The sequence below is a fragment of the Paenibacillus elgii NBRC 100335 genome (assembly GCF_004000865.1).
GTDB classification, from domain to species: Bacteria; Bacillota; Bacilli; order Paenibacillales; family NBRC-103111; genus Paenibacillus_G; species Paenibacillus_G elgii.
Map to the genome: position 1 here is coordinate 1 of NZ_BIMB01000051.1, position 51,724 is coordinate 51,724.

Annotated in this window: 44 protein-coding genes; 18 read left to right on the plus strand and 26 right to left on the minus strand. The window is 56.2% G+C overall.

Annotation, left to right across the window (positions count from 1 at the left end):
* On the plus strand, positions 1–207 hold a 207-nt coding region (locus PEL01S_RS34970), incomplete at its 5' end, for a hypothetical protein (protein WP_218032559.1).
* Positions 204–1,481, plus strand: a complete 1,278-nt coding sequence (locus tag PEL01S_RS27305) for a BaiN/RdsA family NAD(P)/FAD-dependent oxidoreductase (RefSeq protein ID WP_127462501.1) — start codon at positions 204–206, stop codon at positions 1,479–1,481. The genes PEL01S_RS34970 and PEL01S_RS27305, both read left to right, overlap by 4 nt.
* A 340-nt stretch (positions 1,482–1,821) precedes the next feature.
* Here PEL01S_RS27305 and PEL01S_RS27310 read toward each other — a convergent pair whose 3' ends face one another.
* Entirely contained in the window at positions 1,822–2,694 is an 873-nt protein-coding gene (locus PEL01S_RS27310) for a cation diffusion facilitator family transporter (RefSeq protein ID WP_063182466.1), read from the minus strand.
* 253 nt (positions 2,695–2,947) lie between these two features.
* The gene (locus PEL01S_RS27315; RefSeq protein WP_010500561.1) at positions 2,948–3,373 is read right to left on the minus strand and encodes a hypothetical protein; all 426 of its coding nucleotides are present in this window, start codon (positions 3,371–3,373) and stop codon (positions 2,948–2,950) included.
* Between the two features lie 169 nt (positions 3,374–3,542).
* Between PEL01S_RS27315 and PEL01S_RS27320 the strand changes: the two genes are divergently transcribed.
* Complete coding sequence (locus PEL01S_RS27320; RefSeq protein ID WP_063182468.1) at positions 3,543–3,878, plus strand: hypothetical protein; 336 nt, start codon at positions 3,543–3,545, stop codon at positions 3,876–3,878.
* Between the two features lie 108 nt (positions 3,879–3,986).
* Here PEL01S_RS27320 and PEL01S_RS27325 read toward each other — a convergent pair whose 3' ends face one another.
* On the minus strand, positions 3,987–4,478 hold the full coding sequence (locus PEL01S_RS27325; RefSeq protein ID WP_063182470.1) for an NUDIX hydrolase: 492 nt from the start codon (positions 4,476–4,478) through the stop codon (positions 3,987–3,989).
* 249 nt (positions 4,479–4,727) lie between these two features.
* On the opposite strand from PEL01S_RS27325, the gene PEL01S_RS27330 reads away from it, so the two are divergent.
* The 3 genes from PEL01S_RS27330 (at position 4,728) to PEL01S_RS27340 (ending at position 7,231) form a co-directional block, all read left to right on the plus strand.
* The gene (locus PEL01S_RS27330) at positions 4,728–5,684 is read left to right on the plus strand and encodes an aldolase catalytic domain-containing protein (protein ID WP_010500558.1); all 957 of its coding nucleotides are present in this window, start codon (positions 4,728–4,730) and stop codon (positions 5,682–5,684) included.
* Between the two features lie 125 nt (positions 5,685–5,809).
* Positions 5,810–6,352 carry an MOSC domain-containing protein gene (locus PEL01S_RS27335; RefSeq protein ID WP_063182472.1) on the plus strand — a complete coding sequence of 181 codons (543 nt, stop codon included), beginning with the start codon at positions 5,810–5,812 and terminating at the stop codon, positions 6,350–6,352.
* Positions 6,353–6,406: 54 nt separating this feature from the next.
* Complete coding sequence (locus PEL01S_RS27340; protein WP_127462502.1) at positions 6,407–7,231, plus strand: SPL family radical SAM protein; 825 nt, start codon at positions 6,407–6,409, stop codon at positions 7,229–7,231.
* 70 nt (positions 7,232–7,301) lie between these two features.
* On the opposite strand, the gene PEL01S_RS27345 is transcribed toward PEL01S_RS27340, so the two are convergent.
* The 7 genes from PEL01S_RS27345 to PEL01S_RS27375 form a co-directional block, all read right to left on the minus strand.
* The gene (locus PEL01S_RS27345; RefSeq protein WP_063182476.1) at positions 7,302–8,198 is read right to left on the minus strand and encodes a sugar phosphate isomerase/epimerase family protein; all 897 of its coding nucleotides are present in this window, start codon (positions 8,196–8,198) and stop codon (positions 7,302–7,304) included.
* Positions 8,195–9,157, minus strand: coding sequence for a Gfo/Idh/MocA family protein (locus tag PEL01S_RS27350; RefSeq protein ID WP_174807018.1), 963 nt, complete (start codon positions 9,155–9,157; stop codon positions 8,195–8,197). The genes PEL01S_RS27345 and PEL01S_RS27350 overlap by 4 nt, the downstream gene beginning before the upstream one ends.
* A 64-nt stretch (positions 9,158–9,221) precedes the next feature.
* Entirely contained in the window at positions 9,222–12,251 is a 3,030-nt protein-coding gene (locus tag PEL01S_RS27355) for a CBM96 family carbohydrate-binding protein (RefSeq protein ID WP_063182480.1), read from the minus strand.
* A gap of 57 nt (positions 12,252–12,308) precedes the next feature.
* Positions 12,309–13,334: a Gfo/Idh/MocA family protein gene (locus PEL01S_RS27360; RefSeq protein WP_063182482.1), complete on the minus strand. Its 1,026-nt coding sequence runs from the start codon at positions 13,332–13,334 to the stop codon at positions 12,309–12,311.
* Positions 13,335–13,362: 28 nt separating this feature from the next.
* A complete protein-coding gene (locus PEL01S_RS27365) occupies positions 13,363–14,904 on the minus strand; it encodes an extracellular solute-binding protein (RefSeq protein WP_063182484.1) in 1,542 nt (513 codons plus the stop codon).
* Positions 14,905–14,991: 87 nt separating this feature from the next.
* Complete coding sequence (locus PEL01S_RS27370; protein WP_127462503.1) at positions 14,992–15,855, minus strand: carbohydrate ABC transporter permease; 864 nt, start codon at positions 15,853–15,855, stop codon at positions 14,992–14,994.
* Between the two features lie 11 nt (positions 15,856–15,866).
* Entirely contained in the window at positions 15,867–16,844 is a 978-nt protein-coding gene (locus PEL01S_RS27375; RefSeq protein WP_127462522.1) for an ABC transporter permease, read from the minus strand.
* A gap of 234 nt (positions 16,845–17,078) precedes the next feature.
* On the opposite strand from PEL01S_RS27375, the gene PEL01S_RS27380 reads away from it, so the two are divergent.
* Positions 17,079–19,325 (plus strand): helix-turn-helix domain-containing protein, encoded by a 2,247-nt coding sequence (locus PEL01S_RS27380; RefSeq protein WP_063182493.1) that lies wholly within the window; start codon positions 17,079–17,081, stop codon positions 19,323–19,325.
* Between the two features lie 136 nt (positions 19,326–19,461).
* On the opposite strand, the gene PEL01S_RS27385 is transcribed toward PEL01S_RS27380, so the two are convergent.
* Positions 19,462–20,865, minus strand: a complete 1,404-nt coding sequence (locus PEL01S_RS27385) for an NAD-dependent malic enzyme (RefSeq protein ID WP_010500555.1) — start codon at positions 20,863–20,865, stop codon at positions 19,462–19,464.
* 131 nt (positions 20,866–20,996) lie between these two features.
* A complete protein-coding gene (locus PEL01S_RS27390; RefSeq protein ID WP_082866978.1) occupies positions 20,997–22,043 on the minus strand; it encodes a redoxin domain-containing protein in 1,047 nt (348 codons plus the stop codon).
* A 158-nt stretch (positions 22,044–22,201) separates the two neighbouring features.
* On the opposite strand from PEL01S_RS27390, the gene PEL01S_RS27395 reads away from it, so the two are divergent.
* Positions 22,202–23,017: a C40 family peptidase gene (locus PEL01S_RS27395; protein WP_127462504.1), complete on the plus strand. Its 816-nt coding sequence runs from the start codon at positions 22,202–22,204 to the stop codon at positions 23,015–23,017.
* Positions 23,018–23,720: 703 nt separating this feature from the next.
* On the opposite strand, the gene PEL01S_RS27400 is transcribed toward PEL01S_RS27395, so the two are convergent.
* The 6 genes from PEL01S_RS27400 to PEL01S_RS27425 form a co-directional block, all read right to left on the minus strand.
* Positions 23,721–25,184 carry an ABC transporter substrate-binding protein gene (locus PEL01S_RS27400; protein ID WP_127462505.1) on the minus strand — a complete coding sequence of 488 codons (1,464 nt, stop codon included), beginning with the start codon at positions 25,182–25,184 and terminating at the stop codon, positions 23,721–23,723.
* 22 nt (positions 25,185–25,206) lie between these two features.
* Positions 25,207–26,151: a carbohydrate ABC transporter permease gene (locus tag PEL01S_RS27405; protein WP_127462506.1), complete on the minus strand. Its 945-nt coding sequence runs from the start codon at positions 26,149–26,151 to the stop codon at positions 25,207–25,209.
* Positions 26,152–26,183: 32 nt separating this feature from the next.
* Complete coding sequence (locus tag PEL01S_RS27410; RefSeq protein ID WP_063182499.1) at positions 26,184–27,128, minus strand: ABC transporter permease; 945 nt, start codon at positions 27,126–27,128, stop codon at positions 26,184–26,186.
* Between the two features lie 137 nt (positions 27,129–27,265).
* Positions 27,266–28,861 carry a response regulator transcription factor gene (locus PEL01S_RS27415; protein ID WP_127462507.1) on the minus strand — a complete coding sequence of 532 codons (1,596 nt, stop codon included), beginning with the start codon at positions 28,859–28,861 and terminating at the stop codon, positions 27,266–27,268.
* Positions 28,839–30,692, minus strand: coding sequence for a sensor histidine kinase (locus PEL01S_RS27420; protein WP_127462508.1), 1,854 nt, complete (start codon positions 30,690–30,692; stop codon positions 28,839–28,841). Before PEL01S_RS27420 ends, PEL01S_RS27415 begins: the two co-directional genes overlap by 23 nt.
* A gap of 168 nt (positions 30,693–30,860) precedes the next feature.
* A complete protein-coding gene (locus PEL01S_RS27425) occupies positions 30,861–33,524 on the minus strand; it encodes an endo-beta-N-acetylglucosaminidase (RefSeq protein ID WP_239551438.1) in 2,664 nt (887 codons plus the stop codon).
* A 274-nt stretch (positions 33,525–33,798) separates the two neighbouring features.
* Between PEL01S_RS27425 and PEL01S_RS27430 the strand changes: the two genes are divergently transcribed.
* The 6 genes from PEL01S_RS27430 (at position 33,799) to PEL01S_RS27455 (ending at position 40,506) form a co-directional block, all read left to right on the plus strand.
* Positions 33,799–35,415: a transporter substrate-binding domain-containing protein gene (locus tag PEL01S_RS27430; RefSeq protein ID WP_127462510.1), complete on the plus strand. Its 1,617-nt coding sequence runs from the start codon at positions 33,799–33,801 to the stop codon at positions 35,413–35,415.
* The gene (locus PEL01S_RS27435) at positions 35,408–36,766 is read left to right on the plus strand and encodes a sigma-54-dependent transcriptional regulator (RefSeq protein WP_127462511.1); all 1,359 of its coding nucleotides are present in this window, start codon (positions 35,408–35,410) and stop codon (positions 36,764–36,766) included. The genes PEL01S_RS27430 and PEL01S_RS27435 overlap by 8 nt, the downstream gene beginning before the upstream one ends.
* 410 nt (positions 36,767–37,176) lie before the next feature.
* Positions 37,177–37,995, plus strand: a complete 819-nt coding sequence (locus PEL01S_RS27440) for a transporter substrate-binding domain-containing protein (protein ID WP_127462512.1) — start codon at positions 37,177–37,179, stop codon at positions 37,993–37,995.
* 37 nt (positions 37,996–38,032) lie between these two features.
* Positions 38,033–38,710, plus strand: a complete 678-nt coding sequence (locus PEL01S_RS27445; protein WP_127462513.1) for an amino acid ABC transporter permease — start codon at positions 38,033–38,035, stop codon at positions 38,708–38,710.
* Positions 38,707–39,477: an amino acid ABC transporter ATP-binding protein gene (locus PEL01S_RS27450; protein WP_127462514.1), complete on the plus strand. Its 771-nt coding sequence runs from the start codon at positions 38,707–38,709 to the stop codon at positions 39,475–39,477. Before PEL01S_RS27445 ends, PEL01S_RS27450 begins: the two co-directional genes overlap by 4 nt.
* A gap of 48 nt (positions 39,478–39,525) precedes the next feature.
* Complete coding sequence (locus tag PEL01S_RS27455) at positions 39,526–40,506, plus strand: agmatinase family protein (RefSeq protein WP_127462515.1); 981 nt, start codon at positions 39,526–39,528, stop codon at positions 40,504–40,506.
* A gap of 45 nt (positions 40,507–40,551) precedes the next feature.
* On the opposite strand, the gene PEL01S_RS34835 is transcribed toward PEL01S_RS27455, so the two are convergent.
* Both PEL01S_RS34835 and PEL01S_RS27465 read right to left on the minus strand, forming a co-directional pair.
* Positions 40,552–41,298 carry a J domain-containing protein gene (locus tag PEL01S_RS34835; RefSeq protein WP_174807019.1) on the minus strand — a complete coding sequence of 249 codons (747 nt, stop codon included), beginning with the start codon at positions 41,296–41,298 and terminating at the stop codon, positions 40,552–40,554.
* A gap of 34 nt (positions 41,299–41,332) precedes the next feature.
* On the minus strand, positions 41,333–41,983 hold the full coding sequence (locus PEL01S_RS27465) for a helix-turn-helix transcriptional regulator (protein ID WP_127462516.1): 651 nt from the start codon (positions 41,981–41,983) through the stop codon (positions 41,333–41,335).
* 275 nt (positions 41,984–42,258) lie between these two features.
* On the opposite strand from PEL01S_RS27465, the gene PEL01S_RS27470 reads away from it, so the two are divergent.
* Both PEL01S_RS27470 and PEL01S_RS27475 read left to right on the plus strand, forming a co-directional pair.
* Positions 42,259–43,179, plus strand: coding sequence for a sugar phosphate isomerase/epimerase family protein (locus PEL01S_RS27470; RefSeq protein ID WP_127462517.1), 921 nt, complete (start codon positions 42,259–42,261; stop codon positions 43,177–43,179).
* Positions 43,180–43,272: 93 nt separating this feature from the next.
* Complete coding sequence (locus tag PEL01S_RS27475; RefSeq protein ID WP_127462518.1) at positions 43,273–43,959, plus strand: class I SAM-dependent methyltransferase; 687 nt, start codon at positions 43,273–43,275, stop codon at positions 43,957–43,959.
* A gap of 82 nt (positions 43,960–44,041) precedes the next feature.
* On the opposite strand, the gene PEL01S_RS27480 is transcribed toward PEL01S_RS27475, so the two are convergent.
* The 6 genes from PEL01S_RS27480 to coxB all read right to left on the minus strand — a co-directional run bounded on the left by PEL01S_RS27480 (position 44,042) and on the right by coxB (position 49,364).
* Positions 44,042–44,503: a DUF420 domain-containing protein gene (locus PEL01S_RS27480; protein WP_063182527.1), complete on the minus strand. Its 462-nt coding sequence runs from the start codon at positions 44,501–44,503 to the stop codon at positions 44,042–44,044.
* 46 nt (positions 44,504–44,549) lie between these two features.
* Positions 44,550–45,419, minus strand: a complete 870-nt coding sequence (locus tag PEL01S_RS27485) for a cytochrome c oxidase assembly protein (RefSeq protein ID WP_127462519.1) — start codon at positions 45,417–45,419, stop codon at positions 44,550–44,552.
* 121 nt (positions 45,420–45,540) lie between these two features.
* Positions 45,541–45,855 carry a cytochrome C oxidase subunit IV family protein gene (locus tag PEL01S_RS27490; protein WP_010500528.1) on the minus strand — a complete coding sequence of 105 codons (315 nt, stop codon included), beginning with the start codon at positions 45,853–45,855 and terminating at the stop codon, positions 45,541–45,543.
* A complete protein-coding gene (locus PEL01S_RS27495; RefSeq protein WP_010500527.1) occupies positions 45,856–46,479 on the minus strand; it encodes a cytochrome (ubi)quinol oxidase subunit III in 624 nt (207 codons plus the stop codon).
* Complete coding sequence (ctaD, locus tag PEL01S_RS27500) at positions 46,476–48,287, minus strand: cytochrome c oxidase subunit I (protein WP_174807020.1); 1,812 nt, start codon at positions 48,285–48,287, stop codon at positions 46,476–46,478. Before ctaD ends, PEL01S_RS27495 begins: the two co-directional genes overlap by 4 nt.
* 69 nt (positions 48,288–48,356) lie before the next feature.
* A complete protein-coding gene (gene coxB / locus PEL01S_RS27505; protein WP_127462521.1) occupies positions 48,357–49,364 on the minus strand; it encodes a cytochrome c oxidase subunit II in 1,008 nt (335 codons plus the stop codon).
* Positions 49,365–49,658: 294 nt separating this feature from the next.
* Here coxB and PEL01S_RS27510 point away from each other — a divergent pair, with 294 nt between their 5' ends.
* Positions 49,659–50,372 (plus strand): YhcN/YlaJ family sporulation lipoprotein, encoded by a 714-nt coding sequence (locus PEL01S_RS27510; protein ID WP_063182528.1) that lies wholly within the window; start codon positions 49,659–49,661, stop codon positions 50,370–50,372.
* Between the two features lie 151 nt (positions 50,373–50,523).
* The coding region (locus PEL01S_RS27515) for a DEAD/DEAH box helicase (protein WP_164824325.1) at positions 50,524–51,724 on the plus strand (1,201 nt) is incomplete at its 3' end.

Sequence of the window (51,724 nt, forward strand, 5' to 3'; positions counted from 1 at the left end):
CCCCATTGTAACGTATTGCCTTTGAAAAAGCACCCCATATTCCACCGTCCGTCGTTGCCCGCGAACGGCCGCAACCGCTTGCGGCCCGCTCTTTCTTCTTTTCGTGCTTCAGCCGTCTTCCGCAGCCATTTTGGGATCGTTTCGTTTTGGGCTATAATACTAGCAAAGACGCTTCATGAGCAGGAACAGAATGGAGAATTGATATGAAGTACGATGTTATCGTCATCGGCGGCGGACCTTCCGGGTTGATGGCCTGTATTGCAGCCAGCAGGCAGGGCGCCCGCGTCGTGCTGGTCGATAAGGGAGACAAGCTCGGACGAAAGCTTGGCATCTCCGGCGGAGGCCGGTGCAACGTTACGAACGCAAAGGAAATCGACGAGATTATTAAGCATATTCCGGGCAACGGACGGTTTTTACACAGTGCGTTCGCCCATTTCGGCAATCGCGAAATCATCGCTTTTTTTGAAAATCTCGGCATCCGGCTAAAGGAAGAGGACAACGGGCGAATGTTTCCCGTGACGGACAAAGCCAAGACCGTCGTCGACGCGCTCGTCGGCCAAGTTCGCAAGCAAGGCGTGGACATTCGGGTAAACCGCGCGGTGGAGCGGGTGCTGTATCAAGACGGACGCACCGCAGGTATTCGCCTTCAGACGGGCGAGACGATCGCCGGCAAATGCGTCGTCATCGCGAGCGGAGGCAAGTCGGTGCCTCATACCGGTTCGACCGGCGACGGCTACGCTTGGGCCGAGGACGCAGGGCACACGATCACGCCGCTGTTTCCAACGGAAGTTCCGCTGACCTCCGGCGAGCCTTTTATCAAGAGCCGGGAGCTTCAGGGCTTGTCGCTGCGGAACGTGGAGCTTACGGTCTGGAACGCCAAGGGGAAGAAAATCATTTCCCATCAAGGGGACATGCTGTTTACCCATTTCGGCTTATCCGGTCCGATCGCGCTGCGGTGTAGTCAATTCGTCGTGAAGGAGCGGCAAAAAACGGCGGAGAAGCAGGTGCTGACCACCATTGATCTGCATCCGGACAAAAGCGTGCAGGAGATCTATGACGAGACGATGGCTTTGGCTAAAAGCGAGCCGAAAAAAGCGGTCAAAAACGTGCTGAAGGGGTACGTCTCCGAACGCCTCGTCCCGCTTCTGCTCCGGCAAGCCGGACTGGACGAGCAGACGACGTACGATAATATCCCGAAGCAGCCGTGGATGGAATTAAGCAAGGGAATCAAGGCGTTTCCCGTACAGGTAAACGGGACGCTGTCGATTGAGGAAGCCTTCGTCACCGGCGGCGGAGTGAATTTGAAGGAGATTGATCCGCGGACGATGGGGTCGAAGCTCGCAGAGGGGCTATTCTTTTGCGGCGAGATTCTAGACATCCACGGGTATACCGGAGGCTACAACATCACGGCAGCCTTCGCCACAGGCTATACGGCAGGGACGTTCGCCGCACAGGCCGCGCAAGACAATCTTGATGCGTAGACGTCTCTTTTTCCCGGGACATAAAAAGAGGGTGGCTCTCAGGCCATCCTCTTTCGTTTTATGATGAGCGGTTTGTCGACGGGTTACAAATCGGTCAGTGCCTGAACCACCAAGTAAGGCACCATCCCTATAGCGATGAGACCGAACAGAAATCCTTTTGCGATGGACTTTAAAGCATGTTTCATGATGCTTTCCTCCCTACTCTCTTTTTATCTGTGTCTAATCTGTGACTTGCTTTCATTGTAATTTTCATTTGTTACGATTTTATGACGTTAACCTGAAACCAAGGTAAAATCAAACAAAAAACGGGACCCCTTTCAATGGAAAGGAACTCCCGTTTCTATTTGACGTAAGGCTCGATATGAACGTGCACGTTCCCGATCTGATGCTCCTCCAGCATACGCTTCTCGATCTCATCGCTAATTTCGTGGCTCTCACCGACGGACAGCTCGGCGCTGACCTCCACGACGACATCCAGCAGTACGCTGCTGCCGTGTACCCGGGCCCGAATGTCCTTGATCCGCTCTACGCCGGGCGTTTCGTACACCGTCTGCCTGAACACCTTCAGCTTCTTATCATCGTCGAATCCGTCGGTCAGCGCATGGGCGGCATCGATGAATACGTCCCATGCCGTCTTGCAAATGACCAAGCCGACAGCGAGCGCCGCGGCCGCATCCAGGATCGGATAGCCGAAGCTCGACCCGATAATGCCTACCGCCGCGCCGACGCTCACAAGCGCATCCGACCGGTTATCGTAGGCAGCCGCTGCCAACGACTGGCTGTTTAAGCGTTTCGCCAAACGGCTGTTATACCTATATACCCCCCACATGACGACCGCGCACCCGAGCGCAATCCATGCGGCCAGCAAATCCGGGGCCTGACGATCTGTGACGAAAAAGCTCTTGCACGCCTGCAGCACGACTTGAATCCCAGCGGCAGCCATAATGAACGAAGCAACGAGCGAAGCGATCGTCTCGGCTCGCCTATGTCCGTAAGGGTGGTCCCGATCCGGCGGCTTGCGCGAGATGCGCAGGCCGATCAATACGGCGAGCGATACGATAATATCGGTCGAGTTATTGATTCCGTCGGCGGTAAGCGCCTCGGAGCCCGTCACATACCCCATGCCGATCTTAAAAACGGAGAGCAGGACATACGCGATGATGCTGACCCAAGCGCCCTTTTCGCCTTCTTTTAACGGATCATCCGTTTCCACGGCGGTTCCCCTCCATTACTCTTGCCAAGATCACCTTGATAAAGTCAGGCTCATCATATCAGACGAAAACCGTGTGGGTCTAGAGAAACAGTGTTTTACCCGCCAATAAAAATAGGTCCCGTGCAACTTTGTTTTACCTGTCAAAGGATGTGAGAAACAGCCAACAAATAGGGGCCGGGACAAAAAAGAAACAGCGGCCCGCGTCTCGCCGGTAACCGCTGTCTGGACGCGGCGTCAGCCCGCCGCTTGCCGCTTAGAAACGCAAGCCGGCATCGAAGCCGTTGTAGTCGTCGCCCGACGGATCGAACGGTACGTCTTCGTCATTATATGCGCCGCTGGAGCGGTTGACATAATCCGAAGCGGACACGGCCGGCTCGCTTTCGGTCCAATCCTCGTTCACGAAATGCGCCGGAATCGGGATCAGACTGTCTTGGTCGTAAGCCATGGCAAAAGCGGCAGTCTCGCTCAGAGAGCCTTCCTCTTCGATTAAGCGGCCGCCATAGGCCTGAACGATTTCGAGCGCGGATGTCAGGTCGTGCCGGTCTACAATGACATGCAGGGTCGGGCGTTTCAGGTTCGTATGCGGACTCACGCGGTACCCAAGCTCCTCCAGCATATCCTGGGCCAAAGCGGCCGCATTCTGGGAATCGAATTGAAACAAAATCGGTGTGCTGCTCATAAGGTTCCTCCGCTTGTCGGTAATAGGTTTACGTTTGGCTCTAGTTTGCCCCAATGAAGGATGCTTATTCCAAGCGCAGCACATACTGCTTCGCCGGCAGGCATAGGATGATAGCGAACCGCTGCCTTATCCGGCTTCGCCAAATTTTGATCCGAAAGAGGTGTTCACCATGAACAACGGACCGCCCGAAAGCCCCGAGCCGGAGGACATTCGTTCAAACCAATGGATTGCCGCCGCAGCGTATTTGTTATTTTTCGTGCCGCTGCTTGCCGCTCCGAAGTCGAGATTTGCCATGTTCCATGCCAATCAAGGGCTAGTGCTCCTTTTGACCTCGATCGCCGCCAATCTGGTACTCGGGCTGCTGCCGCTGATCGGGCTGCTGCTCGTGCCGCTGGCTAATCTCGGTCTGCTCGTCCTATTTATCATGGGCATTCTGAACACCGTGAACGGGTGGATGAAGCCGCTGCCGCTCATCGGCGGCCTGATCTTGATCAAGACCCCTTAGACGGCGGTTGCAGCGGCCGTAAGGGTACGCCAAAAAGACGTTCCCGTATCCTTCCTTTCGAGAAAGGCGGCGGAACGTCTTTTTTTCGTTATAATCGCAGCGGCCTGCTTAGCGCATCACTTCTTGCAGTGGGCGACGTTCGACGGTCAGCAGCTTTCCCTCGCGAAAAAAGCAGCGGTGCTCCGCACAAGGCTCACCTGCCAGCATCGCCGGAAGAAAATGCCGGACATGCTGCACTACGCCGGTGTTTTCCGGATCGATCACCCATTCGACCGGCTTCCACGCCAGGATGCCCTCCGCCGTCTCCATCGGCAAAGCCGGGAGCGCATCACCCGGAGCTTCCCCGATAAAGGCGTACATCCCCCCAACATCCCGGCCGTCCACTTCCCACGTCACAGTCCCGCCGAAGCGCACCGCCTCCGCTTCAAGACGGAGCCCGGTCTCCTCTTCGATTTCCCGTATGACGCTTGCAAGCGGCGTTTCTCCCGGCTCCAGCTTGCCGCCGACCCCGTTCCACAGCCCGAGCAGCGGTGTTTTGCCCCGGTTCAGCATAAGCAGACGACCGCCGTTGCGAATAAAAGCGATATTGTATTTCAGCATGTCTCACCCTCCTGCCCCGCAAATTCCGTATGTCTGTCTCCATTATAATGCATGTTTCCACAAAACCCCGGAAAATCCTGCAACTTTTGCTTATTTTCGGCGAATATGAGATTGCCACGGTACGGGGAATTTGTTATCATTGACAAGTGGCGAGCCCACATGTAATATTATTATAAAAACGTACGCTTTACCGCTTAAAAGCTTAAAAGCCACGAAGCGGTCGCCTATTCAGGAGAGGAGTCAATAGTTATGGTTAGGGAAAACCACAATATTTTGGACTGCACCATCCGCGACGGCGGTTTGGTCAACAACTGGGATTTTAGCGTCGAGTTTGTCAAGGACATGTATTACGGTCTGAGCGAAGCCGGCGTCGAATATATGGAGATCGGCTATAAAAACTCGGCTAAGCTGCTGAAAGGCGCTGAAGCGGGTCCTTGGCGCTTTTTGAATGAGGATTTCCTGAAGGAAGTCATCCCGCAAAAAACCGACACCAAGCTGTCTGCGCTGGTCGATATCGGACGTGTTGACGAGAAGGACATTCTCCCCCGGGAAAACAGTCTGCTCGACCTGATCCGCGTTGCGACCTACATCAAAGATGTGGATAAAGCGCTCGATCTGGTGCAAAAATTCCACGACTACGGCTATGAAACGACGATCAACATTATGGCGCTTTCCCATGTGATGGAAAACGATCTGAACGAAGCGTTCGAAGAAATCGCCAAAAGTCCGGTCGATGTCGTGTACATCGTCGATTCGTACGGCAGCATGGACTACCGGGACGTCGAATATCTCGTCTCCAAATTCCAGCGTCTTCTGCCAAATAAGAAGCTCGGTCTGCATATGCACAATAACATGCAGCTCGCTTTCTCCAATACGATCATGGGCGCCACCAAAGGCGTCGAGTTCCTTGACACCTCCGTATACGGCATGGGACGAGCTGCCGGCAACTGCCCGACGGAGCTGATCGTCAGCCATTTGAAAAATCCGAAGTACGACGTTCGTCCGATCCTCGGCATCATTGAAAAGCATATGATCACCATGCGCGAGAAGTGGGAGTGGGGCTACATCATTCCATACATGATCGCCGGCGTATTGAACGATCATCCGCGTTCGGCTATGGCGGTTCGCACTAGCGACAAAAAGGACAAGTTCGTGGAATTCTACGACAAAATGACTTCCCCCGAAGCGATGCCGGCTGGCGAGTAATCCGGCTGCCGCTTGCGGTTCACGCAGCAAAAACCCGGTTTCCCTTGGAGGGAGCCGGGTTTCTTGTCTATTCGCACGTCATTCTGATAAGCTTAACCTTGTACGGAAAGGGGAAATACGCGACTATGAAAACTTTTGAAGCCCGGGTCCAGGCCGTGATGGCCGCCCGCGATCCGCATACATTCGTCACCGCACGGGAAGGCTCCGTCACCGTGGATCTTGCCGGCATTCCCGGCGACCGGCATTACGGACTGACGCGTCCTGCCGACAGCCGGCAGCGGTTTTATCCGCGCGGCACCGACATTGCTAACCGAAGACAGATCAGTATCGTCTCCGTCGAGGAATTGGCCCAGATCGCCGAGCGGCTAGGGCTGCCCGAAGTGCTCCCGGAGTGGCTCGGCGCCAATCTGCTCCTGGAGGGGTATCCCTCCCTCACGCTGCTGCCACAGGGTGCACGCCTGCTGTTCCCCGCCGGAACGGGCTTGATCGGCGAAGGCGAGAACCTCCCCTGCCCAGGGCCGGGTGAAGCGATCGCCGAAGCGACAGGCCATGCTGCGGCAGCTACCCGCTTCACAGCCGCCGCGAAGAAGCGGCGCGGCATCGTCTGCTCTGTCGAGCGCATCGGTACCATCGCGGAAGGCGATACCGTGCGGATTATGATCGAGTAACCGGGGCAGGACCCGGTCGATTTCACATTTTACAAGCGAAGCGAGGTGCGGAAGATGCTTCCGACCGTTACGTTCAAAGCCCCCAAGCAGCTGCTCAATGCAGCCACCGGTTACTTGACGGGCTATACGCATACGCTCAATCCTTATTCCGGGTGCGCCTTCGCCTGCGCCTACTGCTACGTACGCGAAATGCCGGTGGCGAAGTTTCGTCCGGAGCCTTGGGGAAGCTGGGTCGATGTAAAATCATCGGCTGCGGAGCTGCTCGCCAAAGAACTCGTCCGGGCGAAACGCAAGAGCCCCGTTTCCATCTTTATGTCTTCCAGCACAGACCCGTACCAGCCGGTCGAATACCGGACCGGACTGACCCGTTCGCTGCTCGAAACGATGGCGGAAGGAGACGCGCCCGACTTCGTGCTGCTGCAAACGCGCAGCCCGCTCGTCACCCGGGATATCGATCTGCTTCAGCGGCTTGGAACGCGCGTGCGCGTCAGCCTCACGGTCGAGACCGACCTGGAGCCGGTCCGCAAGGCGTTCTCGCCCGCCGCGCCGCCGATCCCCGCCCGGCTGCGGGCGCTGTGCAAGCTCGTCGAAGCGGGCGTTCCCGCGCAAGCGGCCGTTTCGCCCGTGCTGCCAAGCAGCGACGGCTTCGCTCAGGCGCTGCGGGATACCGGCGTGACGCGGCTCGTCGTCGACGACTTCTTCATGGGCGACGGCAGTCTCGGACGGCGCACGGAGCGCCTCGGCATCCGCCGCATCTACGAGTCGCTCGGGCTGGAGGCTTGGTATGACCGTGACGCTTACCGGCAAGTACTGGAGCAGTTGAAGCGGCATTTTTCGGAAGAGCGGATTTTGGTCAGTCAGGCGGGCTTTTTGCCGTAAGAAGCAGGAGTCCGTTTATAGAAAAATAAGGAGGCATCGATAACCCGATGCCTCCCTTTTATGATACGTGCTATAATCTCCGCTGCTCGGTTGCTGGGCGAATGCTCTCCATTAAGCGGAGCAAGCTGTCCATGCACTCGCGTGACGCCTCTTCTCCGCCTTCCGAGAAGGCGCTGCCGGAAGGACGCTTGAGCTGCTCCTCCGTAAGCTGCGAGCGCAAGCGGTAATGCGTCTCGACGACCAGGTAGCCGTCGTAGCCGTCCGCCAGCAAACGCAGCAGCAGCGCCCGGTAATCCACTTCGCCCTCCCCGATTGCGACACCTTGCACGCCATCCGCCGTCCGTACCGCATCCTTCAAATGAATATGACAGATCTGCCCGCGCAAATGCTCGTAGCCGTCCGGATAAGGCACTTCGCCGTCCGGGTCCCATAAGTCGTTGCCCGGGTCGTACAGCGCCCGAAGGTGCGGGGAGGCCACCGCATCCAGCAGCTGCCGCACTTTGGCGCCGTTCGTCGCATAGACGGCGGGGTCGAATTCGAGCGCGTAGACAAGCCCTGCCGCTTCCATCATCCCGGCGATTCCTCGCAGCCGCTCCGCGATACGCGGGAGCGCTTCATCGAACGGGCCTTGCGCCCAGAAGCTGAAGCCCCGGACGTAACGGCAGCCGAAGCGGCGGGCCAGTTCCGCATATCGCTGCAGAATGCCGATATGCTCCTCGATCTGCGCGTCATCGTCCAACTCGCACTTGAATACCGGCGAAGACAAGCCGCATACGGTCAGACCCGCTTCCTGCAGCCTCGTCGCGAGCGCGTCGATTCGCTCGTCCGTCAGCTTGTAAAGCGGCTGATCGTCGACGGAGCGCAGCTCGACGGCTTCCAGCTTATAGTCGCGGCAAAAGCGGATCACCGCCTCGATATCCTGCGACACCTCGTCGGTCAACACAGCCAGCCGAAACGGCCATGTCATGACAGGCTGCCCCCTTCCCGGGCAGCAGCCGGCTGACCGAATGCGGGGGAAGCGCCGAGTGATACCGGTTGTCCCGTGACGCGGCTTTCGTTGGCGGCTTCCATAAAGCGGACGACCTCCAGCGTCTCGCGCAGATCGACCGCCGGACGGCCGCCGGCAAACCAGCCGACGATGCTTTCGAGCAGCAGCGCATAGTACGGCTTGTCGGACGCGTAGACATCGGCATACAGCGTCTTCTTCTCGCGGTGCACCCACGCGCCGAACCTCCGGTTGCCTCGGCGGTTCCCGCGGATCGTGCCGATGCGGCCGTCCGCCCAGGTGCCGACGATGAGATCGTCGTCATCGTTCGTATGCGCCTGTACCCGGATGCAGCCCGTCCCCATGGCGGCAAACAGCATATCGACCGTATGTACGCCATACCAGAACAGCCCCGGCTGGGTCAGCTGCAGGTCCATCGGACCGTAGCAGTCCGCGCCGATGATGGCACCGCCCTCCTCCGAAGCGACCGCCTCCGTCAACGTTTGCGCGAAGCGGACGGCGGAGCAGCTCATCACCTCGACACCGTGCTGCTCGGCAAGGCGCGCGATTTCTTCGGCATCCCGCGAGCTGACCGCTAACGGCTTATCAATAAACACGGGCTTGCCGTAGGGTGCAATGCGGCGAAACTGCTCCAGGTGCACCCGCCCATCTACGGATTCGAGCAGAATTGCGTCGCAGCGTTCCGCGACCGCTTCCGGCGTATCCACGATCTCCACGCGGTGCTTGCTCTGCAGCGTCTCCGTGAAGCCTTCCACCCGGCCGGCGCTCAGCTCGAAATCGGGCGAGCCGCCCGGAAACGCCACCGTTACCCGGGCTCCCGGGACGTGATGCCGATGATTCGGGTCGTTCAGCAGTTCCGTAAAATCGACAGCATGCGACGTATCCAAGCCGATCATGCCGATGCGAAGTACAGAGTTCATTTGCAATTGCCTCCTGTTCTTGGGCTTGCTTGCACATAAAAATCCGAGCCTTGCGCGGTATGGATTAAGGATTGATAATCACGTACGGCTGATGCTCCGTATGCTCTTTCGAGTGAAGCTGCACTAACGAGTTCTTCGTATTGGTGTCCGCCAAGCGGAATGTCGCTATCCCGTCTGTCCGGCTCTGAAGGAACGAGGTGACATCGATGCCATACCAGCCGCTGTGCGCGACCTGCAATGTGCCTATGCTTACCGCCGTACCGCCCGGACGATTGTTCCAATTCACCGTCTCTTCGCTCCAGCCGTCCGCTGTCAGCCCCTGTACCGTAATCGGCACGGCAACAGCCGGGGCCGCATGAACATACACATACAGCTTGGCGGAATGCACAGGCTCCGGGTACGCCCCGAAATTGAATTTCATCAGTCCCAGCCTGTCGCCTCCCCCAGCCGCCCTCGGGGCATCGATGATGTCCAGCAGCTCGGCGGACCCGTAATTTTCGGTCGGAGCGTTCTCAAAGACATACGCGTCGGCAACCGGACGTAACATGTTGCTGCCAACTGCTGCGCGGTTGACCGTTATCGTATAGCTGTCCGTCGTTCCGTCAGGTCCGGCGGTCCGGACCGTGATGCGATTCGCGCCAGGCTGCAAAGCAACCTCTGCGGGAGCACCCGGAGTCACCAGCGCTCCGTTCACGAACACCGCGGCGTTCGCCGCTTCCGGACGGGCCGTCACGGCAAGCCGGTACGTATCGGCAGACACCGTGACGGTATATTGGAGCCGATCCGGCGTAAAGGCTGGCTCCAGCGCGCCTGCGCTGAGGCTTAGACCCTGCAGGCGAACCCGCGGGTACAGCGCCGCCGTATGCGGCACATCGTACGCCTGCGCCCAGTAGTAGCCGGCCGCCGTGATGCGGCGCGGCTCGAACCCAACCTGCGCGGCCTGCGGCAGCGCCTCGGAGACAAGCGTGATGGCGCCGCCGGTCGCAAGGCCGCCCGTATACTTGCCCCCGGCATAGGCGAAGCGGCCGTACACCTCCGCCGTCACAGGCTGCCCCGTCGCCTTGTCGACGACTTGCAGCGCTGCGCTGGCGCTGTTCCCGCTGCGCACGATCTGCAGCTCCGAGACGATCATCGGCTTAAGCGCCGTCGTCCCCGTCGTCGCCTGTGTCTCCGCCGAAGCCGGGCCGATGTTGCCCCGGACATCCATAGCTGCGACTTTATAATAGTACGTCGTATTCGGCAGCAGCCCGGTATCTTTGAAGGATAAGCTTCTTGCAGTGCCGACCGCGGTCGCAGCTTCGGCTGTAAAGCCCGGCTGCGTGCTCCGGTAAACGACGTATTTGTCCACCTCGGTATTATCGAATGCCATCCCGTAAGATAGTTGAACGGTGCTGTAGTCCGTCGCAGTCGCCACAGGATTGCGGGAGACGGCGGTCGGCGGCTCCGTATCGGCCGGCGGCTGCCAAAACACGGCTCCCGGCCCCCAGTGCGACGGCAGGGCGCGCAGCGAATCGTAATGGTGCATCGCGATGCCGCCAAATCCCGGCTTGTTTTCAAACGCCGCATACACTTTATCCAGCTCCGCTTCCATCACCGTCCGGCCTTCCTCGCGGAACGTGATCGTCTCCGGATCGCCGCTATTGGCGATATCGAGCGTCTCGACGCCGACCACGACCGAGTTCGGCTTGCCGATTTTCGCGGCGTAGGCAATTTCGCCTTCTGCGCCTGCAATGATGCCTGCCGTCCCGTCGGCCGTATCACGGTAATCCATGATCGAGATATAATCGGAAATGTCCTGAATATGCTCGGACAGCCATTTCGTTGCACCGTTCCATTCGATATTCTTGGACTCGTTCGACGAGTCGTACCACTTCGGTATGGCCGGACCGATCGGCAGATCGATTCCTGCGGCATTGCGCCGGTCCGCCATCTTTTGCGACAGGTCCAAATATTGCTTCTGAAGCGAAGGATACTGTGCTTTGAAATCCGGCGAGATGTACGGCTCGATGTCGGCGTTCACGCCATCGAAGCGCGCGCCTGCCGGGGAAGCGATGTTGTAGTTGATAATCATCTCCAACTGGCGCAGCGCCAACGGATGATATTCGGTATAGGCGCCCATATACGCCGGCGACGTGCCTCCTGCGATACAAGCGAATACCTGGTATCCCCGGGCATGCGCCCAAGTCAGAAAATCACGGACGGCTTCCCGGTTATCCTCCAGTATGTCGATCCCGCCATAAGAGCCTACCGCGATATAAAATACGGTTACCGGATCGGAGCCGAACGTCGCCGTATCCTTGGCCATCGCGTCGAGCACGGTGCGCGAGCCCGGATTCAGCAGCAGATTGTACGAAGCCGGCTCCCAGATCCATATGGCGCGGTCCTGCTTTTCTACCGTGACCGGCTCGTGCGTCCCTGCGCCCACCTGCGCGTAGGTCGTCATGCTGAAGCCCGTATTGCCGCGGTCGTCTACCGCTTTGGCTTCGATGCTGCTCGTCCGGTTGCCGATGTCTAGCGTTTGCCACGTATATTGGTAATGATCTCCACTCCGTTCCGCCACCTCCCACGGTCCGCCGTTAATGCGGACATCAACGCGCTGCACCGCGTTTGGAGAATCCACGGATATTTGGACCGGCACCTCCCCCATGAGCCCCTGCCCTTCCTTCGGATTGACGATCCGGACAATCGGAGTGGCCCGAGCCGGATTGCTCGCTTGCAGCGTTAGCGTTCGGCTCCAAACCCCGTAGCGTGTATTCACGTCAAGTCCTTTGGCAATGATCCGAACCGGGCCGTTAAACGCCGACGTATCCAGATCGTAATACCAGCTGCCGCTGTCGTCCCCGTCCGGATCTTCCTTGCGTACCTCGGCCTGCCTCTTCCCATCAATCAACAGAACAAGATCGTACACGTCCTGATACGTTCCCGAAATCCGGATCGTCCCCGAGCCGACCGGCGTGCCATCGGCAGGCGAGTCGATGGTGACGGCCGCTGCCGCAAGCGCCCGGGGAACAGTCCCCAGTGCGCCGAAGACGGACCACAGCCCCAAGAGCAGCAGCCAAACCGCAAAATGCAAGCGAATACGACGTTTCCACATCCCGATTACCAGCTCCTATATGTGAAGTGGCCTTCCCGAAACAAAAGAAACGAAAAGCTACAGCTTTACTTCCTGCCTTGTGCGCGCAGATTCATAGATCGCCAAGATCAGGTCGACCGCCTTGCGGCCCTCCTCGCCCGGAATAAGCGGATCGCGGTCTTCTCGAATCGCGCCGATCATGTCGTCCACGAGAATATAGTGGCCGTCGCCGGAAATTGCTCTCGGATCGCTGCTGCCTTCCGCCTCTCCCGCCGCCTGCGGAGCTTCTTCGTCGCTTCCAGCGAATTTCCATACTTTAAACCCGCTGTCAGCAAAGACGATTGACCCCAGCTCGCCATGAATTTCCGCCCGCATCTCCGTACCCGGATAGACGGACGTCGTGCCTTGAATGACACCGAACGCGCCGTTTTTATATTTGACCGTAGCGACCGCCGTATCTTCCACTTCGATATCACGCACCAGCGGAGCGGCGTAGGCGAAAACGGATTCAACGTCGCCCATCAGCGACAGCAGCAGGTCGATGCCGTGCACCCCCTGGTTCATCAGCGCGCCCCCGCCGTCGACCGCCCAAGTGCCCCGCCAATCGGCGCTGCGGTAGTATTCGGGGCTGCGATAATATTTCATGTATACGTCGCCAAGCACCAGCTTGCCGAGCTTTCCTTCGCGGATCGCGCGCCCGACGATCGCAGCCTGCCGCGTCGTCCGCTTCTGGAAGACGGTGCCCAGCTTGACGCCGTACTTGCGGCACGCAGCGATCATCTCATCCATTTTCTCCCGCCGGATTTCGAGCGGCTTCTCGCAGAACACGTGCTTGCCCGCCTGCGCGGCCGCAATCGTCACGTCGCCATGCAGCCCGCTCGGCACGCAGACGCAGATGACGTCAATGTCGTCCTGCTTCAGCATCCGCTCGTAATCGCCGAACACTTGCCCGATGCCATGCTCGGCGGCGAACACCCTGCCGCGGTCGGCGTCCTTCTCGGCGATCGCGACGAGCTCCGCTTCGGGATGCGCGGCAATCGCTTTCGCGTGGTTCACGGCGATAACCCCCGTGCCCACCAGAGCAAATCGAATATTTCGTTTCATCGGATACTCCTCCATCGTTTAATCCGGATTATTTTTTTGGCGCAGCCGCATCGAGCCGCTGGTATGCTTGCTTGTACAGATCGACCAGCTTTTGCGTTCCAAGCCCATTCAGTTCCTGCACATATTTGTCCCACTCGGCCAAATTCCGGGAGCCGGTCACAAATTTGGCGAAGCTTTCCTCGCGGTATTTCTTGACCGCTTCTCCGGTCACCGACAGCGTTTCCAGCTCTTTCTCCGTGAAGGCCGGTCTAGGCTGCATCGCCGGAGGATCGTACTGCCGCGCCTCCTGGTACGCTTTCTGCAAATCGGGGGTAAAAAGCGACAGATGCGAGTCGAAATCGATCCACGTGTACGTGCCGCTTGTGGCAAGCCCCGTCTTCTTGCGCATTTCGGTCAGGTCGGTGAATTCCGGCTTGAACTTCTTTTTGCCGCCGTCCGTCACATACGTCTCGCCTTCCTTCCCCCAACTGGCCAGCGTGCGCCCTTCCTCGCTGTAGAAGAAATCCATGTACTTCATGACGTCCTTCACTTTCTTGGAGGTAGACGATACGGTCAGACCGCCTTCCAGAAAATGCATGTACGGATTGTACTGCTTGCCGCCCGCAATCCCCGCCGGCGGAGCCATAAACTGCAGATTGTACTGCGGGTTCTCCTTGCGCATCGCGTTGTTGAAGAAATCGATCCGGCTGATGTAGTCGATCGTAATAAACGACTTGTTCGTGGACATCATGTCCTGCCACTGCTTCGTCTGCACCGTCAGAAAATCAGGCTGGATCAGGCCTTCCTTGTGGAATTGATGGAACGTTTCGAGCATTTTCATGTAGTTGTCTTCGGTCGGCCCGTATTTCCACGCTTTGGCGTCGAAATCGTAATAGACATCTTCGCCGGTCTGGAAATTGGTCGTGAAGTGCGCCATCATCTCGTCGGGAATTTGCCCGAACCGGAACGACAGCGGGTAGCTGTCCGGATACGCTTCCTTCAGCTTCTTGAGCACCGTAAACAGCTCGTCGTACGTTTTCGGCGGCGTCAAATTGTGCTTTTTGAACACGTCCTCCCGGTACATCCAGATCATCCGGTTCGTTTCCCCGAAGCCTTGGTTCGGGAACATGTACATCTTCCCGTCCGCCGCCACGGCGGCCTTCGCCTCCTCCGGGTATTTCTCCATCCATTTCTTGAGGTTCGGCATGACGTCCAGATGATCCAAAATGTTGATAAGCGCGCCCTGCTGGCCGTATTTGTTCGATTCCTTCTTCCGGTTCGGCATATAGAGCAGGTCGGGCATATTGCCGGAGGCGACGACCAGACTGAGCGAATCACTCAATTTGCCGGAGGGCAGCTGCACCTCCAGGCGGGCGCCCGTCTTCTCTTCGATCATCTTCCAGATCGGCCAGTCCTTGCTGTATGGGAACGTCGCGTTATTGTCCAACAGCGCGGTGAACGTTTTTTTACCAGGCGGCTGTTGGCCCCCTTCGGCGTCCGCCGCCGGCGGTTTGCCCGGTTCCGAGCCGCTGCAGCCGGCGGCCGTGGCCGCAAGAATCGCAGCGAGCGTGAGAAGCGCACTTTTTTTCATGGAAAAGCTTCCTCCCCTTTATGTGCGTATAATGCCAGCCGTGCTATTTGGCCTTTCTTGGCCTTACCATTCGCCGCACGATGGCCGTTACCCTTTTACCGCCCCGATCATCACGCCCTTGACGAAATACTTCTGGATGAACGGATAGATAAGCAGAATCGGCACGGTCGATACCATAATCGTGGCGAATTTAAGCGAATCCTCGACGATCAGGTTATCACCTCCAATGCTGGTGACTTCGCCCGAATTGACCGCCCCCGCAAGAATCAGATTGCGCAGCAGCACCTGCAGCGGGAACAAGTCGGGCTGGCGCAGGTACAGCAGCGGCAAGTAAAAGTTGTTCCACAGCGCCACCGCGTAGAACAAGCCGATGGTCGCGAACACCGCTTTGGACAGCGGCAGCACGATCCGCACGAAGACGCCGATATCGGTCAGACCGTCCATCCGGCCCGATTCCTCAAGCTCCTTCGGCATGCCGCTGAAAAACGTCCGCATGATGATCAGGTTCCACGTGTTGACCGCCCCCGGCAGCACCATCGCCCAGATCGTATCGACGAGCCCGAGCTCGCGGACGATGAGGAAGGTCGGAATCATCCCGCCGCTGAAAAACATCGTGAACACGATCATGAGCGTAAAGCCCCGTTGGAACACCATATCCTTGCGGGACAGCGCATAAGCGCCCATGGACGTGACGACGAGCGATACGGCCGTTCCCAAGGTCACATACAAAATCGTATTGCCGTACGCGCTCCAAATCTGCTTGTCGCGGAAGACGACCTCGTACATGTTGAAATTAAACCCTTTGGGCCAGAGGAACACTTCGTTTTTCATGACGTAAATGTCCTTGCTCAGCGATACGGCCGCCATGTACACGAACGGATACAGCGTGGCCACCGCCACCCCGAGCAGCAGAACGATATTGACCGCGTCGAACCAGCTCCACCTGCGCATGCTTCCCCCTCCTACCATAAGCTGTGCTCGCTGATTTTGCGGCTGATGTAATTCGCCGAACAGATGAAGATCAAGCTGATAACCCCCATGAACAGGTCGATGGCCGAGGCGTAGCTGAAATTGCCTTGAACAAGCCCCACCCGGTATACGTAGGTTCCGATCATGTCCGCCGTCTCGTATACCGCGGGATTATACATGAGAAATACTTTTTCAAAACCGATCTCCAGTACTTTTCCCACGTTCAGAATGAATACGATTACAATCGCCGGCGCGATGCCGGGCAGCGTGACGTGCCACATTTTGCTCCAGCGTCCCGCTCCGTCGATGCCGGCGGCCTCATACAGCCCCGGGTCCACTGAAGTCAGCGCGGCGAGATAGATGATCGTCTCCCACCCGATATGCTGCCAAATTTCCGACAGCACGTAGATCGAGCGGAACATGCCGGGCTCCATCATGAAGTTGATCGGCTCGAAGCCGAGCGCACGTATCCAGTGGTTGATCACGCCGCCTGTCGGCGACAGGAACATAATGACCATGCTGGCTACGATGACGTTCGAGATGAAGTGCGGCAAATAGCTTACGGTTTGCACGAACCGTTTGAACACGGCATTTTTCAGCTCGTGCAGCATGAGGGCGAGAACGATCGGTGCCGGAAATCCGAACACCAGCTTATACAGCCCGAGCAAAAACGTATTGCGCAGCAGCTTGAAAAAATCGGGGTTGCTCAAAAACATCTCGTAATATTTGAAGCCGACCCATTCGCTCGCCCAAATGCCTTTGAACACGTTATAATTTTGAAACGTAATAATCAGCCCGAACATCGGAGCGTAGCGGAACACCAGAAAATAAATCAAGCACGGTAAAAACAGCAGCCACAAATATTTGGTCCGGTGCCACGTCCGGATAGCCCGGCTGCTTAATTTTTTATTCGTATACGCTGCCGGCTGCCGGGCCGTCAGCTTCATTCCCGCCGTCTCCTCCATTCCCATACTCATCCCCTCTGTCTCGGTAGTTTGCCGGCTTGCCCTGCCTAAGCTCCGGTGTCAGCGTTAGCATAGCAAAGCGGCCGGCCGCCGCGAAACCCTCCAGATTGCCGGGGGATCGACTTTTGTTCGGAAATGTGACAGGATGCATACGAACCTGAAAAAATGAGTATTGGGATCGGATCAACCGAACCTTTATAATTGAGACATAGTTTCGCAGCACGAAAAGGAGGGCCATCCATGCGCATCGCCTGGCCGGAGAAGTGGAGGACGAATTCCTTGTTTGCCCGGCTGCTTGTGAGCTTTCTTGCTATTATCCTGCTGCTGGCCGCCTTCAACTTCGGGTCGTTTCTTTATCTCAAGGGCAAAATCCACGACGAAATCGTCAAATACAACAGCCTGAATATGAAGCACACGATGGAAAGCTACGAAACGCATTTCAAGCTGACGATCGATATGCTGCTCAGCCTAAACCAGAACAACGAGCTGACCGCCAATCTGAACGTACTCCGCCAGCTGCCGCAAACGGCAGGGTCTGAGAAGACGGTCAACCTGCACGCGGAAATTAAGGCGCTGATGGCCAATCCGCTCATGTTTTATGAGAATATCGTGTTTTATTTCAAAAACGGAGACTTCGTGCTGGAAAAAGAAGGGACAAGCCGCGTGGAGGACATGTTCGGCAAGTTTTACCGCTCGCCCGCCTACCCGCCCGATTATTGGAGGGGACAGTTCGCAGAGCCGTATTTTTACCGCATTCATCCGGCAGCCGTATTTTCGCAGAAATATATGAATCTGGAGCAGGGCCTCGGGCGGCTCATTCCAGTCTCGGTCAAAAACGCGCTGTACCGCGACGTGCTCTTTCTCGTCTTCCTGGACGGCGATAAGATGGCGCGGACGCTCCATTACTCGCTGGACAACCCGTTCTTCATTCTGGACGAGCAGCAGAAGCTGATTTACGCCTCCGATCCGGACGCAGCTGCTGCGGCCAAGCTGCCGCTCTTTACGGAAGACGTGAGCGAGACGAAGCTGGGAGATCATTATTTGTTCCAGCAAAAAGGAAAGCACACCGGGTTCCGCTACGTCACGATGGTGCCGATCGAAAGCATCTCGTCCGAGCTGCTGCGGCTCAATCTGATTCTGATCTCGCTGCTCGCCGTCACGATCGGGATTAGCGTCGTCACGTCGATACTGTTCAGCGTGCGCTTGAACTATCCGGTTCAGCGTCTGCTCCGCACGGTCCATCAATACAACGATCCGGGAGCGTCCGCCGATTTCCGTATCCGTGAATTCGAGCTGATCGGCGAACAGATCGGCAGGATGCGCCGGGATCTGTCGGACAAAAATTCGCTGCTGCGGTATTACGCGTTTACCGACAAGCTGAAGCAGATTCATACGAGGCATCCGGATTTGAACGATATTTCGTTTATTCAAAAGCCGTTTACGCTGATCCTGTTCCAGCTTCGTTTCTTGCCGCGGTTTATGGAGGAGACGAGCCTCGCACGCGAGCGGGCGACCTACTTTATCCGGGAATATATCGAGTCTTATGTAAAGCGCTCTCATCCGGACGCGTTGACGTTCCAGATCGACAAGGATCAAATCTTGACGCTGGCGTTCAGCGAACATGGACAGCCGGTCGCAGACGATTGTCTGGCCGGCTTGAAGGAAGTGTTCGACTACGATAAGGATTGGTGCCATTTTACGATTGCGGTCTGCGGGCCCTCCCTGCCGGCGTCGGAGTTCGCCGCCGCTTACGAACGGGCGCTGATGCTTGCGGGAGAGCGCCAGCCGCTGGAGGAGACGCAGATCATCCGCCAATCGGCGGTTCGCCCGCCGTACCGGCTGACGGCGATGCAGGAGCAGGAGCTGCAGACGAAGGTGCGCTCCGGCAGCTTCGAGCCGCTGCGCCAGTGGATTCTGCAGCAGCTTGAGGCGCTGCGCGGGCGTGAAGCGACGGTCCCGGAGCTGCGGCGGTTTCTGCAGCAGACCGCGGGGCTGGCGTTGAAGGCCGTCGAAGCGGCGGGGCTACCGCTACAGGCGATGCCCGCCGAGCGGGAGCTGTTCGCGGACATCGAGCAGTGCTTCACGTACGCGGAGGCGCAGTCGCTGCTGGAACGCCTGCTCGGCCAGGCGACCGAGGCGATCGCCGCCTCCAGCGAACACAAAGATCCGGTGATCGAGTTCGTGAAGCGATATACGGAGGAGCATTTGAGCGAGGACGTCTCGCTCGATTTGATCGCCGACAAGCTGAATCTTTCCCGGGGATATGTATCGACATATTTCAAGGAGAAGACCGGCATGAATTTCAGCGATTACCTGCACCATGTGCGCATCCGTCACGCGCAAGAGCTGCTGCTCGATCTTGAGCTCAAAATTCAGGATATCGCGCTGCGGCTCGGCTACCAGAACGTCAATTCGTTCATCCGCATGTTCAAGCGCTACTCCGGCATGACGCCGGGAGAGTACCGCAAGAAGCAGAGCGGAGCGTAAGCCGTGAGGACGTAAGCAGGCTGCAATCGGGCGAACGCAGCGAACAAGCAGTAAAAAAAGCGAGTCCCCCGTATAGAGGAACTCGCTTCTTTGGCTATGCTCGACGAGCTGTCTACCCGTTCGCGCCTGTCCGTTCTTACCGGAAATCCGGCGGAATCCGACGGGCGGTGCCGGTCAAGATCGCCGCTTCGATAATCGCGTGGCGAACTTTCTTCACGACATGCTCGTTGAAAATACTCGGGATAATGTACTGCTCGTTCAGCTCCGCATCCGTAACAACGGAAGCGATGGCGCGTGCCGCGGCAAGCTTCATCGGCTCGTTGATATTGCGGGCGCGGCAATCAAGCGCCCCGCGGAAAATGCCCGGGAATACCAGGACGTTGTTAATTTGGTTCGGATAGTCGCTTCGGCCGGTGGCAAATACGCGCACATGCGGCAGCGCTTCTTCCGGAGCGATCTCCGGCGTCGGATTCGCCATCGCGAAGACGATGCTGTCCGGCGCCATGGCTTGGACATCTTGTCCGTTCAAGAGGCCGCCGCGGGATACGCCGATGAAGACGTCCGCGCCGCGGATCACTTCTTTCAGTGTGCCGGGCTCGGCTTCCACCTGCGGTTGCTCGGCCAGCCACTGCCACATCGGATACTCGTAGGTGCCGCCGCGGACAATCGCGCCCTCGCGGTCGACCGGCACCAGCTTCGTAACGCCTGCGGCCAGCAGCATTTTGCAGATGGACACGCCAGCGGCGCCGATGCCGTTCACGACGACGCGCACGTTCTCAATCCGCTTGCCGACAACTTTAAGCGCATTCAGCAGTCCTGCGATAACGACGACGGCCGTGCCGTGCTGATCGTCATGGAATACCGGGATGTCGAGCTCTTCGTTAAGCCGGCTCTCGATCTCGAAGCAGCGCGGCGAGCTGATGTCTTCCAAGTTAATACCGCCGAAAATCGGGCTGATCGCCTTGATCGTGCGGATAATTTCTTCCGTGTCCTTCGTATCGAGACAGATCGGGAAAGCGTCGACGCCTGCGAGCTGCTTGAACAGCATCGCTTTCCCTTCCATTACCGGCGCGGCCGCATGCGGACCGATATCGCCCAGACCGAGCACGGCGGTACCGTCGGTGATGACCGCTACGGTATTCCGTTTGATCGTCAGCGAGTACGCCTTTCTCGGATTTTCGTGAATCGCCGTACATACCCGCGCAACCCCCGGCGTATAGACCCGGGACAAGTCGTCGCGGTTTTTGATCGGAAGGTTCGGCTGAACGGACACTTTGCCGCCCAAATGCACAAGGAACGTGCGGTCGGAGACGTTGATCAACTTGATGCCTTCATGCTGCTTCAGCGCTTCCACCACTTGCGATTCCGCGGATTCTGCCACATCCACGGTGATGTCCCGGATTGACGAATCCTTACCCGGCCGAATCACGTCGATCGAAGTGATATCTCCTCCGGATTTGCTGATTGCGGCGGCTACATCCCCGAACGTGACCTTCTCGTGGTCTAATTCCACACGCAAGATAATACTCGTCTGTGCCATGCTGTTATCCTTCCTTTTATATAAAATGATGTATCGAACCTAGTAATATGACCTGCAATAATCACATGTTATCACGACATTTATTTTTCGCGCAAATGAAAAACTCTATAATCCCCTATTAAATTCTTTTTTCACCCATCCTTCTTTGCTTTCCCGATGGCTTGCTCCAGCATCTCCTTATTCATCGGCCCGGGATGCTTCTCCCGGATCGTTCCTTGCGCGTCGATGACGAACGTAGCCGGATAAGCGTTCACACGATACGCCTTGCCGACTTCGCCTTGACGGTCCAGCACGATCGGGAACGTGAGCCCCCATTCCTTGACCCATGCGCGCACGACCGGCTCGCTGACCTCCGTCGACGTCGCGTTGACGCCGAGAATCGTCACGCCATTGCTCTCCTGCTCCGTATGCACCTGCTGCATATGCGGCATTTCCGCCTGGCACGGCGGACACCATGTCGCCCAGAAATTAAGCACGACCGTCCGCCCCCGGTAATCGGACAGCTTGACCGTCCGGCCGTCAAGCAATGGCAGCTCGAAGTCCGGCGCCTGCTGTCCGATTTTGAGACCGATGTTCGCCCCCGCTTCAACCGTGCCCGTCGAAGGCTTATCCCACACATTGGCGGCCAGCGATGCGATCAACGCATACCCGACGACGAAGACGACCGTCCGTTGAAGAAGGGGCTGCCACTCCCTCTTCGCTTTGGACACGAGCCAGAAGGCCGTTAAGCCTGCCGCGAGCAGCGCGTTGAGTCCCCAAGTGATGCGGCTCTCCTCTTCCGTAACAAAAATCAGCGCCGCGTAGACGGCATACCCCCCAATAACCGAGACAAGCACCGAATCCATATAAACGGCTGCATTCAATTTTGCCTTTTTGGCTCGAAACCATACATATATACCGGACAGCAGCGTCGCCAGCCAGACGCCTTTGTCGCCGCCGCTGAAATAAAGCAGCGACATCGGGCTTGCCAGCACGCTCCCCGGATCGAAGACAAGGATACTCAGCTTCCAGCTGATTACCCACATAAGAAGCGCGTTCGAGACGATCGCGCCAAACGTTCCTCCGATGGAAGAACCTTTTAACCGCAGCCTCGAAATGACATAACCCGCCGCAACTGCCGCAATGACGACCAGCATGCTTTTTTGCAGGATGAAAGGCCCCCATGTCCACGTTTCCATTGTTTGCTCACCGTTCTCTCGTCAAATGTCCTGCTTTCATTGTGGGGCGGCGACCGGACGTTGTCAAATGGTGTCCCAGCTTGTGGAACCGGGCGATTTCCGCCATAGATTCCCAGGCTTGTACATATAACAACTAGAACTGCAGGAGGGATTTCCACTTGAAAAAGCAACTTACCGCACTGTTACTCGCCACTACCGTCACGTTCAGCGTCGGAGCTTTGACAGCCGAACAAGCCCTTGCCGCGTCGAATGCCACCATTGTCAGCGGCGTGAATTTCCGCAAGGCGCCGAATACGGATTCAGCCACCTACGGCCTTCTAAAAACAGGTGCAAAAGTAGACATTCTTGATAAGGTTAATAATTATTGGTATAAAGTTCGCGACGATCAAGGCAGAGTCGGCTATATCTCCACAAGCAGCAAATACGTCCGCACCGACGGTTCCGGCGGCAGCACGCCCAACGGAGGCGGATCGTCCAATAGCGGAGGCTCGTCCAATGGCGGCAGCACGTCCAAGCCGAGTACGGGCAATAACAGTGAGATCGTTAACAAGGTTATTGCCGCAGGCAAAAAATATATGGGCACTCCCTACGAATTCGGCTCCAGCCGTTCGAACACCAGCACGTTCGATTGCTCCGACTTCACCCGCCAGGCGTTCAAGGAAGGCGCAGGGATTACGCTGCCTAGCGACTCGCGCGGACAAGCCGCTTACGTCAAGTCTCTCGGCGGCACGACAACGGATTGGCACAAGCTGAAGCCGGGAGATCTGATGTTCTTCATGGATTATAAAGGAACGAAAGCGTCGGCCTACCCGTCAGACAAATCGAATCAGCGCATCTCGCATGTGGGCATTTACCTCGGAGACGGTAAAATACTGCATACGTTTTCGAAAGCATCGGGCGGCGTACGCATCGACTCGATTGCGGGCAAGCACTGGGAATACCGCTTCGCCTTCGGCGGAAGCCCACTGAAATAAGCGTTTATGTAAAGCTCCGGTCCTCCTTATCAAGGGTGGCCGGAGCTTTTTTATGCCGAGCGACTCGCGGAACGTTTGGTTCTAATGCCGGTCCGCAATCGGCAGAACGCCGCGCCCATACAAATGGACTTTCCTCTACCGCATACATAGTGCCTGCTCAGAAATTAGAGGAAGTGTAATGCGCTATCATCCCCATTTTTCCTGCACGCGCAAAAATAGATAACCCATGGTGCGCTAATGCCTCCATTCCAGGGGACGCGAACATTTTTCGACACGCTTAGATGATCTCAGTTCCTCTATGTTCCGAAAATCACACCAACATTCCGCTTAGCGCATTGTGGTTCCTTTATTTTCTCAAGCTTGTGGTCCAGTCGAGGCTTGCCTGTTCCGAGTCTGATACAAGCCACGTCCGAGCTCATGCGTGGTTGGAACCGGATGTCATGTCCGGGTTCGCGTCAGATGCTACGTCCAGATCCTCCACCCGTTCCCTCAGCTTCTCGTAGACAAGACCCAGATAGTCACGCCTGGATCTGCACCTCTCTGCGCCGATGCCACGTCCGGGTTCGCCCCGCTCTCCCTCGGCCCTGCTGTGAGATTCGCCTCCCCTTTTCCTCCCGCAAAGGGAGATGAAGCTTGCGGGCAGCATCCCAAAAAGCCGCCCCCGCCGCAGATTGCCTGCGCCAGAGACGGCCCCACCTCACGCTTATTTCTTCGCTCTCCACGCGTCAAGCTGCTTCTGCGCCTCGTCCATCACCTTGTTGATGCCTGCGGCTTTCAGCTTGTCGATCGCTTTGGGCAGCACCTCCGACGGCTCGACGGAGCCGGTCTCCAGCGCCTTCTTGAACTCTTCCGACACGCTCTTGACGGCGGCAAGCTCGTTCTCCACCTTCGAGGAGTCGAACTGGAAGCCGAGCAGCGGCGCGTTCTTGGCCGATTTGTTGAACTTGTCGTACTGCTCCCACTTGTCGGCCGGGTCTTTGGGGAATCGGTTCAGCAGGAACATGTTGCCGAGCGTAAACGACGGCATGGAATAACCGGAATCGGGGGTCAGCTCGATGACGCCTTCGGAAACTTTTTTATAGTGCGTACCTTCGAGGCCGTAGTTTACCAAATTCCGCAAATGCGCGTCGGAGTTCAGCAGGTTCAAAAACTCCATCGCTTTCTCAGGATGCTTGGAATTCGCCGAGATTGCCATCATGGAGCCGGTCACCGACCAGTTGAACACGATCGGCTCGTGAATCGGCTTCGAGACGATCTCGTATTTAAAGCCTTCCGACCATAAATTGTCTGCGAACGGGACCGTATGCGCTTTGTCGACGAGCCATTTGCCGGTTTTCTCGTGATCGTTGCCTGTTTTGGTCGCGACGTCGGGCGGCAAATAGCCCGCCTTGTAGTATTTGCGCATCGTTTCGCTCATTTGACGGTACTCGGGCGTCTCGAATATGTTGACGATCTTGTAATCCTGCGTATCGAGCCGTACTCCGAACGGGATGCCCTGTACGACGGAATCGAACGGAACGAACGGGTCAACGTTGCTTGGAATCGGGTACACGCCCGGTTCGTTTTCCTTCATCGTCTTGAGCAGCGGCTCCAAACTTTCCAGCGAACTGACGTTCGATAGGTCCATTTTGTATTTGTCGATGTACTGCTTATTGAACCGCCATACCGCCTGCGCCGGCAGCTCCTTGTTCGTCGGCACCCCGTAGTTGTGTCCGTTCACCTTGGAGCCTTCGAGGAACGAAGGGTGTACGGCCTTCTTGATGCCCTGCCCGTATTTGTCCAGCAGGCCGTCCATCTCGTAAAATGCCCCTTTGCGGGCATTCTGCACGTAGTCGAAGGCCCACGAGCTCGTAAACGCGATGTCGTAAGGCTCGCCGGATACGGAGATGACCTGCATCTTCTGGGAGTAGTCGCCCCAATCGATCATCTTCATTTTCACGGTGGCGTTGATCTTCTCTTTCGTATACTTGCTGACGGCCTCCATCACTTTGTCGGCATCCTTTTGCGGTCCGCCGATCGTGTACCAGATCAGCTCGACGGGCTGGCCGTCCGCTTTTCCGGCGCCCGCTCCTTCTTGAGCGGGGCTACCGCCGGAGCAGCCCGTGGCCAGCGCGGACAGCATCAACACCGAGGCGAGCCCGGCGGCGAGTCGTTTCCGTTTGAACATGCACGTTCCTCCTAGTACAATATTATTCTTTGACCGCTCCGATCGTCAGGCCCTGCACGAAATACCGCTGAAAGAACGGATAAGCTAGCACGATCGGACCGGTGGCCAGGACGACCATGGCCATTCTCGAAGACTCCTGCGGCAGCGACTTGGCGATCTCGAAGCGTTGGGTGGCGTCGCTGAGATTGGAATTTTGCACGATAAACTGAATGTTGCTCTCGATCTTCATCAGCAGCGATTGCAGCGGAAGCAGATTCGGGCTGTCGATGTACAGCAGCGCGTTGAACCAATCGTTCCAATAGCCAAGCGTGCTGAACAGACCGATCGTCGCCAGTCCCGGCAGCGAGATGGGCAGCACCAGATGCGTGAACACCTTCCACTCGCCCGCTCCGTCGATCCGGCCGGACTCGATGATCGCATCGGGCACCATCTGCTTGAAAAACGTGCGCATGATCAAGATCGAGAAAGCGCTGACGCACGTAGGCAAAATAAGCGCCCACACCGTATCCTTCAAATGCAGCACCTGCGTCGTCACGATGTAGGAGGGCACCAGCCCGCCGTTAAACAGCATCGTGAAGAAGGCGAAAAACGCGAAGGCGTTCCGGTACGCGAAATTGTTTCTGGACAGCGCATAAGCGTACAGCGCGACGGTCAGCACGCTGAGCAGCGTTCCGACGACGGTGACGAAGAGCGTCACCCCATAGGACCGGAACAGCTGACCTCCGGTTCGAAAAAGGTACCGGTACGCCTCGAAGCTCCACATCTCCGGAAACACCTGATAGCCGTTGTTCGCTAGCGCTTGCTCGTCCGTCAGCGAGATGATGACGACGAAGATGAACGGAAATACGCAGGCGATGGCAAACCCGCCGGCGATTGCGTGGCATACGCCGTTCCAGAACGGCGACAGCTTCGTAAAGTCCCGGCTCTTCTTCCGCACGGCAGCGGTAGGCGTATTCGGACTTGGCAAGCCGACTCCCCCTTTCCTTTTCGTCGAAGTGGTTAAAATAAAGCGTTCTCTTTGTTGATCCGCTTCACGACGGCGTTGGTCACCATCACCAGAACAAGTCCGACCACCGATTGATACAGCCCGGCCGCCGTGCTCATGCCGATGTTGCCCGTCACTTTCAGCCCCCGGTATACGTACGTATCGATGACGTTAGTCACAGGGAACAGCGCGCCCGTATTGCGCGGCACCTGATAGAACAAGCCGAAGTCCGCGCGGAAAATGCCGCCGATCGCCAGCACCGTCAGGATGATGATCATCGGCCGGATAAAGGGCAGGGTAATGCTCCAAATTTGCTGCCATTTGCCCGCACCGTCAATCATCGCGGCTTCGTAATACGACTTGTCAATGCCGATGATGGCCGCCAGGTAGACGACGCTGGAATAGCCGACACCCTTCCACAGGTTGACAAGCACGAGAATGTAAGGCCAATAGGCCGGCTCCGCGTACCAAGAGACGCGCTCCATGCCGAGCGCCGTCAGCGCCTGATTCAGCACCCCGCGATCCACGCTCAGGAAGCTGAACAAGAAATAGCTGACGATGACCCAGGACAAAAAGTAAGGCAGGAACATACCGGTCTGGTAAATTTTCGCCCACCGGCGGCTGACGATTTCATGCAAAATAACGGCCATAATCACCGATAAAACCGTGCCCAGCACGATAAACGCAAAATTGTACAGCAGCGTATTGCGCACGATGATGTAAGCGTCTTCGGATTGAAACAAAAATTCAAAGTTTTTGAAGCCGGTCCACTTGCTCCGCCATATGCTCGCCAGGAAGCCGTCCCGGTCGAAGCGGTATTCCTTAAAGGCAATGATCGCCCCCGGCATCGGCAAATAGCTGAACAGCAGGAAATAGACGGCTCCCGGCAGCACCATGAGCAAAAAGGTTTTGTTGCGGTTAAGCTTTTTCAGTGTACGTCCAATGGTCCCCACAAGCATTCACCCCCGTTCTTTTGCGTCCGCAAGCTCCATTTCGGAAAACGCATACATCGCTTTCTTTTCTAACTTTACCCAATGCGGAGCGCGGCAGAAAGTTAAGAAACTTTAGAACGGGTGGAGAAACTATAGAAACGTTTTCATCCGTCTCCCAGCTTGCTCCAATTGCGGTATTCCGTCGGCGAGAAGCCGTAATATTTGCGGAACTGCTTGTAAAAATAGCTCGTGTCCGTATACCCGACCCTAAGGGAGATGTCGCTCGTTTTCAGATTCGATTCGACAAGCAGCGCCTTCGCTTGAGCAAGCCGATACTTGTTCACGTAATCGGAGAACGTCTCTCCCATCTCCTTGTGGAAAAGCTGGCCCAAATAAACCGGGTTCATGTGGAAAGTCTGGCTTAACGTCTTCAAAGACAGCTCATCGCCATAGCGGCGCTCGATCTCGCGCAGCACCTGCCGGATGACGGGGCTGTACTCCCGCTCCGACACACCGGACGCGAAAAGCACGCGGTCGACGAAGCGCTCGACCAGCTCCTCCAGCTCCTGCATCGTCTGCGGCTTGACGACCTGCGAGAACAAATGCTTGTAATCGCCGATGGCGCCTTCGTGCTCCTGCCGCATCAGGTTGGCATGATGCACGGCGGCCGCAAGTACGGCCATCGCCGTGTTCTGGACATCAGACGGCGCGAGCCCTTCCGTCTCCCGGAGACGTGCGAACGCTTCCCCGACCCAAGCGAGCGCTTCGTCCTTCTTCCCGGCCGACAGCAGTTTGCAGAAATGGGCCAGCTCCGCCTGCACTGGCGCCGCTGGTTCCGCCGCTGCGGTCAGAGCAGCCGCTTCGTAGACAAGCGGTCCGTCGTGCGGCGCGAGCACATAGTAGTCCTGCATCCGCTTGGCGGTGCGGTAGCTGCGGTGGGCCGACGCCTCGCCCTTGGACGCTTCGCCGACTGTCACCAGCAGCGGCAGGCCCCACCGCTCACGGATAGCGGCTTGCAGCTCCGCCATAAAGCGGACGAAGCCGGTCCGGTCCGCATCGACGTCGTCCAATCCCGCGAGCAGCACAAGATCGCCTTCGAGATCGGCGAACACAGCCTGCTCCGGGCCGTAAGACTGTGCCGTCCGCTGGCAATACGTCCTTACGGCGGCAATCGTCTCGGCCCGGGACGACACTTCCGCCTGCTCTTGATCGAACAACAGCTTGACGATGCCCGCGGCATACCCCGGCAGGCCCAGCCGGATGCCAAGCAGCTCTGCGCGGTTTCGCAGCTCCTCCGGCTCGATAGCCGCCGTGACCCAGCGGTACAGGAGATTGTCGCGGATAATTTCCAGATGCCGCTTAATGCTCTCTTCCTTGTAGACGGACTGCTCGATTTTGGCCACGGTGCCGGTCAGCGTCCGGATCAATTCTTCCGTATTGACCGGCTTCAGCAAATAATTTTCGATGCCAAGCGTGACGCCTTCTTTCACATAGTCGAAATCGTTGTACCCGCTTAAAATAATGAACTTCACGTCAGGCTGCAGCTCTCTTACGCTGCGGATCAGCTCCAGGCCGTTCATATGGGGCATCTGGATATCGGTAATCAAAATATCGATCGGCTCGCCAGCCAAAGCTTCGAGCGCTTCCGCCCCGTCTGCGGCCTTGCCGACAATCTGCAGCCCGTGCCGCTCCCAGTCGATCAAATAAGCGAGTCCCTCCATGATGAACGGCTCGTCGTCAACCAGAAATACGCGATACATACTCGTTCCCCCTTACGCTTCCCGGAATCGTGATGGTCACCGTCGCTCCTTCACCGGGACGACTGTCGATCCGCAAGCCGTACGCTTCCCCGAAGCTGTGCTTCAGCCGCTCATTCACGTTTGTCAGACCAATGGACGCGCCGGACGGTTGCGGCGGATGCGCCAAATCTCGCTGAAGCTGCGCCAGCCGCTCCGGCACGATGCCCGAGCCGTTGTCGGCAACGGCGATGCGGACGTCGGAGCCTTCGGCCCATCCGCGGATGACAATTCGCCTCTCCCGGCCGTCAGGAGCAGCGCCGTGGAAGGCATGGCGGATACAGTTCTCGACGATCGGCTGGAGCATCAGCTTCAGAATCGCGCAGCGACCCACGGCTTCATCGACTGCAATCTCGTACTCAAACCGGTTCGGATAGCGGGCCCGCAGCAGGTTCAAATACAGCCGACACAGTTGGACCTCGTCCTGAACGGTCACCATCGTCTCGTGCTTGATCAGATTTTGGAACAGCGCGCCCAAGCTGTAGATCATATCCCCGACATCCCGATTGCCATCCATCACCGCTTTCAGCCGGATCGCCTCCAACGTGTTATACAGAAAATGAGGCTGGATCTGCGCCTGCAACGCCAGCAGCTCTGCCTGCCGCTGCTTGATCTCGGACAAGTAGACCCGCTGGATGTGCTCCTGCAGCGTTTCGCACATTTTGTTGAAGCTGGTGGCGATGTGGAATAGCTCGTCTTCCTTCTGCACGGTTACGCGAACCGAGAGGTCCCCGTCCTGCAGCTTGCGCATGGCGCGAATGACCGTTTGCGTACGGCGCGAGAAATTGATCATCAGCAAATACGACAGCAGCACGGCGGCGGCTACACACAAGCCTGTACCTGCGATCACCGTTCGCTTCATCCCCTGAAGCCCTTCGCTTACCTTCGCTACCGGCACGATGCTCGCGAGTACGACGCCACCTTGGTTCAACGTCTTCATCTGCACATAGGCCGGCTCGTCCAGCGCAATCGGGTCCGATTGGTCCCGCAGGGCGTGCATGTACGGGTAGCTATGCCCCGTATAGCGCCGGGAGGAATCGTACAGCACGGTGCCGTCTGCCGTCAGCAGAAGCAGCTCCCCCTTGAAGTCGCCCCGGTCGTTCTGCACGATCCGGTCCATACCAGTCCATTTCCAATCGACAAGCAGGGTGCCGTGATTCTGCAAGGTGATCGGATCGTTAATGTCGTTAGCCATCGTAAACATGCGGCTGCGGTCCCCGTCCGTTCCCAGCTCGAACGACGGCGGCGGCGCAAAGGACTTGGTCTGGCGGATGCGGCGAATCGGCTCGGCGACTTTCGGGTTTTCCGGCCCCGGATAGACGAAGCCCTGCTCCTCCAGCCCGCGGTACGCATACAGGAAGCCCTTGACGCTGCTGTACAGCCAGATCGTCTGAATTTCCCGGTCGAAGGTCAGCGATTGGAAATACGAGTCCATGTTTTTGTCGACAAAACCGGCATTGTCCGCAAAACGATCCAGCCGGTAACGGAGATAATCGGAAAAATCGTTGTTCAGAAAAAACAGCACGTCCCGAAGCAGCCGTTCGTCCTTATACAATTGGAACACCATCTGCTGACCAGCCTCATACCTCCGCTCCACTTCATGCGTCGCCCGCTCCAGCACCTGCTTCGCCGCTTCCAGCTCCTTGCGCGTCGATTGCTCGGCAGCGTTGCGGTAAATCAGAACGGCGAGCGCCGTCAAGGAGACGACGATAATGAGCGAATACAGCAGCAAAATTTTGTTGAACAGCTTCTTCTCGATATGATTTTTGTAAAACGTTCGGACCCCCGAAACCATAACTGCGCCTCCCTCCGCACCCGATTTGTCCCATTAACTATATGTATTCGCGGCCGTCCGATATAATCGTTTTCAGCTTTCGCTCTCCAGACAGCGGCGTGTTCGGAAAGGGGCAAAAAGACCGCCTGTCTCCTTATCAACAGATAAGGGAGACAAGCGGCCTCCGTGCTATTTTGCCAATCCGTTCACTTCGAACTCGTAAATACGAGCGGCCGTATCGCCGCCTTGCGTTGCCTTATCGATCGTCAGCTTCACGTATCTTGCCTTCGTCAGCGCGATCGGATGCTTGCTCTCTGCTGCCGTATTGCCTTGAACCTGAACGACGTCGCTCCAAGTGCTGCCGTCGTTGCTGACTTGGATGTGGAAATCACGGGTGTTGAATGCAGCCGCTTCGCCGCCCGCTTCCGCATGCTTCACGACAAACTCGCTGATCGTGTAGCTCGCGCCCAGATCGACCGACAACCAATGCGGTCCGCTGCCGAGCGCACACCACTTGCTGTTGCCCGTCACCTTGCCGTCGAAGGCGTAGGCTGCCGCTTCGTTCGGTCCGCAAGCGCCATCCGCCGTTGCCGGCTTGTTCAGGGCGAGATTTTTCACCCCGCCGGCAGCATCCTTCGTCACCGTGATGAACGCTTCCTTGGTCACGGTGCTATCGCCAACCGAGTTCTTCGCCGTCAGCGTTACGCTGTATGTTCCTTCGGCAGCATAGGTAACGACCGGCTGCTTCTCGGTACTTGTGGACGGCGTACCGCCCGGGAACGACCATTCCCGCTGCTCCGTCACCTCGGACGATTGGTCGATGAACGTCACCGGCTGTCCCGGCGCGACGAGCGTCTTATCCGCCGCGAACGCCGCTACCGGCTTCGGATATGCCGGCCAGGTGATCACGGTCTGCGCCGCTTTGCCACGGCGTCCGTCGGCGCTGAGCGCAACGATTTCCAGCTTCGTCTGCGCTTCCGGCCCGATCCGGCGCAGCATCGGCACGTAGTACACCCGGTTCGGAGTGACGCCGAGCAGCTCTTTGCTGCCATCCGGCTTCACCCGGTACACTTCGAAGTAGCGGACCGGACGCTCCGTCGCCGACCATTCCAAACGGGCGTCGCCGTAGATGCCGTCCTTGAACTCCGCTTCCCTCACATTCAAGCCGCGAACTTCAGGCACCGGGCTTGGATCGTCTTTGGCGGTATAGACGGAGAGCTGCCCGATGTTGACCGAGAAATCCGAAATCGTCTGCTTCGCGTCCGCATACAGAGAGATAGCGGCGATCCGCTTGCCGCGGTACGGATTCAGATTGAACGTCTGCGTATCCCACGTTCCGGGATGCAGGCCGCCCGCGTCAAGGAATACGAACTTGTCGGGCTGATCGGCGAACGACAGCCCTACCTTCAGGTCCGCGTGCTTCGTCTGCGTCTTGAACGTAAGCGACAGCTTCGTATTCTGCTCTACGAGCAGGTCCGTCTTGTACAGCTTAAGATTTGTAGCGTTCTGCGGACTGAGCGTTCCCGCCAGCTTCAAGGAGCTGCCGCCATAATAAGCGGTCGTGAAGTCGAAGCTCGGCTTCAACGCTTCCCCTTTGCTTTCCGCAATCCAGCGCCACGTCGGCAGCACATCCTGCAAGCTCCGGTTGTTCCACGGCGTCGTCCGTACGACTTCCCCATTCACGGCGAACAGCTGCCCGTTGCCTGTATTGAAGTTCGTCGTAAACGGCAGGTCGTTCACCGGCGACTGCTCTACGACATAGTGCGCGATGCCCTTCCAATCGGCCGTGCCGGACGTATTGGCCGGGTTGCCGGTCGGTCCGACCCAGAACTTGTTTTCCTTCGCGTAAAATTGCTCTTGATTCTCTGACGAGTTGAATGCCCAGTCCGGGCGGTAAATGCCGAGCGACGTAACCGCTTTCTTGCCCTCGGAAAAGATCGCATTCCAGCTAATTTTCGTATCGTAGCCCTTCGCTTCGACATCGATGCCCGTGAACAGCTCGTACGGGCTGCGGCCCAAACTCTTGGCCTTGCTCGCGGACGGTTCCAGCGAACGCCACCAGAAATTCAGGAACATGCTGTCGGAGCGGCGTTCGCTGCCCTGCTGCAGGAACATTTGGTTGCGGTCCGTCAGCGCGTTCTGCCAATCGATCGATCCGCTGGATGTCATCGAGTCGTACCACATGATCTGCATCTCTGCCGGCTTCTTCGCTTGCAGGTAAGCAAGGAACTTCTGCATTGTCGCGGCGTCTTCCGGCGTAGCGCCTTCCGTCTCCTGGTTAATAAACCAGCCGTCGAAGCCGTAATAGTTCGCCACTTCGAGCAACTTATCCGCTACAGGGAACGAACCGTCCGGGTTTTGCCGGATCGTCTGCTTTACCCATTCGAACTTGCCCCCGTATACGCTCGGCGGGAAAAAGACGGTACCGAGCACCGGAACGCCGTTCTTATGGGCCGCATCCGTCACGTCCGCGCTCGGCGGCACGATGATGCCTTCGCCCGACGATCCGCCCCAATAGACGAGCTTGTCGACGTAAGCCCAGTAGCCGAACGTATTCGCGTCGAATTTCTCCGACCCTTGCGACGGCACGCCGCTGGTTTGCCGGTTCATCGCCGAAAGCGCTGCCACTTTAGGCTCGACCGTAGCGTGCTTGTTGACTTGATATCCTGTGAAGCGGTCCTGTAAAGCAATCGTGCTGCGGTTGAACTCCGCGTCCTTATCTCCCTGCGGCGTCCAGCGGAGCAGGTCCTCCGGGAACCAGTAGGACGAGTGCGGCTGCGCCGCTTGAGCGCCCGCAGCAAACATCAGGCATGAGAACATGAACAGCAAAAGACCGGTCCATCGTTTTTTCATCTTGTTCCTCCCGTTTGGTATAAATTTCGGATTGTCCGGATTCGATTCCGGGCATCCCCCTCCACCCTTCAGAGGATTCGGAAACGCTCCACATTCCATGAAAGCGCATCCTTCCATCCCATTGTATGGAAAAACATAGCGCTTCCAAAAGTGGAATTATTAAAGATCCAGTGGACGAAATGAAGAAACTTGATCGATGAACCGCTTTTGGAGATATAATACTAGGTAAAAGTCCGGACTTTGACCCCCTCTCGGCAGAAAGGATCGAACATCTATGAAGCTTGTCAGACTTGCCGCCTTTATTCCGATACTCTCCGTTCTGCTTCTATCCGTCATGCTCCCCGAAGCCGCCGCCGTCGATATCGTTCCTTCGGAGCCGCGCAAGGTGATGCGTGTCGCCGGAGACAATAATTTTCCGCCATTCGAGTTTGTCGCCAACGGCACGTTTCAGGGATTTAACGTGGATATGTTGAATGCGCTCTCGCTCGAAACCGGCACATCGTTCGAATTTTATCCAATGCCCTGGAGCGAAGCGATCAAAGCGCTGGAAAGCGGCAAGGTGGATGCCATTCAAGGGATGAAGTACAGCCAGGAGCGAGCCCAGAACTACCGCTTCTCCGAGCCTTATTTTACAAGCTCGCAGGGCATCTTCGTCCGCAAGGACTCGTATTCCGTCCATTCGCTGACCGACCTGCAGAACCGCAAAATCGCCGTGCAGGAAGGCGACATCAGCAGTGAAGCGATGCAGCGCATTCCGAACGCCACCGTGCTCGCGGCGGAAAATCAGGAGGAAGCGATCCGGCTTCTGCTCGGCGGTCAAGTGGACGCTTTTATCGGCAACCAGATCACCGGCCAGTATGTGTTGCAAAAAAACCGCCAGCAGGACCAGGTGAAGCTGGTCGGCGATCCGATCGCCCCGACGGACTATGGCCTGGTCGTACTCAAGAAGAATGAAGCGCTGCTCGGCGAAATCAATCACGGGCTGCGCGAGCTGAAATCGAACGGCACTTATGCCAAAATCGAACGGAAATGGTTCGGCGAATATATTTACCCGTCCGCTCCGCGGCTAAAGGAGCTGCTGTCCTACGTCGTGGCGGGGCTCGTCATTACGGCGGCCGTCCTGCTGCTGATTCTATGGTGGAACTTCACGCTTAAGCGGGAATTGAAAAAGCGGCTGGACGCCTACAAGAAGACGCTGGACGAGCTGGCCCGGCGGGACCGCCTGCAATCGCTCGGCCAACTGGTCGCGGGCATCGCCCATGAGATCCGCAATCCGATCACTTCGATTTTGTCGTATTCCCAGGCGCTGCCCTTCAAGTACGATAACAAGGAGTACCGCGAATTTTTCACGATGCACGTCACCGAGGAAGTGATGCGGTTGAACCGGATCGTGACGGAGCTGCTGGACTTCGCCCGCGAGAAGCCGCCCGAGAAAACGCTGTTCAAGCTGGAGGAGCCGGTGCGGGCCGTCGCTTTGTTTTTTCATAACCTTTTCGAGGAAAGACGCATTGTCGTGCAGCTCGATGTGCCGGATTCCGCGTACGTGTGGGCGGATGCCCAGCAATTCAAGCAGGTGCTGATCAACCTGATCCGCAACGCCATCGATGCGATGCCGGGCGGCGGAACGCTCCGCATCGCCGCGCAGGAGCGGCAGCCATTCGTCATTCTGGAGATCGAGGATACCGGGGAGGGGATCGATGCGGACGACTTGCCGAAAATTTTCGAGCCGTTCTTCACCAAAAAAGCGGGCGGCGTCGGGCTCGGGCTGTCGATCTGCTACCAGCTGGTGCGGGATAACCGCGGGGAAATCGAAGTGACGAGCGAAAAAGGAGCCGGGACGCGAATCGAATTGAAACTACCGAGCCAAATGGAGGAAGAAGAGCATGCCTAAACCGAACCTGCTTATACTGGACGATGAAATTTCGATCTGCAAATCGCTTTCGTTTATTTTGGAAGACGATTACGAGGTTTATGCGTCCACCGACCCCGACGAGGCCATCGCCCTGTTCTCCCATGTCGCCTTCTCGATCGCCCTGCTCGACCTGCGGCTCGGGATGCGCGATGGCATCGACGTGCTGAAGCAGATTCGCAGCATCTCCCCCCGAACGGTCGTCATTATCATGACGGCGTACGGCAGCATCCCGTCGGCAGTGGAAGCGATGCGGCAAGGCGCGTTCTACTACGCTTCCAAGCCGATCGATATCCACGAACTGAGAGTGCTGCTGGAAAAAGCGATGGAGCAATTTCAACTGCAATCACGGGTCGAATGGCTGAACGAAGAGATTCAAAAAGCGTACGACGTACACGGCTTGATCGGACACAGTGCGCAGATGCAGAACGTCTTCTCGCTGATCGACAAGGTCAAGAACATCGATTCCAGCGTCCTGATCATGGGCGAAAGCGGTACGGGCAAAGAGCTGGTCGCGCGCGCGATTCATTTTGCCGGAGACCGGCAGAAGCAGGTGTTCTCGACGATCAACTGCGCCGCCATCCCCGCCAACTTGATCGAATCGGAGCTGTTCGGCTATGAGAAGGGAGCTTTTACCGGCGCCGTGACCCGGAAATCGGGCATTTTCGAGACGGCCAACGGCGGCACGCTGTTTCTGGACGAGATCGGCGAGCTCGACATCGGGCTGCAGAGCAAGCTGCTCCGCGTGCTTCAGGAAAAAGCGATCATGCGAATCGGCGGGCAGAAGGAAATCGCGATCGACGTACGGATTATTGCAGCCACGAACCGGGATTTGAAGAAGGAAATTCAGCAGGGCAAATTCCGGGAGGACTTGTACTACCGTTTGAACGTCATCCCGATCCCGCTGCCGCCGCTGCGCGAGCGGCAAGAAGATATCCCGTCGCTGATCCAGCACTTCATCAACAAAATTAACGAGCGCATGTCCAAGCAAATCAAAGGCATCGAGCCGGATGCGCTTCAACTGCTGCTGGATTACCCGTTTCCCGGCAACGTGCGGGAGCTGCAGAACATCATCGAGCGTTCGATTGCGCTGGCGGACAGTGACCGGATGACCGTTAGCGACCTTCCCGGGGACCTTCAGACGAAGCCGGCGCAGCCCGCCGACAGCAAGCTTGTGCCTGTCTATGTCGGAGAAACGATGGACGCGATCGAGCGCAAGGTCATTCTGTCTACGCTCCAAGCGATGGACGGCAACCGGCGCAAGACGGCGGAGACGCTCGGCATCGGAGAGCGCACGCTGCGCGACAAGCTCGCTCGTTATCGGGCCGAATAAGGACCGGGCGGCAGAAACCGCCCGGCAGATTTCGCCGCCCCGGCAATTTTCGCCGCTTTTTTCGCTCTATCCGCCACCTCCCCCTGCCCGTCGACTCTTGTCTGCTTCCGCTTTTTCCACGTTTCCTCCTACCTCATCGTTTTCCCCTGCTCACCGGCTTTTCCTCTCCTTCCGCCTTCCCGCTCTGCTTCACCGTTTGTCGCTATCCGCCATCATTCCGCCATTTTCCCTTCTCTCCGCTTTTTCCGTTCCATGGCCTGCCTTATCCTAATCCGCTCCTTATCCTGTCCCGCTCCTCCCCCAATCCAAGCCAAACCCTCCTGCCGTTCGCTCTGCCGAAAACCTATTGGCACGATATTTGCTTATAGAAAAAGCGTACCGACAAAACGATATGCAGGGGGAATTATACAATGATGTTCAAACCAAAAAAGCAGGCTCTTCTCGCAGTTTTCTGTATGTTAACGCTTATGGTTTCGGCGTGCGGCAGCAAGCCCGACGCTCCGGCAGGACAGCAAGCACCGGCGGCGGCGGCGAGCAGCAACGAAATCTTATCTAAAATCGCCAAAACGAAAACGCTTACGGTCGGAACGGACGCCACTTTCAAACCGTTCGAGTACAAATCTGGCGATCAATTCGAAGGCTTCGATATCGACCTGATCCGTGCGGTGGCCAAAGAGCTCGGCGCCGACAAAGTTGATTTCGTGGACACCGAGTTCAAAGGGCTCATTCCGGGACTGCAGGCGAAGAAGTTCGATCTCATCGTCTCGGCGATGTATATTACCGACGAGCGTAAGAAGACGATCGATTTCTCCGATTCGTATTTTCCGGGCGGCCTTTCGATCATGGTGAAGAAAGACAACGACACGATAAAAGGCTTCGACGATCTGGCCGGAAAAAAAGCGGCGGTGCAAATTGGCACGAAATCGGTCAAGTTCGTAGAAGAAAGCCGCAAAAACATCGAGCTTGTCCAAGTAGAGAAAAACACGGAGATGTTCCTGGAGCTGGAGACCGGCAAGGTCGATGCCGTCATCACCGGATTCCCGGCCGCCAAAGCTTACGCCAAAGAAAAAGGCACGGTCAAAGTACTGCCCCAAACGCTCACCGAAGAGTACTACGGCTATGGCGTCCGCAAGGATAACCCGGAATTCGTGAAGGCTGTCAACGATGCGGTCAAGAAAGTCAAAGACAGCGGAAAATACAACGAAATTGTTAAAAAATGGTTCGAATAACTAACCGGCAGCTTAGCTCGCGATTAGGAGGGAAACTATGCAGCATTTTGACTTCAGCGTCCTTGGCGAGTGGCAGAATATCCGGCTGCTGCTGCAGTCGTTATGGTACACCGTCATTTATACGCTGGGCGGGTTTGTGCTCAGCCTGATCATCGGGACGTTCATTTCGTTCGGACAAATGTCCAAGTTCAAACCATGGAAATACGTCTCGCTCGTTTATCTGTCCTGGTTCCGGGGGACCCCGCTGCTCGTGCAGCTGTTCCTGCTCTATTACGGACTGCCGATCGTGTTCGGCATCGATACGGTCCCGTGGGTATCCGGCGTCATCGCCTTGGGCATGTACAGCGGCGCGTATGCTTCCCAGGTCATCCGCGGAGCGGTTCAATCGATCGACAAAGGGCAGATGGAAGCCGGGCGTTCCCTCGGCTTCTCCTATGCGCAGACGATGCGCAAGATCGTAATCCCGCAGGCGACGATCCGCATGCTGGCGCCGATGACCAACGAGTTCATCTCGCTCACGAAAAACTCCTCCCTGCTGTCGACGATTACGGTCGTCGAACTGTTCCGGCAGGCGAACCTGCTGATTGCCGACACGTACAAAACGATCGAATTTTTGCTGGCTATCGCGATTCTGTACTATTTGGTTAACAACCTGATCGGGTTTATCGGCCTAGTGTTGGAAAGACGTCTCGGGACGGGGGATGATATGCGATGATACAGATAAACGGGATTCACAAATCGTTCGGAAGCAATCATGTGCTGCGCGGCGTCGATCTTCGGGTGCAGCAAGGGGAGGTCGTCGTCATTCTCGGGCCTTCGGGCTCAGGCAAAAGCACGCTGCTGCGCTGCATCAACTATCTGGAAACATACGACAAAGGCAGCGTCGTCATCGAAGGAAAGCCGATCGGCCGCATTCCTGTGCAAGAGCAGGCCGGCCAGTCCGTGGAAATGCCGCAACAAGACCTGAACGCCGTCCGTCAAGATGTCGGCATGGTGTTCCAATCGTTCAACCTGTTCCCGCACAAGTCGGTACTGCACAACATTACGATGGCACCGATCTCGCTCCGGGGGATGAATAAGGAAGACGCTGAGCAATTGGCGCGCGAGCTGCTGCGCAAGGTCGGCCTGCAGGACAAGGCGGAAGCCCGTCCGTCCAGCCTGTCCGGCGGACAAAAGCAGCGGGTCGCCATCGCCCGCGCGCTCGCCATGAAGCCAAAGGTGATGCTGTTCGACGAACCGACCTCCGCGCTGGACCCGGAGACGGTCGGCGAGGTGCTGCAGGTCATGCGCACCTTGGCCAAGGAAGGCATGACCATGGCAATTGTCACGCACGAGATGGGCTTCGCCCGGGACGTCGCGGACCGTGTCGTCGTGATGGACGGCGGCGTCATTATCGAGGAAGGCAAGCCGTCCGAAATTTTTACGAAGCCGACGCACCCGCGCACCCAAATGTTCCTGAGCCAAGTGCTCGAAAGTAAGTAAGTAAGTAAGGAAGCGCGTAAAATCGCACAAAGGAGAAGAAAAAGCGTTATGCACAAATTCACTCATCTGCAGCGTCCCGGCGTTATGTTTACTCCAGGCGCAGGCGACCCGTATGTGACCCGGCTCTGCGACTGGATTACGGAATGGGACGGGCAGCGGCCGCTTGACGCCGCAATCGTTGGCGCTCCCCTTTCCAAAAGCTCGATTAGCTTCTCGGGCGCCCATCTGCATCCTGCTACGCTCAGACAACTGTTCAGCGCCTTTACGACGTATAACTTCGAAGCGGATCTGGACCTGAGCAGCTTGCAAGTGAGCGACCTCGGAGATGTTGGCATGCACGTCACCGATATCCCGCAATGCCATCGCAATATCGAACAGGCGTTTCAAGAAATTTCGCAGCAGCTCCCTTCCACGATTCCGTGTCTGGTGGGCGGCGACCACTCGATTACATTCCCGGCGCTGACGGGCATTCAGAGCGTGCGCCAAGAGCGCATTGGGCTAATCCAATTCGATGCCCACCTCGATGTCCGGGATACGGCCTACGGAGGCAGATCGAACGGAACGCCCATCCGCAGTCTGGTGGAAAACAGCGTCATCCGGGGCGAAGATATCGTGAATATCGGCCTGCGCAGCTTCGCCAATTCCAAAGCGTACCGCGACTTCGCCGAGCAGCAGGGCATTACGCTTTATACGGCTAGGCAAGTCCGGGAGGAAGGCATCAAACCAATCCTGGAACGGACGATTCGCGAGCTTGCCGCCAAGACGGATTCCGTCTACGTCACGTTCGATATCGACGTACTGGACCAAGCGGACGTCCCCGGTGTGCCGGCGATCGGGCCTGGCGGTCTCTCGCCGGTGGACCTGTTCACCTGCGCCGAGCTGCTCGGGGAGTGGAACCGCGTCATCGGCATGGACATGGTCTGCGTGGACCCGAGCCGGGATACGCGCGACCGAACGTCTCGTATAAGCCTGCACGTTCTGCTGTACTTCTTGACCGGACTCGCCAGACGACGGCACGCGCTTGCTTAATGCAGCTTTATATGGGACCTGCTGCCGTGACGGCTGGTCCCTTATTCACAAGCTTGCTTTACCCTGCATATAGTGGTCGTGCGCCTGCTTGACCCAATCAAACAAATAAGCGCTGCCGCCGTGATCGGGGTGAAGCTTTTTCATTAATGTCCGGTAGCGCTGCTTCAGCTCCTTGGGCGAGGCGTCGTCCGCAGCGCCAATCAGCGCCGGAAAGGATACCGGTCCCCTGCTTGGCCCGGCCGTTCTCGCAGAATCTCTCGCAGAGTCCGACGAGCTATCCCCGTAATGCCGGTTATACGACTTTTTCTCGTCCGATGCTTGCCGGTACAGCTCCTGAAAATCGGCTTCCAGCTTATCGAGGTACGACTCCAGCTCATCCTCCGCACCGGGCCATTCCCCTTCCCAAAATTCGTGTTCGAACTGTTCGTAGAGCGCGTCGAACCGGTCCATCCAATCGTTCAGCATGACCATCGAAGCTTTGATCTTCTCTGTGAGACGGAAAATACGGATGACCTGATGCACCGCCCAATCCGGCATGTTCAGCGCAAAGGCATGAAGCGCTCTATTCATATATTTGTCGGGCAAGCGGGTATCCTCCCAAAACTCCAGCAAGGCCTGCTGCCGGTCATGGCTGAGCTTCTTTCCGATCTGCACAGCCATCGGCAGACTGACGGCGCCTTTGCTTAGCTGAGCCTTCCAGCTTTCCGTCAAATTCGTTAGCGCAGCCACAACCGGAATCAGCCGGTCGTCCGTCACCGTAATGATCTCCGGATCGCGACGATTCTTCTTCATATTATCCATTTGCACTCCTCTTCCGCTTCCAACTCTAGGCCTGACCCGAATTGATCGTATACCGGCACTTCCGCCCGCCATCGGCTATACATTCCGTGCGCGCAACGGGCGCAGCGAGCAGAGCTTGAAACAGCGACAGCTCGCATTGGCAAGCCTGCCGGTAGCGGACAGCCACTTGATAGATCGGACAATTCGCTTCCTCGAAGACGAAAGTTCTGTCTCCTCTTTTTTCTACTTTAACCATGTATCCTTCCTGCTCTTGCAATTGGGCCAGCCTCTCCACCCGTTTCTCCAAATCCAAGCCTCGAAACGTATCCTCATGTCTCTGCAGCCATTTCTCTCTCCGCCGATGGAACAAGCGGCTGACTTGACCATCCCCGAATTCATCCTTCACTTCGTCGAGCAAATCGTTGACGATCGCATCATAGCCGTTCGCAAACAGAGCCCCGGCCTTCTCCGTCAGGCTGTATAAATACGTCGGTCTCCCCGCGCTTTGACGTTGGATGTTTGTCTGCACATATTGATCCTTTTGCAGTTCGTGAATATGGCGCCGAACGGCCACCCCCGATATGCCCAACTGCTCGGCCGCTTCCTGAATGCTGATTTTTCCCCACTTTTTTAGCAAAATCAAAAGCGCTCTCCGTGTTGAGCGGTCCTCTTGATACAAGCTTCGAATGTTTATCATGCTTTTTCACCTGCCTGATTGTAATCAATTCATTCGATCTCCCGAGCGATTCCATTATTCACCATTATATACCTAAAGGAATAAATTTGTACACGGTAAACTTTTTTGTCTATAGGAAACTTGTTCGAATCATTGTTCATCCCAAAATCTATGTCATTATATTAAGTACAACTCTCGACGGTGAAGACCATTTTATCGTACGAATGGGAAACCACACGGGGAAATGGTAAAATATGCACTACCTATCATTTTATCTATTAAAAGGGGATCGGGGCATGAGCCGAAGAAGATTGCAGATTGGCATGTGGCATGCATTCAGTGAAGAGGATATGGAGCGTTTCGGTTCTGATGCGATTGGCGGTATTGAAATTTGCCAGTATCGTGATAACGAAAGCTTATGGTATACAACGAAAGTCTGTAAAGAGAAGGGGCTTTCCTTTGGCATACATACGCCGGTTTTCGGCGGACAGCCGTACAAGCTCCCGCGGATCACTTCCATAGACCGCGAGGAGCGGGAAGAAGCCTTGCTCCACGTAGAAAGCGAAGTCCGTATAGCAGCGGAATATGGCGCCGATTATATTTTGTTTCATTATCCTTTTGTGCCGATATTCCCATGGGAAACGAAGCAGGTTTTCGCCAACATGCCGAAGCCGGAAGAGCGTTATGAAGCCGATCAGCTCGATGCGGCTCAGCTTAAGGATATTTCCCTCCGATTGTTTGATACGCTTTGCGGGCTTCAACACCGCTATGGGCAGCGTATCGTATTGGAGCATGATTTTTGCGGAGAGCATGAGGAGCTGCTCACGACGATGTTCCGGGAGCACCCGGAGATCGGGCTGGTTGTGGATACGTCGCGGCTGGATATTTCTGCAAAAGCGTTTCACAATGTCGAGCCGTTGCGTTGGCTTGAAGCCGTAGCGCCGTATGTTTATTTGGTCCATTACAGCAACGTCCGGTACGAAGCGGACCGATTCATTCATCATCTTCCCGTTCTGCCGGAGCACGACGATGACGACCGCTTCGGCGACGCCTACGCCTATCTCGCCTACCTGGCACAGCGGAACGAACGGTTTCACGTCACCTTCGAGCACAAAGCCAATCTCATCGACCGCAATCGGCTGCTTGAGCTTTATGCCCGAACGGAACGGCTGCTACAAACCTCAATGAAGAAGTCCAACCCGGTTCCAAGTGAATGAATGCACAAACGGGTTTTGCTCTCCCCTTGACCTTCACGTAACGGAAAGGTGTACGCTATCGGTGCAACGACATACGATGAAGGAGAGGTACTTATGCCAAATCATGATCAAATTTATGCCGAGCAAGCGGGGCGTTACCACCGCTTAATCAGCAAGCAACCCGAACTGGCACATATCGTGCATTCCATCAAGCCGTTCGCAGGTCTCGACATCGTCGATCTGGGCGCCGGAAGCGGCAGGTTGTCGTCCGTCTTAATCGGACAAGCCCGGTCGCTGACGGCAACCGATGCATCCGCCGCGATGCTGGATGTCTTGAAGGAGCGCATCGCCGAAGCGGACCGTCCCCGCCTGCACACGGTCGTCGCGGATCACCGCGAGCTCCCTTTGCAGGACGCGAGCGCAGACTTAATCGTTTCCGGGTGGAGCCTGGGCTACTTGGCGAACAGCAACGAGCCGATGTGGTCGTCCAACCTGGAGCGCATCCTGCAGGAAATAAACCGGGTGCTTCGTCCCGGCGGAACCGTGATCATCTTCGAAACGATGGGCACAGGCTTCGAAACGCCGAATCCGCCCAATTTTCTCTTGAACTATTATGCGGCTTTGGAGCGGCAGTATGGCTTTACCCACCAATGGATTCGCTCGGATTATACATTCGAGAGTCTGAGTGAAGCAGAAGAACTGACCCGCTTTTTCTTCGGCGAAGAAGTGGCCTCCCAAGTCACCGCAAAAGGCTGGACGACCGTTCCCGAATGCGCCGGCATCTGGTTCAAGCATTATTAAGCGTTCCCGGCAAGGCAAAGAGGCTGTTCCCCCCGAGAAGCATTCTTCTCGGACAGACAGCCTCTTATTAGTTAGCAACGACCTACAGCCCCAAAATCGCATCAATCATCGGCTTCGTCTCCCCGCCCGGGTACATCAGATAGAGCAAAATGTACACGGCCACGCCGGTCGGCGCCGTCAGCAGCCACATGACTGCCGTCCAACGGCCGATTTTGCGGTGCTTGGCAAACCTCTTATTGAACGCATGGAGCAGTGTTACAATGCCGAAAACACCTGCGAGTGTCGCGAGCGTAATATGGAAAAACAAAAACAGATGATAAGCCAGCTTCAAGTTCTCCGGGCCGCCGAAGGACGTGTTGCCGATAAAGATCGTCCGGCTGGCATAAATCAGAAAGAATGCCAGCGCAAATCCCGAGCCCCAGAGCATCAGCTTTTGGTGCGTTTCCCGGTTCCCCTTCACAATGTGGTACCAGCCGAACGCGACAAAGATAGCGCTAATTACTATAAAAGATGTACTGATCGTTGGCAAAATCGCTATTTTCACGTGTATCCCACCCGTTCACTTCGCAATAAACATTCCACATTACCGATTAGGCCCGATTGGCGCTCCCTGCCGGAAAATAAGGCTCATCGGGCAGCTCGTCGTCCTGCTTGCGCTCCCTCCGATACCAACGGAAAAAGGTATAGCCCAAAGCCATGCCGTACACAATTTCCTGCACAATCTTCATGATGACGCCACCAAGCTGCTGATCATCGAGCATTGGCAGCAGCAACAGCTGCTCCGGAACGGCCGAGTACATCGCGTACATTGGATCATTAGCGAAAATAATCAACGCACAGGCCGGCGTCAGCAAAATCCCGTTCACGAAAATGTACGCCATCCGTTTTAACTCGGACAAGGTATTATACTCCGGCAGCGGGCAAAATACCGGGAACCACATTTGGAAGGCGGCCAGCAGGAAAAAGATTTTATAGACGAACAACGCTGCAGGGTTGGCCATCAAGGCATCCATGATCATCGGAATGTGATACATGGAGAAGATGAAGTTAAATACAAACAGCGATAGCAGCGGATTCGTTAAGAAACGCATGATCCGTTTGGCCGCCTGACCTTTCAACGCGGGACGCAGCAGCCACCCTGGCAGCCCGAGCAGCAAGCACGGCGGCATGACCAGATACAGAATGGACTGCTGGAACATATGAACGCTGAAATAGTAGTGATGGCCGTAATAGGAAAGCGGACTTCCTTCCGCCGCATACCATAAAGCCAGTCCGGACAAGAACCACAGCTTTTGCTTCAATTCGACGGGCTCGCTATCCGCAAAGTCTTTACGCCAGCGGCCTACCGCAAGCGTATATAATACACCGACAACAATCAACAGCAGCAAAAAACCGGGGCTCCATAATGCAGCAAACGTAGGGCCGGTTTCGTGCCCTCCATGGGACATCGTAGGGTCCAAGACGATTATGCTCCTTTCCCAACCCGGTTCTTGTGCCGGGAATTGTGTCGAAATCGTGAAAATGTCTGTCGTTACGCAAAAGAGAGGGGCATACGTAACGCTGCCTCCTCTCTCCTCTATCCTACCACCAAACCCAGTAAACGGCCATGATGACCGCGGTTAATGCGATAAACGCACCGAATGCCAATCCGACAATCGGGAAGAGATGTCCCCGGTCTTTCATATGCATCCAGTAAGCCAATTGGATTATAATCTGTACAATCGCCAAGCCGACGATAAAGAACAGGATAAACGAACGGTCCAACCCGCCGTACAGCACGACGGCAAATGCCAGCATCGTGAGCACGATGGAGATAATGTACGAGATGTAGTGATTTTTCGGACCTTCCAAACGGTGACGATCACCGGCAGACGACGAATGGTGTTGGTTGCTCATTTATGGACCCACCTTCCCCATCAGGTATACGACCGTAAAGATGAATACCCAAATGACGTCGATAAAGTGCCAGTATAAGCCGGCGACGTAATATTTGGGCGCCGTGACTACAGTCAAGCCTTTTTTGAAGCCGTTGATGATCAAAAGCGAGATCCACAGAACGCCGAAAGCAACGTGAGCGCCGTGGAAGCCTACCAACGTATAGAAGGAGGTAGCAAACGCGCTTTTCGAGAACGTATGACCTTCGTTGACATAGTGTACGAACTCGTAAATTTCAAGGCCCAGGAAGGCGAGGCCGAGCAATACGGTGACGGCCATCCAGGCTTGAAGCTTTTGGAACTGATTGCGGTGCAGCGCCATAGTGGCGAACACGCTGGTCAAAGAACTGGTAAGCAAGATGAATGTCGACAATGCGACCAAATCAAGCGTGAACAAATGCTGAGCCGTTGGGCCGTCCGGCACTTGGTTGCGAAGTGCGATGAAGGAGGCGAAGAGCGAACCGAACAGTACGCATTCGCCGCCAAGGAACAGCCAGAAGCCCATAACTTTATTTTTGCCTTCTAAAGTTGCCGTTTCGGCGTGAGGTGGCAAAGCGCCGCCTGCTTCATGATGTGCTGCACTCATGCCTTCGCCCCCTTATCGTTTAACTCCTCCGGCTCGATATGGAATCCGTGATCATCGTAGACGGAACGGAAGAACATGCAGATTAACGTCATGCCGATACCGAGGATACTAACAATATACGTATGGTACATAAAGCCGTACCCTGCAATAAACAAACCGATAGACATCAGAATCGGCAGAATCGATGGCGACGGCATATGAATCGAACCGATCGGTTCGGCCGGCGTCATTTCTTTGTTGCCTGCCATTTTCTCTTTCCAGAACGCGTCGTATCCGCGAACCAGAGGCGTTTGCTTGAAGTTATACTCCGGCGGTGGCGAAGGAATCGTCCACTCCAGCGTACGGCCGTCCCACGGATCTGCAGGAGCCGTAACCGGTTTTCTCAGCGAAGAGAAGCAGTTGATCAGGAAGACGATCGTACCGATTCCCATCAGGAACGCGCCGATGGTACTGATAAAGTTCCCTTGTTCAAGCCCGACGCCCGGCTGATACGTAAATACGCGGCGCGGCATCCCCATCAAGCCCAAGAAGTGCTGCGGGAAGAACGTCATATGGAACCCGATAAAGAAAGTCCAGAAATGAATTTTACCAAGCGTTTCGTTCAGCATGCGGCCGAACATTTTCGGCCACCAGTAGTACGAAGCCGCGAACAACGCGAGGACAAGACCGCCGACGATAACGTAGTGGAAGTGAGCTACGACGAAGTACGTATCGTGGTATTGGAAGTCGGCTGCCGGTACGGCAAGCATAACCCCGGTCACACCACCCATAACGAACGTCGGAATAAATGCCGTTGCGAAAATGTTAGCCGTCGTAAAGCGGATTTGACCGCCCCACAGCGTAAACAGCCAGTTAAAGATTTTAACCCCGGTCGGTACCGCGATCGCCATCGTAGCGACCCCGAAGATCGCATCCCCGACGGGACCGATCCCTGTCGTAAACATATGGTGAGCCCATACCATGAAGCCCAAAAATCCGATAAGAGCCGTAGCGAATACCATGGAGCTATATCCGAACAAACGCTTTTTCGAGAACGTCGACACGATATCCGAAATGATACCGAACGCCGGCAAAATCAAGATGTAAACTTCGGGGTGCCCGAAAATCCAGAAAAGGTGTTCCCAAAGCACCGGGTTACCGCCCTTCGCCACATCAAAGAAAGCGCCGCTAAAAATCCGGTCAAACATCAATTCGACAAGTCCTACCGTAATGGCCGGGAAAGCGAAAAGAATGAGCAAAGAAGTAATGAACGCGGCCCAAGTAAACATTGGCATTCTCATGTAAGTCATGCCTGGCGCACGCATGTTGATAATCGTAACGAGGAAGTTAATCCCCCCGATCAGTGTACCGAGACCTGCGATCTGCAAGCCGAGAACGTAGAAGTCTACGCCTTTGAACACTCCGGTTGGATCAATGATGCCTGCAAGCGGCGGGTAAGCCGTCCAGCCCGCTGCCGGCGCGCCGCCGAGGAACCACGAGGTGTTCAGCAGCAATCCGCCGAAGAAGAACAACCAGAAGCCCAGTGCGTTCACGAATGGGAACGCTACGTCGCGGGCTCCGATCTGAAGCGGTACGATCGCATTCATAAAACAGAAGATGACCGGCATCGCCGCAAGGAAGATCATCGTCGTGCCGTGCATGGTTGTCAATTGGTTAAACGTATCTCCGAAGAAGATTTTCTGATCGGGGTAAAGCAGCTGAATCCGGATCAAGATGGCCTCAATGCCGCCCATCAGGAAGAAGATCCCGCCCGCGATCAAATATAAAATTCCGATCTTTTTATGGTCCACCGTGGTAAGCCAATCCATCAGCCCGGTGTACCGTTTTGCCGTGTGTCCGTGAGCCACCGTATAAACCTCCTTTTTCCGCGATGCTCGTTACTTTAACTTCAACGAATTCAAGTATTTGATTACATCATTGATTTGGTCGTCCTTCAATCCGACTTGAGGCATTTTATTGCCCGGTTTCACCGATTGAGGATCGGAAATCCATTGCTTCAAACTTTCATCGTTGTGCGGCAAAATGCCAGCAACGAGCTCACGGGAAGCAAAGCCGTTCAGGTTCGGACCCGCGCCGAGTCCCTGTGCATTAACCGCGTGACAGGACAAACAGTTGTCTTTGAAGATCTGTTCACCTTTTTGCGCATCGGCCGGAACGGAAGCAGGCGTTTTCATTTTGGTGACCCATTGATCGAAATCGGCTTGATCCATCGATTTCACTTTAAAGTCCATCAAGGAGTGAGAGGCGCCGCAGAGCTCCGCGCACTTTCCTTTGAAGACATCCACTTCATCTGCTTGCAAGTAGTATACGTTGGTATTACCCGGGTTCGTATCCATTTTACCGCCGAGCGACGGAACCCAGAAGGAGTGCTTCACATCGGAAGCGGTTAATTCGAAGGCGATCTTTTTGTTTGTCGGAATGACTAAGTCTTGGGCTGTTGCGATCCCCAACTCCGGATATTCGAATTGCCACCAGAAGGCGTGAGCCGTCACTTTAACATGCAGCGCTTCTTTGTTGTCTCTGTGGTCTTCCAAAAGCTTGAATGTGTACTGTACGGTAGGAACGGCCAAAATGAGAAGCAAAATGATCGGAATAACCGTCCAAATAATCTCCAGCGTATGGCTTCCTTCTACCTGTTTCGGAATGATGTCTTTGTCGCCTTTTTTCTTTCTGAAGCGGACCAAGACGTACAGATAAAGTACAAAAACGACCACGACAACCAGAAGCATGATCCCGAAGCTGAGCTTCATGAGGAACAGCTGATCTCTGGCGACCGGCCCCCTTGGCTTTAAGGCGGAAATCGTCTGGTCTCCACACCCCGTTAACAGCAACATCATCAACCCAAAAAGAGGGATGAACCGCCACAGATTTTGCCATCGAATCATCTTAATCAATCCCACCTTATAAAGCAAATATTTTTCGATCAACATAGGTCATAACTTGTCAATGAACCTAATCACCATATTAACTATAAATTCGGACCCGTTTTTTGTCAATGAATCTGAAGAAGTTCACAAATTGTTCGGAACTCTTTATTTGCTAGGGATTAAGCGTTTTCGCCTCTACTTGGTTATTTCCATATAGCGGTGTTTTTATGCATCATTTGGACCCCGCTTTCCTGCGCATAAATCGTCCCGGATAATCAATCCTAAGAAGGAGATTTTAAAAGGAGGGCACTCATGATGCGTTATTTCCGATGGATCGGTTCGGCAGCGGCTTTGGGCCTCGCCATGACGATGACCGGCTGCTTTTCATGGTACGATTACAACAGCGCCCAGAATTACGGCAGCAAGCGGGATATGCCAAGGCAGGACACGTCGCGAGCTTATCAAACTCAGCAGCAGTATTCCCCCGTTTCCCACAAAGTAACCAAACTGGAGATGAATCAGCATTTGTCCGATCAGGTGGCCGCAATGGACGGGGTCAGCAGCGCGATCGTCATGATGGGCGATAACACCGCTTATGTCGCCATCACGATGGACAGCACTGCCAGCGGAACGCGTGGGGGCGAAGGCAAAGGGACGGAAACGAATAATTACGGTTTGGTAAAAGGGCTGTACAGCACGTACGGCGACCAAAGCGATTACGCCCCGTCCGACCAGTTGATCAGCGGAGGCAGCGGCGGAGAGACGGAGATGCACCACGAGCATTTGTCGCATTTGTTCAAGCAAAAGATTGCGGAAAAAATCCGCCTGAATCAGCCGACGGTACATGACGTCTATATTTCGGCGAACCGCATCGTCGTCAACTCGTTCAACCGGATGGCACAGGACAGCTGGAGCGGAAGAAGTCTGGAGCCGTACCGCGCCCAATTCACGGAAATGATGGATCGGACGTTCGGAACGGACGTTACGGTTCCTAACCAAGCGGAAGGGAACGGCCGCGAGTATTGAGCCGGGTCCCGTCATCGCATTGGCGTAAGGCATGCTGCACCCGGCTTTTTCAGCCCCGTGCAGTTTCTTTTTGCCGCGGGTTCCTGTAGAATTGCATTTATAATTGAAGGTTCTCTTAGAAGAATAATTCGAATTACGGGGAGATAATATAATGAAGAAAAATAATTTTGCCCTGCTCGGGATCGGCAGCGACTTGGCCGAGGCTATGCAGAAACATGGATATAACGAGCCGACGCCGATTCAAAGCGAGGCGATCCCGGTCGCTCTTGCCGGCCACGACATCATCGCTCAAGCACAGACCGGCACGGGCAAAACACTGGCTTTTGCGCTGCCGATTCTGGAAAACATCAATCCCGCCAACCCGAACGTGCAGGCGCTGATCGTTACCCCGACCCGCGAGCTTGCCATTCAAATTACGGAAGAAATCAAGCGCTGGGCTCCGCTCAAAGGCTTGCGCGTGCTGTCCGCTTACGGAGGGCAGGATGTCGAGCGCCAGATCCGCAAGCTGGAAGGAAATATACATATTATTGTAGCGACGCCCGGACGGCTACTCGATCATTTGCGTCGTGAAACGGTGCAGCTTCATAAGCTGTCCGTTCTCGTGCTGGACGAAGCGGATCAAATGCTGCACATGGGCTTCCTGCCTGAGGTCGTGGAGATTATTTCGGTGACCCCTAGCCGCAGACAGACGCTGCTGTTCTCGGCCACGATGCCTCCGCGCATCCGTCAGCTGGCGAAAGAGTATATGCGGCAGCCGGTTGAAATCGAAGTGAAATCGAAACGCGTGACGCTGGACGAAATCGAGCAGGTCGTGATTCAGACCACGGACCGCGGGAAACTGGAAACGCTCTGTAAATTGATCGACGAAGAAAATCCGTATTTGGCGATGATCTTTTGCCGTACGAAGCTTCGGGCGAGCAAGCTGATGAACGAGCTGGCGGAACGCGGGTATTCGTGCGACGAGCTGCACGGAGATTTGACGCAGGCGAAGCGCGAGCAGGTCATGAAGCGGTTTCGCGAGGCCAAAATCCAGCTGCTCGTAGCGACCGATATCGCGGCGCGCGGGCTCGACGTCGAAGGCATCACGCATGTGTTCAACTACGACATCCCGCATGATGCCGAAAGCTACATTCACCGCATCGGGCGGACGGGACGCGCAGGGCAGACGGGAAAAGCGTTTACGTTCGCCGCGCAGCGGGATGCGATGTATCTGGAGCAGATCGAGCGGGGCATTAAAGCGACGATCGCGAAGCGGTCGGGCAAAGCGGCGGCGGAGCGTGGCGACGCGGGTGAAGGCGCGGTACGCGGGCGCAGAGGCGACGCGGATGCGGCAGTGGGCGCAGCGCGCGGGC

Bases quoted from the DNA above. Each gene is read 5' to 3' on its own strand.
- PEL01S_RS27305 (WP_127462501.1), top strand. From the start codon at position 204: ATGAAGTACGATGTTATCGTCATCGGCGGCGGACCTTCCGGGTTGATG.
- PEL01S_RS27315 (WP_010500561.1), bottom strand. From the start codon at position 3,373: ATGAGCAGCACACCGATTTTGTTTCAATTCGATTCCCAGAATGCGGCC.
- PEL01S_RS27320 (WP_063182468.1), top strand. From the start codon at position 3,543: ATGAACAACGGACCGCCCGAAAGCCCCGAGCCGGAGGACATTCGTTCA.
- PEL01S_RS27325 (WP_063182470.1), bottom strand. From the start codon at position 4,478: ATGCTGAAATACAATATCGCTTTTATTCGCAACGGCGGTCGTCTGCTT.
- PEL01S_RS27330 (WP_010500558.1), top strand. From the start codon at position 4,728: ATGGTTAGGGAAAACCACAATATTTTGGACTGCACCATCCGCGACGGC.
- PEL01S_RS27335 (WP_063182472.1), top strand. From the start codon at position 5,810: ATGAAAACTTTTGAAGCCCGGGTCCAGGCCGTGATGGCCGCCCGCGAT.
- PEL01S_RS27340 (WP_127462502.1), top strand. From the start codon at position 6,407: ATGCTTCCGACCGTTACGTTCAAAGCCCCCAAGCAGCTGCTCAATGCA.
- PEL01S_RS27345 (WP_063182476.1), bottom strand. From the start codon at position 8,198: ATGACATGGCCGTTTCGGCTGGCTGTGTTGACCGACGAGGTGTCGCAG.
- PEL01S_RS27350 (WP_174807018.1), bottom strand. From the start codon at position 9,157: ATGAACTCTGTACTTCGCATCGGCATGATCGGCTTGGATACGTCGCAT.
- PEL01S_RS27355 (WP_063182480.1), bottom strand. From the start codon at position 12,251: ATGTGGAAACGTCGTATTCGCTTGCATTTTGCGGTTTGGCTGCTGCTC.
- PEL01S_RS27360 (WP_063182482.1), bottom strand. From the start codon at position 13,334: ATGAAACGAAATATTCGATTTGCTCTGGTGGGCACGGGGGTTATCGCC.
- PEL01S_RS27365 (WP_063182484.1), bottom strand. From the start codon at position 14,904: ATGAAAAAAAGTGCGCTTCTCACGCTCGCTGCGATTCTTGCGGCCACG.
- PEL01S_RS27370 (WP_127462503.1), bottom strand. From the start codon at position 15,855: ATGCGCAGGTGGAGCTGGTTCGACGCGGTCAATATCGTTCTGCTGCTC.
- PEL01S_RS27375 (WP_127462522.1), bottom strand. From the start codon at position 16,844: ATGGGAATGGAGGAGACGGCGGGAATGAAGCTGACGGCCCGGCAGCCG.
- PEL01S_RS27380 (WP_063182493.1), top strand. From the start codon at position 17,079: ATGCGCATCGCCTGGCCGGAGAAGTGGAGGACGAATTCCTTGTTTGCC.
- PEL01S_RS27385 (WP_010500555.1), bottom strand. From the start codon at position 20,865: ATGGCACAGACGAGTATTATCTTGCGTGTGGAATTAGACCACGAGAAG.
- PEL01S_RS27390 (WP_082866978.1), bottom strand. From the start codon at position 22,043: ATGGAAACGTGGACATGGGGGCCTTTCATCCTGCAAAAAAGCATGCTG.
- PEL01S_RS27400 (WP_127462505.1), bottom strand. From the start codon at position 25,184: ATGTTCAAACGGAAACGACTCGCCGCCGGGCTCGCCTCGGTGTTGATG.
- PEL01S_RS27410 (WP_063182499.1), bottom strand. From the start codon at position 27,128: ATGCTTGTGGGGACCATTGGACGTACACTGAAAAAGCTTAACCGCAAC.
- PEL01S_RS27415 (WP_127462507.1), bottom strand. From the start codon at position 28,861: ATGTATCGCGTATTTCTGGTTGACGACGAGCCGTTCATCATGGAGGGA.
- PEL01S_RS27420 (WP_127462508.1), bottom strand. From the start codon at position 30,692: ATGGTTTCGGGGGTCCGAACGTTTTACAAAAATCATATCGAGAAGAAG.
- PEL01S_RS27425 (WP_239551438.1), bottom strand. From the start codon at position 33,524: ATGAAAAAACGATGGACCGGTCTTTTGCTGTTCATGTTCTCATGCCTG.
- PEL01S_RS27430 (WP_127462510.1), top strand. From the start codon at position 33,799: ATGAAGCTTGTCAGACTTGCCGCCTTTATTCCGATACTCTCCGTTCTG.
- PEL01S_RS27435 (WP_127462511.1), top strand. From the start codon at position 35,408: ATGCCTAAACCGAACCTGCTTATACTGGACGATGAAATTTCGATCTGC.
- PEL01S_RS27440 (WP_127462512.1), top strand. From the start codon at position 37,177: ATGATGTTCAAACCAAAAAAGCAGGCTCTTCTCGCAGTTTTCTGTATG.
- PEL01S_RS27445 (WP_127462513.1), top strand. From the start codon at position 38,033: ATGCAGCATTTTGACTTCAGCGTCCTTGGCGAGTGGCAGAATATCCGG.
- PEL01S_RS27450 (WP_127462514.1), top strand. From the start codon at position 38,707: ATGATACAGATAAACGGGATTCACAAATCGTTCGGAAGCAATCATGTG.
- PEL01S_RS27455 (WP_127462515.1), top strand. From the start codon at position 39,526: ATGCACAAATTCACTCATCTGCAGCGTCCCGGCGTTATGTTTACTCCA.
- PEL01S_RS34835 (WP_174807019.1), bottom strand. From the start codon at position 41,298: ATGAAGAAGAATCGTCGCGATCCGGAGATCATTACGGTGACGGACGAC.
- PEL01S_RS27465 (WP_127462516.1), bottom strand. From the start codon at position 41,983: ATGATAAACATTCGAAGCTTGTATCAAGAGGACCGCTCAACACGGAGA.
- PEL01S_RS27470 (WP_127462517.1), top strand. From the start codon at position 42,259: ATGAGCCGAAGAAGATTGCAGATTGGCATGTGGCATGCATTCAGTGAA.
- PEL01S_RS27475 (WP_127462518.1), top strand. From the start codon at position 43,273: ATGCCAAATCATGATCAAATTTATGCCGAGCAAGCGGGGCGTTACCAC.
- PEL01S_RS27490 (WP_010500528.1), bottom strand. From the start codon at position 45,855: ATGAGCAACCAACACCATTCGTCGTCTGCCGGTGATCGTCACCGTTTG.
- PEL01S_RS27495 (WP_010500527.1), bottom strand. From the start codon at position 46,479: ATGAGTGCAGCACATCATGAAGCAGGCGGCGCTTTGCCACCTCACGCC.
- ctaD (WP_174807020.1), bottom strand. From the start codon at position 48,287: ATGGATTGGCTTACCACGGTGGACCATAAAAAGATCGGAATTTTATAT.
- coxB (WP_127462521.1), bottom strand. From the start codon at position 49,364: ATGATTCGATGGCAAAATCTGTGGCGGTTCATCCCTCTTTTTGGGTTG.
- PEL01S_RS27510 (WP_063182528.1), top strand. From the start codon at position 49,659: ATGATGCGTTATTTCCGATGGATCGGTTCGGCAGCGGCTTTGGGCCTC.